Source organism: Bacillus sp. BS98 (genome assembly GCF_008432245.1).
Classification (GTDB): Bacteria; Bacillota; Bacilli; order Bacillales; family Bacillaceae_G; genus Bacillus_A; species Bacillus_A toyonensis.
In genome coordinates this window covers 230,687-288,357 of sequence record NZ_CP043832.1, presented here as the reverse complement: position 1 = coordinate 288,357, position 57,671 = coordinate 230,687, and the positions used below count along the sequence as shown (strand labels likewise).

Annotated in this window: 56 protein-coding genes and 6 pseudogenes (1 of these 62 cut by a window edge); 14 read left to right on the top strand and 48 right to left on the bottom strand. The window is 32.4% G+C overall.

The features are described from left to right. Both F0362_RS29965 and F0362_RS29960 read right to left on the bottom strand, forming a co-directional pair. Positions 1-1,218 carry the 5' portion of a sensor histidine kinase gene (locus F0362_RS29965; protein ID WP_098009422.1) on the bottom strand. 387 nt of this gene lie to the left of the window's left edge, so only the first 1,218 of its 1,605 coding nucleotides appear in the window; the start codon lies at positions 1,216-1,218; its stop codon lies beyond the left edge, outside the window. A 642-nt stretch (positions 1,219-1,860) separates the two neighbouring features. Beyond that, positions 1,861-2,067 (bottom strand): hypothetical protein, encoded by a 207-nt coding sequence (locus F0362_RS29960; RefSeq protein WP_000581809.1) that lies wholly within the window; start codon positions 2,065-2,067, stop codon positions 1,861-1,863. Positions 2,068-2,634: 567 nt separating this feature from the next. Here F0362_RS29960 and tnpB (F0362_RS29955) point away from each other — a divergent pair. From tnpB (F0362_RS29955) to F0362_RS31195, 3 genes are all read left to right on the top strand, one after another. Then, positions 2,635-3,756, top strand: a complete 1,122-nt coding sequence (gene tnpB / locus F0362_RS29955) for an IS200/IS605 family element RNA-guided endonuclease TnpB (RefSeq protein WP_149890209.1) — start codon at positions 2,635-2,637, stop codon at positions 3,754-3,756. Between the two features lie 1,702 nt (positions 3,757-5,458). Further along, complete coding sequence (locus F0362_RS29945) at positions 5,459-5,788, top strand: Lrp/AsnC family transcriptional regulator (protein ID WP_149890208.1); 330 nt, start codon at positions 5,459-5,461, stop codon at positions 5,786-5,788. Positions 5,789-6,174: 386 nt separating this feature from the next. After that, positions 6,175-6,378, top strand: a complete 204-nt coding sequence (locus tag F0362_RS31195) for a hypothetical protein (protein WP_000479686.1) — start codon at positions 6,175-6,177, stop codon at positions 6,376-6,378. A gap of 552 nt (positions 6,379-6,930) precedes the next feature. On the opposite strand, the gene F0362_RS29935 is transcribed toward F0362_RS31195, so the two are convergent. From F0362_RS29935 to F0362_RS29895, 9 genes are all read right to left on the bottom strand, one after another. Next, complete coding sequence (locus F0362_RS29935) at positions 6,931-8,148, bottom strand: MFS transporter (RefSeq protein ID WP_001122312.1); 1,218 nt, start codon at positions 8,146-8,148, stop codon at positions 6,931-6,933. Positions 8,149-8,292: 144 nt separating this feature from the next. Continuing rightward, positions 8,293-8,748, bottom strand: a complete 456-nt coding sequence (locus F0362_RS29930) for a GNAT family N-acetyltransferase (RefSeq protein ID WP_001061014.1) — start codon at positions 8,746-8,748, stop codon at positions 8,293-8,295. A gap of 14 nt (positions 8,749-8,762) precedes the next feature. Further along, on the bottom strand, positions 8,763-9,791 hold the full coding sequence (locus F0362_RS29925; RefSeq protein WP_098010131.1) for an NAD(P)/FAD-dependent oxidoreductase: 1,029 nt from the start codon (positions 9,789-9,791) through the stop codon (positions 8,763-8,765). Positions 9,792-9,801: 10 nt separating this feature from the next. Next, complete coding sequence (locus F0362_RS29920) at positions 9,802-10,710, bottom strand: branched-chain amino acid ABC transporter substrate-binding protein (RefSeq protein ID WP_000659945.1); 909 nt, start codon at positions 10,708-10,710, stop codon at positions 9,802-9,804. Positions 10,711-10,776: 66 nt separating this feature from the next. Further along, a complete protein-coding gene (locus tag F0362_RS29915) occupies positions 10,777-12,792 on the bottom strand; it encodes a class I tRNA ligase family protein (RefSeq protein WP_000546770.1) in 2,016 nt (671 codons plus the stop codon). A 16-nt stretch (positions 12,793-12,808) separates the two neighbouring features. Then, positions 12,809-14,098, bottom strand: coding sequence for a lysine N(6)-hydroxylase/L-ornithine N(5)-oxygenase family protein (locus tag F0362_RS29910; RefSeq protein ID WP_098010130.1), 1,290 nt, complete (start codon positions 14,096-14,098; stop codon positions 12,809-12,811). Positions 14,099-14,202: 104 nt separating this feature from the next. Beyond that, positions 14,203-15,111, bottom strand: coding sequence for an arginase (rocF, locus tag F0362_RS29905; RefSeq protein ID WP_001036990.1), 909 nt, complete (start codon positions 15,109-15,111; stop codon positions 14,203-14,205). A 143-nt stretch (positions 15,112-15,254) separates the two neighbouring features. Continuing rightward, on the bottom strand, positions 15,255-16,529 hold the full coding sequence (locus tag F0362_RS29900) for an ATP-grasp domain-containing protein (protein WP_000791267.1): 1,275 nt from the start codon (positions 16,527-16,529) through the stop codon (positions 15,255-15,257). Positions 16,530-16,937: 408 nt separating this feature from the next. Next, on the bottom strand, positions 16,938-17,273 hold the full coding sequence (locus F0362_RS29895; protein WP_000800965.1) for a cupin domain-containing protein: 336 nt from the start codon (positions 17,271-17,273) through the stop codon (positions 16,938-16,940). 804 nt (positions 17,274-18,077) lie between these two features. On the opposite strand from F0362_RS29895, the gene F0362_RS29890 reads away from it, so the two are divergent. Continuing rightward, positions 18,078-18,662 (top strand): SCO family protein, encoded by a 585-nt coding sequence (locus tag F0362_RS29890; RefSeq protein WP_000738663.1) that lies wholly within the window; start codon positions 18,078-18,080, stop codon positions 18,660-18,662. Between the two features lie 355 nt (positions 18,663-19,017). On the opposite strand, the gene hfq (F0362_RS29880) is transcribed toward F0362_RS29890, so the two are convergent. The 7 genes from hfq (F0362_RS29880) to F0362_RS31190 all read right to left on the bottom strand — a co-directional run bounded on the left by hfq (F0362_RS29880) (position 19,018) and on the right by F0362_RS31190 (position 23,899). After that, positions 19,018-19,251, bottom strand: a complete 234-nt coding sequence (hfq, locus tag F0362_RS29880; RefSeq protein ID WP_000448509.1) for an RNA chaperone Hfq — start codon at positions 19,249-19,251, stop codon at positions 19,018-19,020. 21 nt (positions 19,252-19,272) lie between these two features. Beyond that, positions 19,273-19,473 carry a hypothetical protein gene (locus F0362_RS29875; protein ID WP_000381150.1) on the bottom strand — a complete coding sequence of 67 codons (201 nt, stop codon included), beginning with the start codon at positions 19,471-19,473 and terminating at the stop codon, positions 19,273-19,275. A gap of 455 nt (positions 19,474-19,928) precedes the next feature. Further along, positions 19,929-20,624, bottom strand: a complete 696-nt coding sequence (locus F0362_RS29870) for an ABC transporter ATP-binding protein (protein ID WP_000217363.1) — start codon at positions 20,622-20,624, stop codon at positions 19,929-19,931. Continuing rightward, positions 20,621-21,433: an ABC transporter permease gene (locus F0362_RS29865; protein ID WP_000267183.1), complete on the bottom strand. Its 813-nt coding sequence runs from the start codon at positions 21,431-21,433 to the stop codon at positions 20,621-20,623. The genes F0362_RS29870 and F0362_RS29865 overlap by 4 nt, the downstream gene beginning before the upstream one ends. Before the next feature lie 81 nt (positions 21,434-21,514). Beyond that, positions 21,515-22,021 (bottom strand): nitrous oxide reductase accessory protein NosL, encoded by a 507-nt coding sequence (locus F0362_RS29860; protein WP_001264234.1) that lies wholly within the window; start codon positions 22,019-22,021, stop codon positions 21,515-21,517. Further along, complete coding sequence (locus F0362_RS29855; protein WP_000732097.1) at positions 22,021-23,298, bottom strand: right-handed parallel beta-helix repeat-containing protein; 1,278 nt, start codon at positions 23,296-23,298, stop codon at positions 22,021-22,023. Before F0362_RS29855 ends, F0362_RS29860 begins: the two co-directional genes overlap by 1 nt. Before the next feature lie 331 nt (positions 23,299-23,629). After that, a complete protein-coding gene (locus tag F0362_RS31190; protein ID WP_225988031.1) occupies positions 23,630-23,899 on the bottom strand; it encodes an amino acid carrier protein in 270 nt (89 codons plus the stop codon). Positions 23,900-24,228: 329 nt separating this feature from the next. Here F0362_RS31190 and F0362_RS29845 point away from each other — a divergent pair, with 329 nt between their 5' ends. Both F0362_RS29845 and F0362_RS29840 read left to right on the top strand, forming a co-directional pair. Next, positions 24,229-25,164, top strand: a complete 936-nt coding sequence (locus F0362_RS29845) for a nucleoside hydrolase (RefSeq protein ID WP_000756793.1) — start codon at positions 24,229-24,231, stop codon at positions 25,162-25,164. 434 nt (positions 25,165-25,598) lie between these two features. Next, entirely contained in the window at positions 25,599-26,768 is a 1,170-nt protein-coding gene (locus tag F0362_RS29840; RefSeq protein WP_000022066.1) for a pectinesterase, read from the top strand. A gap of 225 nt (positions 26,769-26,993) precedes the next feature. Here the strand turns inward: F0362_RS29840 and F0362_RS29835 are convergent, their stop codons facing one another. The 3 genes and pseudogenes from F0362_RS29835 to F0362_RS31185 form a co-directional block, all read right to left on the bottom strand. Continuing rightward, entirely contained in the window at positions 26,994-28,643 is a 1,650-nt protein-coding gene (locus tag F0362_RS29835; protein ID WP_002156563.1) for a M4 family metallopeptidase, read from the bottom strand. 532 nt (positions 28,644-29,175) lie between these two features. After that, positions 29,176-30,714, bottom strand: coding sequence for a thiol-activated cytolysin family protein (locus F0362_RS29830; protein ID WP_097861346.1), 1,539 nt, complete (start codon positions 30,712-30,714; stop codon positions 29,176-29,178). Between the two features lie 350 nt (positions 30,715-31,064). Next, a pseudogene (locus tag F0362_RS31185) lies at positions 31,065-31,252 on the bottom strand (hypothetical protein). 100 nt (positions 31,253-31,352) lie between these two features. Here F0362_RS31185 and F0362_RS31320 point away from each other — a divergent pair. Then, the gene (locus tag F0362_RS31320) at positions 31,353-31,484 is read left to right on the top strand and encodes a hypothetical protein (RefSeq protein ID WP_000442770.1); all 132 of its coding nucleotides are present in this window, start codon (positions 31,353-31,355) and stop codon (positions 31,482-31,484) included. Positions 31,485-31,967: 483 nt separating this feature from the next. Here the strand turns inward: F0362_RS31320 and F0362_RS29820 are convergent, their stop codons facing one another. From F0362_RS29820 to F0362_RS29795, 4 genes are all read right to left on the bottom strand, one after another. Beyond that, positions 31,968-32,366 carry a DUF5412 domain-containing protein gene (locus tag F0362_RS29820; RefSeq protein ID WP_149890207.1) on the bottom strand — a complete coding sequence of 133 codons (399 nt, stop codon included), beginning with the start codon at positions 32,364-32,366 and terminating at the stop codon, positions 31,968-31,970. Between the two features lie 71 nt (positions 32,367-32,437). Continuing rightward, positions 32,438-32,659, bottom strand: coding sequence for a hypothetical protein (locus F0362_RS29815; protein ID WP_149890206.1), 222 nt, complete (start codon positions 32,657-32,659; stop codon positions 32,438-32,440). Between the two features lie 437 nt (positions 32,660-33,096). Beyond that, positions 33,097-33,987, bottom strand: a complete 891-nt coding sequence (locus F0362_RS29800; RefSeq protein ID WP_000395463.1) for a helix-turn-helix domain-containing protein — start codon at positions 33,985-33,987, stop codon at positions 33,097-33,099. A gap of 561 nt (positions 33,988-34,548) precedes the next feature. After that, entirely contained in the window at positions 34,549-35,169 is a 621-nt protein-coding gene (locus F0362_RS29795) for a flavin reductase family protein (protein WP_000738043.1), read from the bottom strand. Between the two features lie 100 nt (positions 35,170-35,269). Between F0362_RS29795 and F0362_RS29790 the strand changes: the two genes are divergently transcribed. Then, entirely contained in the window at positions 35,270-35,965 is a 696-nt protein-coding gene (locus F0362_RS29790; protein ID WP_070172723.1) for an ArsR/SmtB family transcription factor, read from the top strand. Positions 35,966-36,071: 106 nt separating this feature from the next. Here F0362_RS29790 and hfq (F0362_RS29785) read toward each other — a convergent pair whose 3' ends face one another. Both hfq (F0362_RS29785) and F0362_RS29780 read right to left on the bottom strand, forming a co-directional pair. Next, complete coding sequence (gene hfq / locus F0362_RS29785) at positions 36,072-36,260, bottom strand: RNA chaperone Hfq (RefSeq protein WP_000282532.1); 189 nt, start codon at positions 36,258-36,260, stop codon at positions 36,072-36,074. 366 nt (positions 36,261-36,626) lie between these two features. Next, a complete protein-coding gene (locus F0362_RS29780) occupies positions 36,627-36,959 on the bottom strand; it encodes a DUF1904 family protein (RefSeq protein ID WP_098009826.1) in 333 nt (110 codons plus the stop codon). 663 nt (positions 36,960-37,622) lie between these two features. Between F0362_RS29780 and F0362_RS29775 the strand changes: the two genes are divergently transcribed. Beyond that, positions 37,623-38,153: a DUF2716 domain-containing protein gene (locus tag F0362_RS29775; RefSeq protein WP_000758863.1), complete on the top strand. Its 531-nt coding sequence runs from the start codon at positions 37,623-37,625 to the stop codon at positions 38,151-38,153. A gap of 28 nt (positions 38,154-38,181) precedes the next feature. Here the strand turns inward: F0362_RS29775 and tnpB (F0362_RS29770) are convergent. Then, positions 38,182-39,295: pseudogene (gene tnpB / locus F0362_RS29770) on the bottom strand (IS200/IS605 family element RNA-guided endonuclease TnpB). A gap of 312 nt (positions 39,296-39,607) precedes the next feature. Here tnpB (F0362_RS29770) and F0362_RS31180 point away from each other — a divergent pair. Further along, positions 39,608-39,790 (top strand): annotated as a pseudogene (locus tag F0362_RS31180) (nucleoid-structuring protein H-NS); the annotation flags it as partial. 6 nt (positions 39,791-39,796) lie between these two features. Then, entirely contained in the window at positions 39,797-40,024 is a 228-nt protein-coding gene (locus F0362_RS29760; RefSeq protein WP_333563968.1) for a zinc ribbon domain-containing protein, read from the top strand. Between the two features lie 234 nt (positions 40,025-40,258). Here the strand turns inward: F0362_RS29760 and F0362_RS29755 are convergent, their stop codons facing one another. From F0362_RS29755 to F0362_RS29710, 10 genes are all read right to left on the bottom strand, one after another. After that, positions 40,259-41,488, bottom strand: coding sequence for an NAD(P)/FAD-dependent oxidoreductase (locus F0362_RS29755; protein WP_149890204.1), 1,230 nt, complete (start codon positions 41,486-41,488; stop codon positions 40,259-40,261). 415 nt (positions 41,489-41,903) lie between these two features. Continuing rightward, the gene (locus F0362_RS29750; RefSeq protein ID WP_000451460.1) at positions 41,904-42,323 is read right to left on the bottom strand and encodes a hypothetical protein; all 420 of its coding nucleotides are present in this window, start codon (positions 42,321-42,323) and stop codon (positions 41,904-41,906) included. Positions 42,324-42,335: 12 nt separating this feature from the next. After that, positions 42,336-42,635, bottom strand: coding sequence for a hypothetical protein (locus F0362_RS29745; RefSeq protein ID WP_098159888.1), 300 nt, complete (start codon positions 42,633-42,635; stop codon positions 42,336-42,338). Between the two features lie 114 nt (positions 42,636-42,749). After that, a complete protein-coding gene (locus tag F0362_RS29740) occupies positions 42,750-42,998 on the bottom strand; it encodes a hypothetical protein (protein ID WP_000417112.1) in 249 nt (82 codons plus the stop codon). Between the two features lie 206 nt (positions 42,999-43,204). Beyond that, a complete protein-coding gene (locus F0362_RS29735) occupies positions 43,205-43,585 on the bottom strand; it encodes a hypothetical protein (protein WP_000626440.1) in 381 nt (126 codons plus the stop codon). 434 nt (positions 43,586-44,019) lie between these two features. After that, positions 44,020-44,190: a DUF4083 family protein gene (locus F0362_RS29730; RefSeq protein ID WP_001128147.1), complete on the bottom strand. Its 171-nt coding sequence runs from the start codon at positions 44,188-44,190 to the stop codon at positions 44,020-44,022. 407 nt (positions 44,191-44,597) lie between these two features. Beyond that, entirely contained in the window at positions 44,598-44,891 is a 294-nt protein-coding gene (locus tag F0362_RS31515; RefSeq protein ID WP_149890203.1) for a hypothetical protein, read from the bottom strand. A 112-nt stretch (positions 44,892-45,003) separates the two neighbouring features. After that, positions 45,004-45,312 carry a hypothetical protein gene (locus F0362_RS29720; protein WP_098141045.1) on the bottom strand — a complete coding sequence of 103 codons (309 nt, stop codon included), beginning with the start codon at positions 45,310-45,312 and terminating at the stop codon, positions 45,004-45,006. 307 nt (positions 45,313-45,619) lie between these two features. Beyond that, positions 45,620-45,808, bottom strand: coding sequence for an RNA chaperone Hfq (gene hfq, locus F0362_RS29715; RefSeq protein WP_098141047.1), 189 nt, complete (start codon positions 45,806-45,808; stop codon positions 45,620-45,622). Positions 45,809-45,837: 29 nt separating this feature from the next. Beyond that, the gene (locus tag F0362_RS29710; RefSeq protein ID WP_098141048.1) at positions 45,838-46,173 is read right to left on the bottom strand and encodes a transposase; all 336 of its coding nucleotides are present in this window, start codon (positions 46,171-46,173) and stop codon (positions 45,838-45,840) included. A 504-nt stretch (positions 46,174-46,677) separates the two neighbouring features. Here F0362_RS29710 and F0362_RS29705 point away from each other — a divergent pair. Beyond that, positions 46,678-46,860 carry a hypothetical protein gene (locus F0362_RS29705; RefSeq protein WP_000435034.1) on the top strand — a complete coding sequence of 61 codons (183 nt, stop codon included), beginning with the start codon at positions 46,678-46,680 and terminating at the stop codon, positions 46,858-46,860. Between the two features lie 180 nt (positions 46,861-47,040). Here F0362_RS29705 and F0362_RS29700 read toward each other — a convergent pair whose 3' ends face one another. From F0362_RS29700 to F0362_RS29690, 3 genes are all read right to left on the bottom strand, one after another. Further along, a complete protein-coding gene (locus F0362_RS29700) occupies positions 47,041-47,283 on the bottom strand; it encodes a helix-turn-helix domain-containing protein (protein ID WP_097838323.1) in 243 nt (80 codons plus the stop codon). Between the two features lie 297 nt (positions 47,284-47,580). Further along, positions 47,581-47,769, bottom strand: coding sequence for a hypothetical protein (locus F0362_RS29695; protein ID WP_149890202.1), 189 nt, complete (start codon positions 47,767-47,769; stop codon positions 47,581-47,583). A gap of 377 nt (positions 47,770-48,146) precedes the next feature. Beyond that, positions 48,147-48,551: a DUF3888 domain-containing protein gene (locus F0362_RS29690; RefSeq protein WP_149890201.1), complete on the bottom strand. Its 405-nt coding sequence runs from the start codon at positions 48,549-48,551 to the stop codon at positions 48,147-48,149. A 423-nt stretch (positions 48,552-48,974) separates the two neighbouring features. Here F0362_RS29690 and F0362_RS29685 point away from each other — a divergent pair, with 423 nt between their 5' ends. Continuing rightward, the gene (locus F0362_RS29685) at positions 48,975-50,423 is read left to right on the top strand and encodes a serine hydrolase domain-containing protein (RefSeq protein ID WP_149890200.1); all 1,449 of its coding nucleotides are present in this window, start codon (positions 48,975-48,977) and stop codon (positions 50,421-50,423) included. Positions 50,424-50,612: 189 nt separating this feature from the next. Here the strand turns inward: F0362_RS29685 and F0362_RS29680 are convergent. Next, positions 50,613-50,936: pseudogene (locus F0362_RS29680) on the bottom strand (topoisomerase DNA-binding C4 zinc finger domain-containing protein); the annotation flags it as partial. Positions 50,937-51,010: 74 nt separating this feature from the next. Here F0362_RS29680 and F0362_RS29675 point away from each other — a divergent pair. Next, positions 51,011-51,115, top strand: a pseudogene (locus tag F0362_RS29675) (DUF3967 domain-containing protein); the annotation flags it as partial. Between the two features lie 180 nt (positions 51,116-51,295). Here F0362_RS29675 and F0362_RS29670 read toward each other — a convergent pair. The 6 genes and pseudogenes from F0362_RS29670 to F0362_RS29650 form a co-directional block, all read right to left on the bottom strand. Continuing rightward, on the bottom strand, positions 51,296-51,754 hold the full coding sequence (locus tag F0362_RS29670; RefSeq protein ID WP_149890199.1) for a hypothetical protein: 459 nt from the start codon (positions 51,752-51,754) through the stop codon (positions 51,296-51,298). A 523-nt stretch (positions 51,755-52,277) separates the two neighbouring features. Next, positions 52,278-52,421: pseudogene (locus tag F0362_RS29665) on the bottom strand (restriction endonuclease); the annotation flags it as partial. Further along, a complete protein-coding gene (locus F0362_RS29660) occupies positions 52,414-53,391 on the bottom strand; it encodes a DUF3991 and TOPRIM domain-containing protein (RefSeq protein ID WP_149890198.1) in 978 nt (325 codons plus the stop codon). The gene F0362_RS29660 and the pseudogene F0362_RS29665, both read right to left, overlap by 8 nt. Before the next feature lie 97 nt (positions 53,392-53,488). Further along, a complete protein-coding gene (locus F0362_RS29655; protein ID WP_149890197.1) occupies positions 53,489-56,146 on the bottom strand; it encodes a type IA DNA topoisomerase in 2,658 nt (885 codons plus the stop codon). A 15-nt stretch (positions 56,147-56,161) separates the two neighbouring features. Then, a complete protein-coding gene (locus F0362_RS31315) occupies positions 56,162-56,296 on the bottom strand; it encodes a hypothetical protein (RefSeq protein ID WP_255259387.1) in 135 nt (44 codons plus the stop codon). A 249-nt stretch (positions 56,297-56,545) separates the two neighbouring features. Next, positions 56,546-57,322 carry a GNAT family N-acetyltransferase gene (locus F0362_RS29650; protein ID WP_149890196.1) on the bottom strand — a complete coding sequence of 259 codons (777 nt, stop codon included), beginning with the start codon at positions 57,320-57,322 and terminating at the stop codon, positions 56,546-56,548. Between the last annotated feature and the right edge of the window lie 349 nt (positions 57,323-57,671).

Sequence of the window (57,671 nt, the reverse complement as noted above, 5' to 3'; positions counted from 1 at the left end):
CTTTATATTTTTCTCCCTAGCATAGCTAAGTTTACCTAGTAAAAAACCAGCAAATACTGGACTTTTAATTCTTTTCATAACACCACCAATTTCATATTGATGCTCTGATACCATACGACTTACATATTTCTGCAATTCTTCATACTGTTTCATATGTGTAAGGCCTAAAACGACATGCATTTTATTCATAAACTCATGAGATTGTGCCCGTAATGCTTCCGCATATAGCTTAATACCAGTTAGTTCTTCTGCTAATTGTCTAATCTCTGTTTTATCACGAAATGTTGCAATCGCGCCAACTATTTCTCCTTTTACATATAAAGGAACACGATTCGTCACAATCGTAATGCCGTAAATATTTTGTTCTTCGTTTAATTGTACATCTCCCGTTTGCAACACTTCTTTTATACGTGAATTCGGCGTATACATTTCAAGATTTTTACCAATAATATCTCCCGTGAGTCCACCTTTCTTTAATATTCGTTTTGCTTCGTTATTTATTAAAGTTACATTGGCATCTTTATCTACAGCAATAATACCCTCCTTCACCGAAAGTAACATCGCATTTCTTTCTTCAAGGATTTTCGCTATCCTATGTGGCTCAAGACCAAATAAACTTTTCTTTATATGTCTAGCTAGCAATATCGCCCCTATAATACCAACTAATATTCCTACTCCAACACCGATATAAATAATATGTCTACTTTTTTTCACACTCTCTTTCACATTATCAGCTGAAATACCAACAGCGACCGCACCAAGTTGCTCACCTGTTTCAGCAAAAATAGGTACGAATACTCGCATAGAAATCCCTAAAGTTCCTTCTGCAAGTGAAACATGTTCCTGTCCCTTCAATGCAGGTCCCTCATCTCCTCCAATAAAATGATAACCTATTTTCTTTGGATCTGGATGAGACTTTCTTATTCCGCCCATGTCCATAACGACAATAAATTGAACATCTGTGTTTTTTAATAGCCTATTTGTATACGTTTGGATTGCGGAAGTATCTGCTTTTCCTGTTAAGCCATCGATTACAACTGAATCATTCGCCACAATACGTGCAATCGTTTTTGCTTTCTCTGCTTGGCTATCTTCCGTTGCCCGTTCTACATTATGACTAATTAATATATCTGTCACAAGTAAAGAAAACATTACAACTGTACACACTAATAATGTGATTGTTTTCCATAAGTCCAATAGTTTTTTCCTTTTTTTCATCTCTTCATTGACTCCTCTAATTCTTCTACGCGATCTTTGGTAAATATAAAATGAGTAAGCTGTTATGATACTTTAAATTTACTCATTATTTTTTGGATTTTTTCTATCGTTTCTTCTAAGTTTTGATTAGCTGCAAAATTTATTCCATAATAAAAAATAAGAGAAATTTAATATTGTCATTTCTTTTGTAGCAAGGAGTATAAGATGGTTATGTTAGTCAACTTATACTTCTCACAAAATACTTCTAAATTACTCATAAAAGTTAATCTATCGCATTGCCATCAAGCTAAAAAATACACTCCTCCCTAAAATACAAAAGATGAGTTGAATCCTCATAAATAACTGTAGAGTTATAAAGTTTTCTTTTTTGATTTTGGGAATATCTCAAAATATTAAGTTGATGAACATATGACGGATTCCTTAATTAGAGAAAGTAAAGCACATATGGATCTACTTAATAACCTAAGGAAAGTGGATTATTGCATAAAAAAGGCTCCATTTCTGGAGCACTCAAAAAAATGAATTTAAAAAAATAACAGACAATTAAACTATACAAATAACTCATAAATAAATCTATATATATTTTTAAAATTACATGTGAAATTGATAAAAAAAGCTCCCTTTCTAGGGAACTTTTTTATCTTATTCAATGGTATATCGGCTATCTTCTGAAACATATAAACTTTTTGAATTAATTTCTATACTACAATCCCCTAATCGCCGCTTTACTTCTGATAGTAATTTTTCATTTGCTTCCTCTAAAGAACTTGCTGGAATCACCGTAGATTGTGAGCTTGATACTTTACCACTATACATCACTGAAAAATTCAATTCATATTGATGTATCAAGATTTCTCCACTCCTTTTTTCCCTAAGTTTTCTCACAGATCGTTCTTATTTGTTGTTTACAATTATAATTTTTGAAGATAGGTACACACTTTGATACATATAAGATTTTTCTTGGTTAGGTGATAGCACACCGCAATCTTGCACGTCAGCGATACCAGAAATGGACTTCGCTGACGTGCAAGAATCCCACTGATGTTAGTCAGCTGGTCCCTTTAGGGGTGGGAGTGTCAATTAATAAAATATATGCAATAACTTTTAAAAAAATCATTGTTACATCTCACTAAGAACACAATTATTTTTTCCTGACTTTTTCAATGATTGCACCGATATATGCGCTCCCCTTTACCATGCCACGCGATACGTATGGCGGAATTAACTTTATCATTTTAGCCAAGAAAACTCCTTCCTCAAGGAACGCGAAGTGAGTAGGTGGGAGATGAATTGGCTTCGAACAAAGGATGGCAGGAAGCCATCTTAATTGTTCGACATACATAAACTGTTACTTTACTACCTATCGAATGTACGTTTGTTGTATAATAGACACATATCCAAATGGGGGTGAACCGAATGATGATCAATAAAGCATATAAATTTCGTATCTATCCAAATAAAGCACAAGCGACCCTAATCAATAAAACGATTGGCTGTTCTCGTTTTGTATTCAATCACTTCCTATCTCTATGGGATAATGCATACAGAGAAACAGGAAAAGGTCTGGCATATGGTACATGCTCTGCCAAACTTCCTGCCATGAAGAAAGAGTTTGTTTGGCTCAAAGAAGTGGATAGTATTGCGATTCAGTCATCTGTTCGCAACCTTGCGGATGCTTATACACGCTTTTTCAAAAAACAAACTAGTGCCCCGCGTTTCAAATCTAAGAAAAACAACGTACAATCTTACACCACAAAACAAACAAATGAAAACATTGCCATTGTAGGAAAAAAGATAAAGTTGCCGAAACTAGGTCTTGTTCGATTTGCCAAGAGTCGCAAAGTAAAGGGACGTATTGTAAATGCTACAGTTAGACGCAATCCTTCTGGCAGATACTTTGTGTCCCTGTTAGTTGAAACAGAAGTACAAGAACTTCCGAAAACACAATCTTCCATTGGAATGGATGTGGGACTAAAAGATTTCGCCATTTTGTCAGATGGAACAATCTATAAAAATCCGAAGTTTTTTCGATCATTAGAAGAAAAGTTGGCAAAAGCACAGCGTGTTCTTTCTAGAAGAATAAAAGGATCTACTCGCTGGAATAAACAGCGAGTAAAGGTAGCTAGAATTCATGAATATATGGCAAATGCTAGAAAAGATTACTTGGACAAAATCTCAACTGAAATCATCAAAAACCACGATGTTATTGGTATAGAGGATTTGCAAGTATCGAATATGTTAAAGAATCATAAGTTAGCAAAAGCAATTAGTGAGGTATCATGGTCACAGTTTCGAACCATGTTGGAATACAAAGCAAAATGGTACGGCAAACAAGTCATTGTCGTATCGAAAATATTTGCTTCCAGCCAATTATGTTCTTGTTGTGGATATCAAAACAAAGACGTTAAAAATCTAAACCTACGTAAATGGGACTGCCCTTCTTGTCGTACACACCATGATAGGGATATTAACGCAAGTATCAATCTAAAGAATGAAGCGATAAGGCTTCTAACCGCAAGGACTGCGGAGATAGCCTAATAAATTAGAGTTCGATAGAACTCTTTACTTAGGAATCCCCCTCTTCTAAACGAAGTGAAAGTGGGGGTAGTTCAATCAATGGAATGAATTGTTTGAAAGAGAAGGAATCTACTTAGAATGATAATTTAGTAGGATAGGAAACCGTAAACGGAGCGTGTCTTTGGGTGCACTGACTAATACCCCTTTTGGAATCGTATATAACCTAACTTCTTTTCCTATGCATCCTCTTAGTAAAATCATGAACAAGAAACTGAGGAACAATCTACCTTTCATAAAGCCCTTACCCTCTTTAACATGCAATCCAGTAAAATAATTTGTTTCAGATACGTAGAAATAAGGTATAATTAGCAATCAATGATTAGCTAATTATACCTAAATCTATTTGTTTCCAACCCAAAAGAGATAAATAGTTTTGTTCCCATTCATGAAATAGCACGATGTATGCATAATTACATATCTATTAAAATGCTTTTAGTGTTATATTTTAATAGCGATGAATGCTATTATTTCATAAGTTGTCAACAAGCGTTATGTATGTATGTATGAGAAAAAGGAAGGAGTCAAATAGGACCCTTCCTTTTTCTTCTAACTAAATAAATTACTCTCTGGTAATAATTTAAATAGTGATGCTGATTCACAGGCGTCTAATTATTGCTGGTATGATTACTTTAACTATTGTGGCAATACTTACGAGAAGTAAGTACTCTTTTATTTACGATACAATGGAATTATTATCGTTTATTTCTCAACATTTAACATATTGAATTAAATTCCTTTTATTGCTATTATAATGGTGACAGTTTGTTTTCTAGTGCTTTAATTGAAGGACCTGATTTAATACATCAGGTCCTTCTTAATTTTCTCACTAATAAGATAATATTTTTCAACTAGATAGACATATGTTATTTTATACAGACACTTCACTCATAAAAATCTACCTTTTTTAAAATGACTGAGATTCTATAGACTTTTTTAAAAGTAATAAATAATTATAAATAAAAAGAGAAGAACCCACCATAGTTCTTCTCTTTTTATTTATAAATTTAGGGTTTTCATATCTGTTGATATGAATAGCAGTAAATTAATGGATGAATAATTTACTAACAAAATTATAACATGTTAAACAAAGGCTTTTATATGCAATATTGCATATAAAAATTCAATTTTCAAACAATCACATATTATAAAATAACAACTCAATTAGTTGTTATTTTATAATTAAGCAGATAATAAAAAAGCAACTCGGATTGGGGTTCGAGTTGCTTTTTTAAATAATGCTTATATATGTATTATAACATTTCGCGTAATAAATCCAATATCAAGTGACTGACTTTTCTTATTTCTCAATATTTTCAGTTTTACGAAATTGCTCTTTAGCGTTTGGAAAACTATTATAATTACCAAGATCTATTAAATTTTTTCAATAATATACTTCTTAATGAAAGATAGAATGTTATACTATTTCATGAGTATAATTGCTTTTACAATTTGTTGAAAATAGATACTCAATAACTTTTGATCATCCGATGCTTTTTTCATAATATAAATTCCTCCTTTTAAAATTTTTTACCATATAATATTTTATATCTATATCTGAATACCTTTATAATACTAAACCCTACTTCGACTTACCATTTCACCTGTAATGGAAAAAGGTTATATTTTTTCTATTTGAAACTAATTTGAAAGGATTTTTTATCAAATGAAAAATACCGTTATTCAAACTAAATCCACTAACATGATTGGAACGGAAAATAGCAATAAAGAAACAACCACAAATTCTTTACAAGCAATATTAGAATTAAAAGTAAAAGAAGGACAATTCCAGGAATTTATAGATTGTATACAGCTTGAAACAAATATTGAATTTTGTTATAGAGTTACAGGAAAGACTGACTTTATTGCTAAAATCATAATAGCCGATTTGAGAGAATTAGAAGAATTTGTTGATAATTATATTTCTGTAGCTCAAATAGTATCTAATCTTATAATATTTAAAACAAATACTAATTATGATTTGACAGAGAATTAAGGTTATAAGCGAATTTTCCTAATAATAAACACCATAACTAAAAACTACACTCCTAACAATTTGGGTGTAGTTTTTTGACAATATAAATTAAGTTTAAGTCACAACTTGTGATATGAACCATAAGTTTTCCAAAACGGCAAGCTTATGGTTCTTTTTGTTTACGGCAAACTTATGCTTCCTGTGGCTTTGAAATAAATTCGTACCGATTATAATAAAGTTGATCGTTTTATCCCTTTGGGTTTACTTATCTATAGGGATATTTTTATTAATAAAAAGAAACATGATATATAAACTGAATATAAAAACGTTTTAATCCTTTAAAAACATTCCATAATTTAGTATTGTTTAAATATGGAATATTTTGTTTACATGAAAGGGGTAACTATATGTTTTTACAAAAATATAAAGGTTTGATTATTGGGATAATTGGTGCTGTTATAGGGATATTATCTTTCTTTTATCTTAAAGATTTAGATTATATGTATAGATTGGGTCTTAGATTATTTTCTATAACATTAATAACTATAGGATGGATTATTGTCGAGAATTCGAACCATTTCTATAAAAAAAAGGATAATGGTAGTGTATAGATGTTACTATTCCCAAATTTTTTTGCGTTTTATTAATCAGAGAATCACATAGCAAGGTTAACATGTGTAATTTTAATCAACCATTTTTATAAAAACCAATCTTAAATCTACTGGAAAAGAATCTATTATAAAATCAACGTTTGTAGCATGTTTTTGATCAAACTTTATTACAAACAAACAGCATTCACGGCAAGTTTATGCTTCCAATTGCGGCAAACTTTTAGGTAAAGTGACACAACTCTAAAACATAATATAAATACATTACTACACAAAATGCATAGTAAAATGTAACTAATACTCTCATATCTATATAAAGAATTAATATGGATATTGTTTCACTTGAGAAATCTATCAATAGAGTAGTTGAAATTTAATTGCTTATTTGAATTGGGATTAGGAGATGATATTGGCTATTTTAATTATAATTAAAGGCGAACTAAAAGAAATGAGTACTGTATAATACAGTACTCATTTCTACATAGTTATTTATACGTTGTTTCGACGTTATAAAATTTACTTCATTAGCTATTCTTTTCATTTAATGCGCTGCTATTAAAATGATTTTGGAGCAACTTCTTGTTGTAAAACTTCTATTTTTTTTCTATGATTTAGTTCGTTAAGATAAATTACCATCATAGTAGCAGCAACAACCGTACCTATCACTCCAAACAGATGGCCTGCATTCATAATCCCAATCCATTGAATAGGTAATGCTAATGATAAAGGTAAAGCGGCTTTGGTAAACTGGAATGCTAGTGTAGATCGACTTGACCAAATAACCGTTTCTTCTTTTGTTTTAATAAAGTCAAACATGACAGTTCTTTGATTGATACGTGAACGATTAAAAACAAAACCAAGCATAAATGAAACGGCAATTGCTAAATACCAGGAATGTACTAATCCTAAAGTAATATCAAAAACAGCAATTAATAGAAAAATTGACCTTGGAATAAATTTTTCAAATTTCCCAACAAGTGTAGCTAATAAAGCCCCTAAACCTGCTGCAGCACTAACAAATCCATACTGCATAGGATCCCAACGATATACATCGTGAAATAAAATTGGTACTAAAAAATTAAATGATGCAAGTTGTATTGTTAAAACAGCAATACCAGTAATTGTAATCCATAATATTTTTGAATTATCTATTGGATTTATTTTTTCAATATGATTTGATACAGGTTTTTTATTTTGCTGAACATCTTTACTTTTTAATAGCGGCATTAGAAGAGGTAAAAATACCCCAATACCTAAAGAGAATGCTAAACCATAAAGTACATTATTAAATCCACCTACATTCATCATAAATCCTGCTATTGCGTTCCCACCAAATGCTCCAATTTGTATTGCAGTTTGTAACATATTTGAAGCCTTTCCTGCTGGAATTTCTCCTGATAATACCATTTGAGACATATAAGTTTCCAAGCTTTGCGTAGATAAAAATAAAATAATAGAAAAAACACCTGCAAAAATATATAAAGTAAAAACATTAATGTGCTCACTATTTAAAAGACTTATTATAATCAGAATAATACCGATACAACGGACACCAGAGAAAATTAACAATGGACTTTTTGTTAACCACATCTTAAGACTTTTCGAATATTTTTGCATAAAGAATGGTAGCAAACTCATTAATGTTAATATAATTCCTAAATGAGTAACTGATCCCCCTTTATCCAAAATTGTCCAGGTTAGAGTTACTGTTAACATACCTTCCCCACAAAGAGTCAGCGCCAATAGTACTATAAATATAAATTGAATTGGCATTATACATTCCTTCTTTCTTATATCGGTTGTTTGACCTTAAATTTGTTTTAACTTGTTTAAAGAAAGGGATTTGGAAAATACATAACAAAATTGCACATTGAAAATATTCTGTTATATCCGCCCTAAATACTATTAGATTGCTATTTAAATACTGTAAACAATCCAATCACTCTTATTTGCTTTTTGTTTTTTATAGAAATTTTGGGCAACTATATTATCTTTTGCGGTAACCCATTCCATATATGCATAATTATTGTCTTGGACGTACTTTTTACAAGTATTAAATAACATATCCCCAACACCCAATTTTCTATAATCAGGGATAACAAATAAATCATTTAAAATCATTGCTCTTCCCATACTTAACGTACTGAAAGTGGTATATAAAGTAGCAAATCCTACTGGCTCTTTATTAACCGTACAAACGTAGAATAATCCCAAATCTTTATTTTTTATTATCGTATTTACTAATGTATCTAAAGAACTTTTTTCATGCACAGGTTTTTCATAGAATTCCATATACATTCTAATTAAATTGATAACAGTCTCTCTATCATCATAGGTCGCTTCAAAAATTTCAATATTCTCGAGATTGTTCATAGTCTTTTCTCCCCTTATACTCCAGTAATCATTTTCGCTATTCTCTTACCAATACCAGGAGCCAGCTTTACTCCACCACCACTCCAGCCAGTTGCAACGATTAAGCCTTGTGCTTGTGGAAATTGTTCTATCATTCCTCGATTATCTGATGTATATGCATCAAAGCTTCTTCTTCCACCTATAAATAATTTTTTATTTAGATATGGCAATCTTTTTTTTGAATTTTGAAGCATTTTTTCAAAGTCATTTGGGTCAATTGACATTTTTTTGTCCGGATCAATATCATACTTATCTACTGGATATCCTACTAGAGAAGTACCTAGATTATCAGGTCTGCCATATAATCCAGTACTATCATCTATAAAAATTGGATGGTCTGTTTGTCCTATTCCATCAAAGAAATGAATTTGAATAATTTTACTTCTTACTGGAATTTTAATGCCTATAGTATCTAATATATTTCCACTCCAGGCTCCAGCTGCAACAACAACATGTTTACAATGTATAGTCCCATAGGAGGTTTTAACACCTACAACACAGTTATTATCCATTAGAATTTCATTCACTTCGATTCCTTCACAAGCTAATGCACCTTTAGTTCTAGATGTTTCAATCCATGTATTCGTGGCTAACGATGGGCTAATGTACCCTGCTTGTTCCTCGTAAGCCACACAGCTGTTTTTAGGAAAATTTATAAATTTAAATTCTTTCTTTAATACTTCAGGTGAAAGGATACTAATTTTATGCCCAGATTTTTCAAGTTCTCCAATTTGCTTTTCCATTTTTATATGCTGTGTTTCATTTTCAATATATAACATTCCAGTCTGCTTAAATTTAACCTCTTCACTAATACTAAAAAAATCATTTATTCCTTCTTTTGCTATTTCAGTTAGATACGGATCATTATGATAGACCCTTATAAAACCTCCGGATTGGCCTGTTGATCCACTACTAAAGGAATTTTTCTCTAATAAAATTGTATTTGTAATATTTTGCTTGGTTAAATAATACTGTATAGCTGCACCAATAATGCCGCCGCCAATAATAACTACATCAGCTGAATGTTTTATGATAATTCACCTCAACAAAAGATTTATCAATAACTTGTGCAATTATCCATGAAGCTCCTAAACGATCTCCATTGCTTGAAAATTTAATTGTAGAATTTCCTGTTGCTAACTCATTAATTAAGTTTTCTACATTAGATTCAATACATTCTAATAGATACGAAGCTGCAAGAAATGATGTTTCTACATAATCCTCTTTTGCTTTTATGGTAAAAGCATCGTTAGAATAATCTTGGGCTAATTCTATAAATTCATCTACATAAGAATCATCTGAAGCTATAAAAATTCCTTTATACCCTCTCATCCTTAGTTCCCTTAGATAAGTTGCGGAGTTAAAGTGTGTCCCAGCAAAGAATATTGCATCGCTATGCTTATTATTTTCACTATTAAAATCTTCAATTCTAGTAACTTCTTTAAATAAAGAATTTGCACTTTGATACAGTAAATCTGCTAGGCTTTTCCCGTAAAATGTTTCATCGGAAACTGCCGTAATCGTTTGAATATCTTTAGTTTTCAAAAAATTAATAACGGTTTCAGCTTGTACCAAATCATTAGAACAAAACCTAAATACTAATTCCTCGCTATTAAGCGTAACTTCTAAATTAGTTGATGCAGGAACTAAGAATGGAATTTTCGCCTTGGAATAAAACGGTATTGCTTTTAAAGCACATGCACTATTAAAGTGGCCAATTACAGCAACAACCCCTGATTCAATCATTTTTTTAGAAATATCTTTGATGGTATTTGGATCTCCTTTATCATCTTGATAAACCCATTCGATGTTATCAGCATAATTTAGCTTCGCACGATTTACACCCTCAATTAACATTTGTCCGTATACAGACCTAGGACCTGAAAAGGGGCCTACTACTCCAATTTTTATTTTCTCTTTCATAATTTGAGCTCCCTATATATTTTTTATTAGGAAATATGAGGAGGTACGTACTACCTCCTCATATTATCAAATATTCTGAAGATAAAAACTGTCGTTTGTTTTTGAAAAATAATTCTCTTGAAGATCCACTTTCTGTCCAGCAGGCAAAAAGCTTACTTCCTCATCCAACTGCATGTCAACATTAAATCCCAAATCCCCCCATAGCATTTTACCAAATGTAGGCATGATTGGGCTAGAAAATATTGCTAAAATTTTTGCAGTATATAATTCTAGTGCAATAGCAGTATTTCTTCTTTGTTGATTATTCTTTAATACCGTTAAAAATTCTTCTCCTGCCGAGAATTTTTTAGCAATTCTCACTAATTCGTTTAATAATCTAACTACCTTTTGCGGTGAAAATGTATTTGGTTCATATGCATTCATAATTTCATTCATAATTCGATTTACATGTTGATAATACATTAAATAATTACCTGATAGTGTCTCTAATTCTGGAGCACCATTTGGAAACTCTGCTTCTAACTTGCATTTTAAATCATGTAACCATGATTCCCATTCTTGGTTTAAATTCGTATCTACAATATGATTAAATTCTTCCATAGTAAAGTTTGTTTCAACTGTTTCCGGTCTACTATAAGATAAATAATACCTTACAACATCATGTGAAGCATTTTCTAATAATTCTTTGCCCCATACAGCATGTCCCCTGCTTGTTGAAAACTTAAGACCCTCTAGTTGATAAAATTCATTTGTTATCATTGTTTTAGGAAGAGTTATATCTTCACTATATGCTAGCCAAATAGCTGGGAAAAGCACTGAATGGAAATAACCATTATCATATCCAAAGAAATTAATGATCGTCGTATCTTGATTCTTCCAAAAATCCCTTAACGTATACGAAAGGTTTTTATCCTGAATTAATTCGTTTGTTGCAGATAAATATCCAGGTGCCATTTCAAACCATACATATATAGTTTGATTTTCATATCCTTCTACCGGAACTGGAATTCCCCAATCAGATACATGTGAAATAGGAATATCAGGCAAATCCTCATCTAGCATTCTCTCACATAATGCCGTTAGATGTGGTCCTATTTTTAATTCTTTGTAGTACTGTTTTAATTGTGTTTTATAATTACTTAATGGGAAAAATAGTTGTTTAATTTTAGATTTCTCTGGTTCGCTGCCACAACATTTACAAGTTGGGTTTAATAAATCTATACACAAATTAGGTCTACCACATTTTTCACAAGCGTTGCCATCTGATAATTCATCACAATGTGGACAATTACCTCTCACATAAGCTTCATAAAGGTGCTTATCGCATTGCTTACAGAATAGAATGTCGACTTCTTTTTCTACTAATTTACCTTCATTCCAAAGTTTTTCAAAAAACTCTTTGACAAACTCAATATGGAATGTTGAAAAATGAGGTTTTACAAAAATATCCGGATTAATTTCTGCTAGCCTTAATGTTTTTTCAATTTCATTAGCAAAATGATCTGCCGTTTCTCTAGGAGATTTTTCTAATTGTCCCGCCTTAAACGGCACATAGCTTTGATGATCATCCGCCCCACTCATATAAAAGACTTCATTTCCTTTAAGTTTTAAATATCTAGTTAAAATGTCAGCTCCTGTATATGGACCAGATAGGTGCCCCACATGTAAATCACCATTAGGCGTTGGTGGTGTGGCCGTTATTAAATATTTCTTTTTACCTGAATCTAACTTCTTGCTATTTTTTTTACTAAAAGCATTTTCCCACCATATGGTGAAGAATATCAAATTTTCATCTGATGTATTTTTCAAACTATGTTCTTCAAATGGTGGAATAAAGATGGCGTCCCCTTGCGTAACAGGTTCTTCTTTTTTACCCACTTTAACTATTCCTTCACCCTTAAAGATAATAAAAGTTTCAACTTCATGATGTCCATGAATTTTAGAAATTTCTCCAGGTTCTATGATTCCCCACATTGCACCAAATGGTGAATCATATAATTTATTAGAATGCGGAAATAATCGTTGACACATAATATCATATTCATTTGTGAAAATCTGTGGATTTATCTTTTCAATATGCATCTTTAGACCCCCTATATTATGAAACCACGTTTTTAGTTTTTTCTTCTGTTAATGAATTATTTTCTTGTACGGTTTTTAAAATTTCATTTGACCGAATAGATAAATTAGATAATAAAGTGTCACTCAGTCCATGAGTGCTTTCATTTACACCCTGCAAATAAATACCAGGTTTAAATTTATCCGTTGTTTCTAAACGATAATTTCGGGAAACTTCAATATTATCTGAAATGTACGAGTTAAGATTTTTTAATAAAGGATGGTTCTTTTTACTTTCGTACCCAGTAGCAAGAATTACAGCATCAGCTTCAATAACAACTTCTGTATGTTTAACTATGTCTTTGTAATAAACAACCGCTTTATCAGACAGTGTTTCTATCTCCGTTAATTCTAAAAATGGCTTTATTCTAAAACGATCTTCTCCATGAAATTTTTGGTTATATAAAGCTTTATTAATTTGGCTTATTAAACTTCCATCCGCAGCTGCATAATTAGTATCACTGTGGTGTTTTAATAAAGCATCTCGATTTTTTTCTGGTAAAGAATAAATAAAGTCAATCATATTAGCGTCAAATATACGATTAACAAGCTTACTTTCATTTACAGCTTTATATGAGAAAGGTCTCATCGTTGCCGTAATATCTGATTTCGGATAATTATTGATTAAATGGAAAAATAATTCAGCTGAACTTTGTCCAGATCCTACAACTAAAAACTTATGAGCATCATTTTGTTTAAAGTTATTAATTTTGTTTTTAAATTGACTTGAATGAAATACTCTACTATTATTCATTTCAATATTTATTGGCGTTCTTGGTGTTCCACCCGTAGCCAAAACAATATTTTTAGTAATATAGCTCTCTAATTGATTAGTTTTTGTATTTTGCACAATAACTTCTAACAATTCGACAGAATCTTCAGACACAATAGGGTCTACTGAAATTACTGTTCGACTATAATAAACATGTTCTTCTAATTGAGAAGCAACCCAAGACATATAATCATTGTATTCAAGTCGTGACGGATAAAACTCTGAGAGATTAATAAAATCGCTTAGTCTTTCATTTTCATGTAGATAATTTAAAAAGGAGAATTTACTTTTAGGATTTTTTAGAGTTACAAGGTCTTTCAAAAATGAAATTTGAATATTTGTATTATCTAAAAGCATCCCCGGATGCCATTGATAGTGCGTTTTTTCTTCCAGAAAAATTCTTTCCATTGAATTATTTTCTTCTTCAATAGCAGTTGCTAAAGCTAGGTTCGCTGGCCCAAATCCAATTCCAATAACGTCATATATTTTATTATTCATTTGACTCGTCCTTTTCGTTTTTTTTAAATTCTCGTATATAATTTTATTTTTTATAGTTTTTTTATATTTTTTTTATATTTTTAAAAATAATTCCAGAAAAAGTTTTATTTAGACATAGTAACTTTCTTACTTAAAAGTTCAGTGATAAGTTCAATTGTTGTGTTGACAGTAATATTATCCTTGTCTAATATAGGGTTTATTTCCGTGAACTCTGCAGCTACTAAGTTTGTATTATTTCTTAGCATATCAATTGCCTCTTTTGTATCATCTAAACTTAAACCATGTGGAACTGCCAATCCTCCTCCAGGAGCAAATTCAGGATCTAATGCATCTAAATCAAATGTTAGATGAACTGCATCTGTATTATTATTGAGAATCTTAATTGCCTTTTCCATAATACTTTTTATTCCTTGTTTTTTCACATCTTCTGCTGTAAAAATTGTTACTCCTAAATTTTTGAGAAACTCTTCTTCCCCCGGGTCTAAATCACGAATTCCTATTTGTACGATATTCTTTGGATCAATTTTAGTTTCTTTCTCTAGAAAATCTTTAAATTTTTCGTTACCGTATCCTAAGAGAATTGCTAAAGACATCCCATGAATATTACCAGAAATCGATGTTTCAAATGTATTTGCATCCCCATGAGCATCAAACCAGATTACTCCCAATCGTGGTATTTTTCTAAGAATTCCAGTAACAGTACCAATTGCAATACTATGATCTCCACCTAAAACTAATGGGAAATGCCCTTCATCTAATTCGTTCTCAACTGTCGAAGCAATATTTTTACATATATCAATTACTTCATTTGAAAACTCTTGTTTGACAATTCCATAATTTTTATTATTGGTTGAAGGAAGAGAAATGTCTCCTAGATCAACAAAATCAATTCCGATTTCAGTTAATTGTTTCGACATACCGCCATATCTTACAACATATGGTCCAAGGTCAACCCCTCCTATACTAGCTCCGAAGTAAGTAGGTGCTCCCAAAATAGATACTTTTTTATTCATAATATTTTCCACTCCATTTCCATGAGAATACATATAGGATTACTAGGTTTTAAATTGATACTATTAAATAATTTATCGATAAATCTAGCGGTTATATTCCTCATTTAAAACAAGGAATATAACAACCAGATTTACTTAAGTTTTTATGCATGAACTGGAATTTCTAATTCTATATCTAATTGATTATCTAATACTCTAGCTCTTTGGCGCAATTTTTCTACATCAGATTTATCATTATATGGTGCTCTTAATGAAAGTAAGCCCGTTATATCAAATCCTTTTGGAGCATGATATACTTCAGATCCTACTTTTGCTACAGGATAGTAAGCTTTATACTCTGGCTGTTCAGCAACAATTCCCAATTCATTTTTCTTTATAATTCCAGATCTATATACAAATTTAATACAAGTACAAGATTTTGGTGTTGTAGATCTAGTTAAGAAGAATTCCATAATATCCCCTTTACAATCTAATAAACCAAGAATATTAACGGCTACTAAATCAATTCCGTGTACATCACGTATATTACGATAAACATGCCCGCCACTGATTCTAGTACTAAATTCTACAACTTTAAAATTCCCTTGCGTATCTCGGCGCAGTTCTACATTAAATAAACTGTTTTCAATAGCTAATTTTCCACATATTTCTTTAGCAATATTAACAACTATGTCTTCATCTACACCAACATACGGTAAAGTGTATTCATCTTCCTCGAAATATGGGCCCATCATTTTATTTTTATTGTGAATTCCACCAAGGTAAAATTCTCCATTTAAAATGACTCCATCAACTGTAATTTCTTCACCAGTCAGAAATTCTTCTACTAATGCCACACATTGTTGTGTTTGGTTAAAGTAGAATCCTTTATTTGTTTTAGAAAGATTAATAATTTTTTCTAATGAATTATTCAATTCTTCTAAATTGTTAACTAAATATACAGATTCACTGCTAGCAGCCATAGTAGGCTTAATAATTACAGGGAAAGGAATATTTTCTATTTCTTTCTCTGCATCCTCTATAGAATTAACTTTTGCAAATTTAGGACTAGCAATAGAATTCTTTAACATAAATTCTCTCTGCTTTGATTTATCACGAGATGTCGTAGCAGCTTCAACAGATAATGCTTTATTCCCAAAGCGTTCATTAATTTTAGCAGTTAAGACAATATCAGTTTCTTGCCAAGTGACAAAAAAGCTAATTCCTATATCTTTTCCTTTTGTAAAAATATAATTTTCAGCATCTATTTCAGAAGCCTCTTCAAGTACAATTACTTCTTTAAAGCGCGCATCCATTGTTTTACTTGGTACACTCGTAAACAAGTAAAGTTCATCAGATATTCTTCCTGCAGTTTCAATATGATCACCATGAATGCTATAACCTTTTCTCATGATGATTCCAATTTTTTTATTTTTCATATGTAATCTCCTTTTCTTCTCTGTATATCTTGATATCACGTTGTAATCGTATACTAAAACTTTTAATTGTTCAATAGATTAGAAATATTTAGAAATATTTTACCGTAAATATATTTTTATGTAAAAAAATACTAAAAATTACCAAATTAAAAGTCATACAACTAGATATTTTTACTTAAGAAAAACAAACAAGAATTCATTAAAACGCCGTAAAGTTTACCTTTTTTAAACATTAATTTACTATTTTTAACATTTATGTTTTTTTCTATTGATTATTATTTATTGAAAAAATTTATTTTTCTTTAATGGAATTACATACTTGCCTATAATTAGTTGTTGTCTAATTTAAACAAACTTGATAAAAAGATATTTATTTTTACCTTTCTTATTATGCAATTATCGTTGTAATTAAAAATCTTTTTCGCAAGAGTATTCAGCAGGTGCAAAGAAAACTAGTACCGTGAGATCTTCTTCAATAGTATGAAATCTATGTTTCATGTTAGCCTTTACATAAATAATAGAACCAGGTTCCACAAAAATATTTTCACTCTCTACTTCAAGTTGTGCTCTGCCATTGATAATATAATATACTTCATCTTCTGTATGTGGTTGTTGCATATCTAAAGATCCTGCTTTCAATTCATAAATTCCCATACTTAGATCTGTTTCATGCAAAAATTCATAATAATTTTTGTCTATATTTCTTTTTTCTCTTAAAATCTGTGTAAGTTGATAATTTTTCATTTGCTATCCTCCTAATGTTATAAAATTCTAGAATCAATTAACTTATTTAACTTAATAAAAGGAATATATCAGGCATAATCTAAATTCCTTTACATGTGTCTAAAGAATTAATTAAAGATATATGAACTGACAGCATAACAAAAAGAGATAGAAATAGTCCTATCTCTTTTCTACATAAAGGCCATGCTTAAAGATTATCCTTTCATTTCAAATTTAATTTTAATAGGGGAAATCTTAATATTCAATCTCTAAAATATTTTCTCAATATGTATAATTTAATCTTTAATTTATACTATAGTTAACTCTATTTTTAACACGTTATCCAAATATATGGTGTTTTCTCACTCTTATGAAGGATATTAATTCAAGGATCACACCGAGATTAATTTATTACCATAATTGTAAATAAGTTCTAGAATGAACTATCTATTTTTCCTTACATATAATACTTCTTATCAAAGATTGCGCTTTGTATAACAAAGTACTAGATAATATCTTCTTGTTTTAATTTACCTTTAACCTTTTATTATAATCCGTAAAATAAAGAAGCAATGTATGTACTAATAACATACCTAACAATCTTAATTATAAGCATTCTTGTGAACTATAAACATCAAAGAGGAAGCTATATGCATAGTAGTAGTAGTATAAATACCCTGAAACAAGGGGATTCATTCGGTTTTGTTAAGATTAATTCGGCGGCTATTAAAAATAAAAATTAACCAAAGTAAATACTACCGAGTATTGGGTAGTTCATATAACCATTCCGTAAAATCTATAGAAATTGAAAGGAGATAAATACATATGAAAAAAATGAATTTCATTAGATCACTTATACTTATATTCATAGTTATAGCTCTAGGAGCATGCAAAGATGAAAAACTCAACAATTCACTTGATTGGGATGTGCAGAAGTTCTCATTTACAGATCAAAATGGGAAGCAATTTGGATCAGCTGAGTTACAAGATAAAATTTGGGTAGCTGATTTCTTCTTTACAAGTTGCCAAACAGTTTGTCCACCTATGACAGCCAATATGGCAAAACTCCAGAGAATGTTGAATACGGACGGGATTAAAGATGTAGAATTTGTATCATTTAGTGTGGATCCTGAAGTAGACACACCAGAAAAAATAACAGAATTTATGAAGGCCTATGAAATGGATGGAAGTAGGACTCATTTCCTCACGGGATATAAAAGAACAGATATTGAAAAGTTTGCTAAAGAAAACTTCCAATCACTTGTAACTAAACCAGAAAATGATACACAAGTTATACATGGTACAAGTTTTTATCTGATTGACAAAAATGGAAAAGTTCTAAAAAAATATTCAGGTGTCGAAAATACTCCTTATGACGAAATTGTTCAAGACATTAAAAAAATTCGATAAAAAAATTCTATTAATTCAATATGTAGAGGCAAGTGAAAGTTTATTTTCATTTTTTAAATATTTACAACAAAATTTGTAATTACTTTCTCAATATATACTCTTGTTGATTATGGCTTTAATTTTAAGAATCAGCAAGAATCTAAGCAAAATAAAAATATAATAGTTATCCTTTTTTTTACTCCTTGTGCTAAAGATAAGATCGTGTTCGCCGATCTTATCTTTTTACCTTACCTTGTATACTTTTGATACAAAAAAGAATCCTTATATAATAAGAATTCTGGAACTAAAAATTTTTAATAATTTAGGAGAATATTTGTTTGTAGACTACTTGCTGTCCGTGGGCTACTGTTTTATTTTAGAACCGAATCGTGGAGATTGCGTGTTTATATACAAGCTGTTGCTTCCCTTCAAATTCTATTAAAATAGAAAAAGTATCATATCCTCTTATTATTCCTATTATATGTGACCCTTTTAACAGAATTAACATGATATCCTTTCTCTTTTGAAACGCTTCTTGTAACAATTGTTCCTGCAAAAATAACCTGTTCTTACCTCTATCCTTTTGAAATGCTTGTAATTTCGTTTCCAACAAGTTCTACCCCTATTCTTCTCATACCGTTACTTTGTATTGTTCTAGTTCAGCTAGCAGTTGTTTTACACCCTCTGGACTCAGAGGCAGCTTTCCACCTGCCAGTTTTACATTCCTTGCAGATATTTCTCCCGTGATAGGACAAGTACCATGCGATGTATATTTTTGTAGAATAATCACATTTTCTTCTACAAAAATTTCTAGCGTATCTCTTGTATCCACTTATAAAGTTTTGTTTGTTTCTTTTGGTATCACAATTTGTCCAATATTATCTACTTTTCGTAAAATACCTGTTTCTTTCATAGGAATGCCCTCCTCTTTTACAAGTACAATATCTCACATTTCATGTGACCATTTTCAGTATTTTAAAACTATATTGTGACTTTCCCCATAAAGTTGCTGCTAAAAGAAGCATAACTTTACCGTGGATTTATTATTAACCCATAAGCTTGCCGTGAATGTTGAAATAAGACAAATGAAAATACCTATTATTAGCTTCAGGCATTACATCTTACTATTTCATTCATTAGAACTTATATTAGTCATTTAAAATAAGGATTGATTAACAATCCTGTTTTTGCATTTTTGTAATTTCAGGAGATAATTTGCTTAGTTTTCAAATGGTAAGTTGTACATAAAACAGCTACTGTAATGAAAGTAGCTGTTTTATGTACAATTTATCTTCTATGCATTTGTAATAACGTTATCGTTAAATTTTCTAAGTTCCTATCATTTTTTATTTCTTCTATGACTTTTCCTTCCTTCATAAAGATTATCCGATCACCAATTTCAGCAGCTACATCCATCATATGTGTGGAGAAAATGATCATGGTACCATCTCTTTTTAAAGTCTTTAATATAGTTAAAAACTCATCTACCCAATACGGATCCAGGCCGTTTGTTGGTTCGTCTAATATCAAAATTTTAGGGTTACCAAGATACGCCTGCCCAAATAATAGCCTCTGTCTCATCCCTTTAGATAGTCTATGTAATCGTTCATTTTTTTTCTCATTTAAGCCTATTGATTCAATAACTGCCTGTACTTTGTCTTTTCCTATATTTCGAAAAGCAGCATAAAAGAATAAAAATTCTTGAACTGTCATATCTTGCTGTGCATGAAAATCATCTGGCATATAACCTATGTCACTCAAATACTGTTTTCTATCTTTCTGTAACTCTATATTCCCTAATTGAACAGTACCAGTTGTCGGTGTTGTAATTCCAGCGATTATATCAAGGAGCGTACTTTTCCCAGCTCCATTCCCACCACATAATACGATACACTCTCCTTGTTTACTTTGAAGTGAGATTGGAGATAATGCTATTTTCTTTTTATATCTTTTACAAACTTCTTTGAGGTTTAATACTGTCATTTTTTTCTTCTCCTCTCCATTTGCCACCCCGCCATAAACAAGAACACAGTTGTGTAGATAATGCAGTATATTAGTAGAATCCAAATAACAGCTTTACTTTGAAAAATTATGACCAACTGATCATATACTTGCCCAAATATTGCTCCACCACCTAGTTGAATTACAAATATAATTCGAAGAAATTCTGCTGGGTTGCAAAACAATAATATTTTTATTAATGGTGCAATCATTGAATATGGAACAAAATTAAGAACACTAATTAAAGCCGTTGGCCACATCATAATAAGAAAGAACCAAACTACGATACTTATGGCTAAAGCTTGCCATCTTGTTATAGAAAAAGAACCGATTGTTATTCCCAGTAATAAAAATAAAAAAATTAATAAAACAGAGAAGATATACGTTGCTACCACCCAAAACATATCAAAATTACTACCGTTTACTAAACCAATTATTATACTTACTCCAAAACTTATTGAAAAAATAGCTGTTTGCCCTATAAATTGGCCAATAGTTTTACCTATTACATATGAGGTACTCTTTAAAGGATACGTACATAAAAGTCTCCATTTCCCATTTTCCACCTCACCTGCAATAGAGAATGCTCCTATAATTAACATAAGTAAAGGTACAATATATAAAATAAGATTTACCATTGTCCCCGTTACATTAGTATAGCCTGCTAAAGCCGGGGTATTTCTTTCCATAACAAATATTAAAGAAAATATAGTTATCCAAAGAAACAAAAACATGTATGCAAGTTTACCCCTTACTGCACTACGCCATTCTGAATGTAATATATTCCACATAGCTATTCACCTCTCTAATGAAAAAGACAACCATAGTTGGCTGTCTTTTTCTCACTAATTTTTCATAGTATTAATCACTTATTAGTGAGAATGTCCACTACCATGATCTTTCTTTTCTTTTCCCATCATCTCTTTATTCATTTCCCATTTATGTTCTGCTAGTTCTTTAGAAGAAAGGATTTTCCCAGTATGTTTTTCTACAAAGCTGTCCGCATCTTTCTTTTCTTTAAAAGAAATTACATTATAAGCCATTGGTGTCTTAATTGATTTATCATATACATATGTAGCTTTATCCACTGCAACCCAATCTTTTGTAGTGTAATCTCTTACAAATTTCTCTTGTGTTTTTTCATTTTTATGTTCATCCATCCACTTATACATACAACCAATATCATCAAACTTTAGAGCTTTTCCATTTTCTAAAATAACCTCAGTTGCAAATTGATTATCCATTACTGCCATATTACACACATCACACTTATCATTTTTTTCATTAATAGCAACTGGTTTAGTTTCTTTCTTACCGCACCCTACTACGGCGAATACCATACATAAACAAATAGTAAATAACATATACTTAACTCTCATCAATTTTTCCTCCCTAAAATGAACAATATACTTCCCATTAGTAACAAACTTACACTTACAATCAAAATGTTATACTGAAACGCAACCTCCTCACCTTTTTGCGTAATACCTTTTGGTTCCATTCTAGATTCTTTGTCTACCAATAAAGATTGATCTGGAATTTTTATGAAACTTTGTAAAATACGCATCCCTGGTGATTGAAAGAACAACTGATATTCTGGAATATCTTGTGTTAACAAAAGAAAATAGGCATCTGCTTTATATGGAATGTTACTAATACCTGAACCGTCTATATCTACTTTTAAAGAAGCATCCCAATAATTTTTATAGATATTATTTTCTCTGCTTTGTGTAGCTTGTGATTCATTAACATTCCCTATCATTACATTTTGAGTAAATTCATTTTCACGGGTATCTTTAAATTGTAATCCGATAAAATTATGAAAAATTGAATTACTCATAATAGTATTATGCTTTGCCTTTTCTACATAAATACCTACTCTATTATTAGCAATCTCATTTTGTAAAATGTTTGTTTTTATTGCATCATAAAGTAATATACCTTGTGCATGAACATTACTTTTATTGTCAATAAAGCGATTTCCTACTACAGATGTTTCCTTTGTTCCCATAATCATAGCACCCGTTGTATTTTCTTTTGATAAATTTTTTTCAACAACAGTTCTATCAGAATACATAAGATGAATGCCATAACGAGACTGCCAGATTGTATTTTCCCTTATTGTATTATTGTCGCTTTGTTCTAAATAAATACCATCACGGACATTTCGGATTTTGATATTCTCTATCAGATTACGATTAGATTTCCATAAATCAATTCCATTAGCCCGTTTTTGTCCAACGATTGTACTGTTCTCAACTTTTATATTCCTAGCATCTTCTAGCTTAATCCCCATGTATGATGCGTTAATTTCCAATCCATTGATATAGTGTTTATCTCCCGATACTAATATTGCTGGCTGATCTGTATTATCATTACATTGTTCTATTTTCAAATCTTTGAGGATAATGTTTTCCTTATTTATTGTAATGACAGGATCTTTACCACAAGAGATTATTTTAGTATTTTTATCTCCTTGTATTGTAATCGGTTTCAATATTTTGATTGTTTCATTATAAACTCTACTCTCTAATGTAATTGTTTCATAAGGGGAAGCCGCGTCAATTTTTGATTGTAATGTAGACTCCGCATAAATACTTACTCCTGGAAAACAAAAAACTAAAAATAACAGAAGAGGAGAACAAAGCTTTTTCATATACAGTTCCCTTCTCTCAAAGCTATTAGCTATCACTATAGATGAGAATATCAATAATTTGTGTGAAATTTGTGAAAAATAAACGTAGTTTTTGTGATACATATAAAATTATATAAGAGTGACGTGGTTTGCGTTTACCCACCCACACACAAGAAGTGCATAATATAAATAGGGGTACCACTCCATGCCCTTCAAGATTAGATTTTGAAGTACCCCAAAACAAAAATTTTATCTCGCCACAATTGTCTCGGAGAATTCAGTTCATTTTTTCGTTTTGGGGTATTCGCTTTTCTTGGTTTGATGGTGATAAAGTTGTACCCATAAATCTAAACTACTTATCACATCCGAAAATCCAAATAAAAGGAATAAAAAATACTAACACGTTTAACATTATTCCGATTTTTGCCCAAATATTTTTATTTTCTATATATGATAAAACAGCTAGGATACATCCAATCACACAAAGAAATGTTGTTGAAAAAATCGAAGCTCCAAATAATGAAGTTAATATGATTCTGTATTTAACATTAATAAGACATATCATTAATAAAATAGGTATTAAAATTGATATGCTTATATTTATACTACTTTTTTTCATCATAATATCCCTTTCTAAAATAGCATATGAAGAGAGCGCAAATCGAAGGTTCTTTATAAGGTTACGGCCAGCATTCCGGAAAAACCCCACAAGTGAAATAAGAAATAAAAAGTCAATTTTATTTCTACATAAACTAGATTTTTCTAAACAAACATGTCTATTATCACATGCTATTACTTTGATATAAACATTTAAATGAAGACGGAATATTCCAACAACAATTACCTTTAACAATTTTAAAAATATAAATCATAAATATATGGTCTTCTTACATATATAATATAGAGCTTGTCTTATTAAATATTTAGTTATGTAAGAAGGGAGAATTCCCCTTGAAAAAAGTATTATTATTTGGAGACCCTGGTATAGATGATTCTTTGGCAATAATATACGGTTTATTGCATCCTGAAATTGAAATTGTCGGAATTGTTACAAGTTACGGAAATGTTACAAAAGAACAAACGACTCGAAATGCTGTTTACTTATTACAATTAGCTGGAAGAACAGATATCCCTGTTATAAGTGGTGCCTCTTTACCATTTCTTAATGGTTTCACTGCTTATTATCCAGAAATACATGGTGCAGAAGGACTTGGACCTATCCAACCACCAGAAAGTGTAGCATCAATTCCTATTCATAATTTTAGTCTAATTCTGTCAATTGTTGAAAAATATAAGGAAGAATTAACAATCGTTGATGTAGGTAGATCCACTTCTCTTGCAATCGCTTTAAACCTTTGGAAAGAAACAATGCAAAGCATAAAAGAAATATACATAATGTCGGGGGTATTTCTTCAACCAGGAAACGTCTCACCTGTAGCTGAAGCAAATGCATATGGTGATCCAGTTTCAACCCGGTTTGTAATTAATCAATCTAAAAATTTAACAATAATTCCTTTAAACGTAACAAATGCAGCTATTTTACTTCCAAATGAAGCGGAATATATTGCAGAACACACTACTACCCCATTTAAATCATTAATTAAACCAATTTATGATTATTATTTTAATGCCTACAAAAAATTAAACCCTAGTATTAAAGGCGCTCCTTTACATGATGTTGTTGCGATGAGTGCAATTGTCAATCCAGATTTTCTTCAATACATGTATCGAAAAGTAGAGATTGATTTAGAATCTTTAAGGGGACAGACTGTCGCAGATTTTCGACCAGGTGCAAAAGCTGAGGGAACTAGAATTGGATTAAAATTAAATCAAAAACAGTTTATTAAGAATTTCATGGAAATTATGATAGATAGAGGAACAAATTAGAAAATGAATTTACCCATTCGTATGTAAAGCAGGATGACATAATAAATTTTCTTTAAATAGTATACAATATACCTAAAAGGAGTATGTATGCATTTTTGTGTAGGATTTTTAAGATACTTAGTACTTACAATTGGGTGGATTTTTTTATTAATGATGTGGTATGCTATATTCTTTTTGTAAAACTCTACTATTTTATTCATACTATTCAAGAATCCTAAGAGACACAAAATGTGTCTCTTTTTTATGCACAACTAATTGGCCACCATTCAAAAAAAATGATACAGTTGAACTTAACTTGAACACATATCAATCAATTTCTTGATATGAAGGAAAATAATTAATATTTACCGAAATCATTTTACATGCTGAAAATAAAAGGAAGTATATATCATTTGGTCTAAAAATTATTTTGAAATGTAAAGGAGTGAGATTAAATGAGTATACATGAAGTTTTGATATCTAGAGCTAATACAGCTGTAGTAATGAAATCAGGAAATGATTCAACGGCTTTCATTGGGGGGAATCCTTTTAAAACAATTAATGGCGCCATAACAGCAATTAATGCAATAAGTGCCACTGGAATAACGATTTTTGTGTTTCCTGGAATCTACGATGAGACAGTAGTCATTCCAAATGGAAATTCATTAAGAGGGATTAGCTTGTTAACTGTAACGATTCGTCAACAGAATGTAACCTTGAATACAACTGTGTTAACAATGGGTGAAAATACAAGAGTTGAAGATATTACTGTACTATTAACTTCAATTAATCATGTCAATTTAACAGGGGTTGCTTTTCCGGGTACCACATCATTAACAGCTAGATTACGAAACGCAGTTGTAACAGTAGATAATTCAACTGCATCAACAAGCGGAACTTCCAATGTTTATGGTATTCATTCTTTTGGAACAGGAACTCCGGATGAAAGTATAAGTACAGTAAGAGCTTCCACAATAACGACTAGATCAATTGGTCTTGGAAATAAAAGAACATTATTAGTTAACACGAATCCACATAACTTTCATTGTCGTGATATTAATTTAATTACTACTAGTTCAGGTGGATCTGGATCATATATTGGTGCAGAAGTTAATCGGGCTGGAGCACAATTAAGTTTACGTTTAGCATCTATTCAAGGTCCTACTGCGGATATATCTCAAACTGCCGGAACTTTGGTTTTAAGTTCAACAAATCTTCAAAACTCAAATGCTAACAATTTTGGTTTTTCTACAATTTCACAACCTACATTCCTTGTTTGGGCAGATCCTGGTAGTTTACCAAATAGTGCGACTCGTTTTTATCGACCTGGGACGGCTGCCGTTTCAACTACAGAAGCCTTTCTACGATTAGGCCAAAAAGCAGTAATAAAATCTTTAGCAATTCAGGCCTTAACTGGACCTGGAGGTACAAACACGGTCACTTTGACAATTCGAAAAAATGGTATAGATACACCTCTTACTGTTTCACTAACTGGTACTCAAACTTCCAATATAAATAATGATATTTCGGTGACATTTCTAGTAGGTGATCGTATTTCACTAAAAGTAACGACAGGAGGTGCAAATGCTACAACAGATACTGTAGCTCAAGTTGAAATTTTTTAATATACATAGACCCTTAGTGTACAAGGAAACGTGAAAAAGACATTGTTGTTGCAAAATTGTATTCTTCTTATCTTAAACAGAAGAAGAAAAGCGTGAACAATATATTTATCGAGTTATGAGGTTTACATTCTCATTTAATGAATGTTTATAAAGTCATAGCGAAAATCATTCCTGATTACGCAGTAAAAAAAGACCTGAAGTTATATATCAGGTCCTTTTCAGGTCTTACTCTATACCAACTGCATCATAAGCTTTCGCTACAGCTTGTACTTCTTTTGAATTTTTACCATATAAATCTTCTGCGGCTTGAAGTGCAGCTTGGCGCATCATTTTAAAATCAGATTTTGCTGTTAAATATTTTGTAAGAGCACGATAGTAAATTTTTTCTGTAGCTTCGCGGCCAACGCCATTTACTTCCACACCGTAATGCCAGCCACCTTCCGACAATAAATATGCTGCTTTATTATTGATACTACTGTTAATATGAACACCGCCATTATCATATGGTCCAGGATAATATTTTCTATAATGATCTGGATAACCTTGAGTGGGTTCTAATGGATTGGGAATAGATGCAGGATGACTTAAGGATCGCATCGCATCCCCTGCTATATCTGGTGTATAAATATCTTCTCCCGCCTCCCAATCATCACGGTCTACCATCGCACCGAAAATATCCGAAAATGACTCGTTTAATGCACCAGACTCATCTTGATACTCTAAATTTGCTGTATGCTCTGTTACAGCATGTGTTAACTCATGAGCAACTACATCTAAGCTCGCTGAAAATGGAATAAACAGTTTTCCATCACCATCACCATACGCCATATACACACCGTTCCAACTAGCATTATTCCAGTTTTCTCCTACGTGAACAACAGAACGTAACTTCGCTCCTTTGTTATCATAGGAATTACGATTAAATGTTTTCTTATAATAGTCATATACTTTTTCTGCATTTGCATGTGCATCAACACCTGCTTTATCTTCAAAGAACTTGGATCTACTTTCAATTTCATAACCTGTATATCCCAGTCCTTTTGATGTTGAATCATAGGATTGTTTCAACAAATTTCTCCAATCAAACGTATAAACACCGTTTCCACGTTTACCATCAAATAAATGGAATGCACCTGTTTTTTCATTTTGAACAATTTCAAATGATTGTCTGTTTCCTAAAACACCATATCCAAAACCAGTAATATGATCGACCGCATTATATTTATTGATCACATTGCCATTTGTTGCATCTATAAAATAATGCCAGTAGCCTGGTGCTGGTTTTGAAACAGAGGCTTTTACAAGATAGGAAAGATAATATTGTCCATCTTTTTCATATACATATAAATCTTTCTTCATACCATCATAGTTATCTACTTTTCCAATCTCTTTCTCAATACCAGCTTTCGCAATATTTACAGCATCATCTTCTGAAATGCTTGCAGTTGATGGGATATTTTTATTTTCTAAATTCGGTATAACTTGTCCAAAAAATGCTTTCACATTATTATTTTTATCAAGTGCTACTGTTTGATCAGATCCATATACAGGAACACCATTATATTTTTCAATAAGCTTCACATGCGTTGTTTCTGCTTCTGTGTCTTTTTCTTCTTTAACGATTTCAAAATGTTTCTCCATATTTCCTGCTAATTTAAACATGTCTTTTTTACTCTTTAAATACTCGAACACAGTCTCTTTTTTATCTAGTCCTTCTGGTGCTTTCCACTCTTCCCCAATATAAGATGGTGTTTGAAATTCTTGGTTGTATTGAATCTTTTGCTCTGCTGCATATGTACGTGACGTTCCTAATGTCGCAAATGCACCTAAAGCCATAGATACAGCTAATGTTGAAGATAAAATCACCTTTTTCAAAATACCACTTCCCATCCCATTTTTTAACACTTTTACACAATTCTAGATATAATAGTAAATCGCCTCCTGTTTGAAATTATATAAAAACAAAACAGAAAATTCAGATATAAAACTTATAAACATTTCATGGTCATGCAAAAGACGTAAAATCATATGAGAACCAACTATTTGTACGGTATGGTCACAGTACCGTAGCCCACAAACCTATATAGTCTGTTGTGAGAGTGGTGATGGAACACCGCAGTCTTACACGTCAGCGATACTAGAAATAGACTTCGCCTTTGGTAGCAAGAATCCCACTGGCGTTAGTCAGCTTGTGCCTTTAGCCGTGGGAGTGTCAAAAAACGCTAAGTTGAATACAACAAAATTCTTGCAAATCTATAAAAATTAAAATTAGTGGTTCAGTTGCAAAGTTTACTAAATGAGTCTACACTCCATCGCTATCTGATGAGTATGCTATATTTGAAAAAGACCCCAATATACTTGTGACCATGTAAAAAAGCACCCTGTAAACAGGGTGCTTCATTTCTACCTAATGACTAATATTAGCAGTTGGGTATAAAGTTGTTCCTCCAATTGAAACTTTTATTTCATTTGTTAATGGAACATTTTGTTCATTAATAATTGTTCTCCACCATTCCCATGCAAGACCTGTACATTCTCTCGCTACGACTTTTACATTTTTTGAATTCGGTGGAAGCGGTATTACTGTAGAGTAATGAGCCGTTTTATCTTGGTTGTTTCCTTCCCAAGTTTTATGTGTTAATACTTCTTTCCCATTTTGATCATATGAAAATTCATCCCAAGATACATCAAATTGAGCAACATATGCACCGTAATGATCAAGCGTCATTTTCGCACTTGAATATTCTGTAGTTGTAGTCTCAATATAATCTGTATTGTTATGAACAGCAGCAGTTGCGTTATCTTTTAAGAAAGTGCTTGTATATGAAATTGGGTATGCTGGATTTTTAGAACTTAATTCTGCATTATCTTTAATAATATTTCGGATTTCATTAAAATCTTTTGTAACAACTTTGTTATGCTCTTTTGCATCTCCGCCTAATACGACAGCGGTAAAGGTACTTTCTTCAAAAATATCTTTGTACTGTCCACTTGCTTCAACGCCTTGACCCTTAATTAGAGCTTTAAAAGCAGATTGTACATCTTTACTTTTTGATGATGTTTCTAATTTTACATAAACGGTTCTACCATAGGCTACATTTGACACCATAACAGGCGGAGCCGTATTACTTACCCCTTTACGAGTCAACTCATCAAACGTAACACTGTTATCAAAAAGATCAGATGGATTGTTAGGTAGTTCAGCACTTACGGTATAAAATATTTGCTTATATGCCGCAACCATCACTTTTTTCTCTCCATTTGCAACGGCATTAAAGTCAATGTTTAGGCTGTTATCAAGATATTTAGCGTTAACATTAAGAGCGCTTGCGATTTGTGATTTACTATACACCATAGATTCTGTATACTGCATTCTTGCAGGTAACGAATGTGTTGATGCATACTTCTCATTCCAAGTAGACACTAAATCATCTACTGCTCCAGATACATTACCATATGTCGGATTTTGGACAGATATCGTATTTTCTTTTCTCATTCCAGGTAAGTCTATACTAATATTTATAGGTTTTCTCTTAGCCACTAATAGACTAGGTTGATTATCGGTAAAAGCTTTATTTGCAAGTTGTACTGCTCCTGGATACGTACGATTAGCCACAGAATCAATAATTGAAATATCCACAGGTGAAGTTGTAAGTGATTTTTTCTCACGTTCCACTACTACAAATTTACCATTTGAATTTGTACTTTCTTTCGGAACAAAACTCTCTACTTTATCCCCATTTACTGCTAAAATATCTCTACTATCATACTTTAAATTTGCTATACCAGTATCAATGCCAATAGCTTGTTTGGGTGCATTAGCTGAATTACTTTTAGGTGTTTCCGCTAATGAAATAGATGAATAATTAATAGTGCAAAAGCCGATTATTAAACTTGCTAGTAATTTTTTTCCTTTTGTATTTCTTGTAGTCTTCATAAAAATCAACTTCTTCCTTTTTTCGTATTAAGGTATAATCATTATTTATAAATAATTGCTAAATATTGAACTTACATAAATGCTTTTAAAAGTTCTTGAATTAATGGGAGTACTCCACCTATAAATTTTAAAATTATCATATTATTTCCGCCCCTTTTGTTGTTGCTAAGATGTGATTTATCTTTATACTCTCATTATAGTAAGCGCTTACAATTCTATCAATACATTTTCATATGTAATATTGCATATTAATAGTGTTAAAGGAACTTTACTCACACAAATAATCTGTATATCAATTCATCTTTGATATACAGATCATTTGTATTATAATTTTTATAAATAATTGCTAAATAGTGAATTTACATAAATGCTTTTAGAAGTTCTTGAACTAATGGGATTGCTCCACCGATAAATTTTAAAACTGCCATTGCGATTTCCATATTATTTCCTCCTCTTTTGTTAGTACTAGGATGTGATTAATCTTTATACCCTTATTATAGTAAGCGTTTACATTTGTAACAATACATTTCTGTATGCAATATTGCATATTTATACGTTTAGACAAAAATTATACCTCTATTAGTCATTCTTTAATGTTACCATAGCGAGGTGAGAGTCTTTAAGGGTTCTTCTTAATAGGAGGAAATATGGAAAGAGTACAAGAGATTTACAGTAATCTAAAATTTAAGAGTTGGGTTAAACAGGTATTAGCTGTAGGCGGAATGGTAGGGTTCTGCTACTTTGTGTTATATGTTTTCTGTTTCTTATTTGATATGTAAAAATTATACGACTACACTAGTGGAGTCTTGCCTAGAGAGGTAAGGCTCTCTTGTTGTACTTGAGATGAACAAACTGCATACAATAACTTCTTAGGTTCGTCAGATTACTCTGTATGGTGCCTTGTTCCTCTATGTTCTAGAACCAGTAACTCCTATCATTGAAAGTAAATAAACATCCATTTAAAAGCTTCCATTTATATTGAAAAAATAATTGTATTGATAAAAATGTACTTTTACTAGATACATATTAAAAAGACAAGCATAAGTTATATTACATTTTGGTATTTTTATATACACTCATTCCTATATAGCCATATAAGTATAATATATTAAAAATAATTTAAATGCAAGAATACTAGTAGTGGAACCGCCAGCATTTCGGAAAAAAACCACGCTAAGCAAAAAATACAATAAGCTGTCCATATGGACAGCTTATTTACATAATCATCGTTAGCAGCAGTCAATGAATCTATAAGTTTACAGTTAATCGTTTCTGAAATCGTATGATTCCTCAGGAACATTTAACGTATGTCCGTTAATAATTACTGTATCTTTGTCTTTCCAGACAATCTTTGCTGTATCCTCTTGGTAATTCCAATATACATTCTTTGTCTTGAAATATTTACGATGATTAAATACTAACTCTCCTCTAACAGCAAAACTCGTTGCCGCTTCACCGTTTATTACGTAAGCTTTGAATGTATATGTTCCGTCAGGAGACTGTTTTTCAGCAATCTTTTCACCTGTCGGTAATCGATCCATACTGAAAAACGCCCAATACACTCCGTATACGAACAAACCAACTATACAAAATAATACAATTAACGATTTTCGTTTGGTTTTCTTAATTTCTTTTTTAATTTCTTTCTTTGTAAAATTTATGTTTTATCTCCCATTAATGATTTTCATAGCAAACCCCTCCTCCAGTTTAGAAGGGAGCTTATATTAACTGCTTATGTACAACAGTATGTAGCATCGCTAAAGGCATCTTCAGGAATATATACTTTACCATCTCTTATTTCATACGGAATGTTATTTCTTTTTAGTTTAGCTGTATCAACAGTATCAACAGTGCTACCCCACTGTTGTAAGTCACCGTTGTACTTTTGACAAGCAAGTAACACTAAAAGAGCTGTAAAACATAAAAGTAGTTTTCTAAAACGATGTTTTTTCATAATAATCCTCCTCTTCCTTGATTGTATCATTCGGGAGAAGTGATTTGTCATGAAAATTGGATGTATATTCCATACACGGCCGGTTAACATAACGTCCTTTATTTTTAGTAAGAAAAAGCCGGATTCTTACTCTCACAAGGAATCCGGCTTTTTCTTTTTCTATGGCTACATGCATTTTTTATACATTCCTATCCTGGCGCGGTTTTAGGATTCTTGTTTATTACTGGATTATCCGAAAAGTTGTATAAAATCTTGCATACTCTTAGCATGGTCTTTTTCCGAAATGCTGTCGAGACCGAGCCCCTTTTAATGTATAAAGAAAAGTCACCTTAAGGTGCCTTCCTCCGACTTGAACCACTTTAATTTTAATACTATGGTTCCAAGTTTAAAAACTATAGGGACTTCTCCTTTGAGCTGTGTAAGTAGTTTTTAAGAAATTATGAATGGTTATCTTCGTTTTCAAAATACTCTTTTTTAATTATTTGTAATTTGTTTTCGTTTTTTGTTAATTCAAATATAAATAATGCTGTTTTCATGTTATTAGCAACATTTTCGTCATTAGATTGGTTAAGCTTTAATAGGTTTGAACCTTTTCCATAGTACAGTTCACCCAATAAGTATAAAGTATTTAAATTAATAGCTAATTGGATGCCCTTATCAATGTATTTTATTGCCTCTTCGTATTGACATGTGGAACTTAAACATTTTGATAAATTATAAATGATCTTTAATCTAATTTCTTTATCTCTAGGAAAATCTAACTTATTAAAATTAGTTAAACATCTTCTTAATATATTAATACTTTTTTTGTATTCTTTGTTTTCTGCATAAAATATAGCCATTGTCTGCATAATATCTATTTCTCTTTCTGATAAACAATCAGCATTGGTTAAAGTTAGTTTTAATGCATGATTTAAAAGAGTTAAAGCCGATTTTATTGAGTTATTCACACGATATATGGCAATTGCTTCATGCCATACTAGAAATTGTTTATCTTCTGTTGATTGGAAATTGTTTTCGTTTTTCTCTTTTTTTACTATTTCATAAAGTTCTTTATATTGATGTTGCCTTATGCAATCTTTAATTACACTTTTTACATTTTCTACATATTTTAATTTTTTATTTTGAGTTATTGCAAATATATTATTTGGATCTATACCAAGTCTTTCTGATAATTGATATAACAATATGCTAGATGGATAAATCATACCTTTTTCTATCTTGCTAATTTGACTTTGTGAACATATTCCATGACATAATTCGGATTGTGATATATTTTTTTTAATTCGAAGTTCTTTAATGGTAATACCCAAATCGTTAAATTCCATTTTTCCCCCTACTATTTAGCGCTGTATTAGTATAAGAATATTCTCCACCCTTAATGTAATGTAAAATTAATATAGTTGCAATTATTGGTTAATTAATATTGCATATATTAGTCTATGTTTTTCGGTACTCGTAATTGCAGTAATTATTTTTGTTGTTATGATTATGAGGCAATAGATGTTCCATCAAGAAGGAATTATTATAGGAAACAGGATACTGAGTAATATACATAAGAACCTCACCATTTCCATAGGATGGCGAGGCTTTTTAATGTACAAAAGAAAAGACACCCTAAGGTGCCTTCCTCCGAATTGAACTACTTTAATAATATATATTGGAACCCCATCCAAATATTATTTTACCATGTTACATTATTTTGTTCATTGATGGGGATCATCATATCGCCATCAACTTAGGATTACCTACTACCTTTCATTGTATATTTTGGGGTTACTTGAGGTTTACATTTATTAAAAAAAGTACTCGTATGAGTACTTTTTCTTACCATAATATTTAACTTTAATTAGGAAAGGATTGTCCACTTTAAAAGATAATATATTTATTTATATTTCAGATCGAAAGGTTTTACCTAACTGGTTACCAAGACCAAAATAATGACGGAAATTATATATAAGTGGGCTCCATTTATTTGGGTCAATATGATTTTCTTCTAGAATGATTTCCTTATGAGCGTGTACATGTATAGCTTGTGTCTCAACAATTGCAAAATCAGGAGAATAATCAGGAATTCGAATATGTTTCACCCTTGCCTCAATTTGAATTGGACACTCCATAATTCGAGTAGGTTTTACCGATTTAGACTCAGTAGGTGTTAATTTACTAATATCATATTTTTCTTTTTCATATGTAAATCCATTCTTTTTCTTATAATCTGGAACGGGATTTTTCCCTGTATAGGGGGCTAATTGTTCAACATTCTCCCATAATGAAGGACTCGGAACATTGATTACACATTCAGGATGTCGTTCTAAATTTTCGATAGCTTTCCCGCCAAGTCCAATTCCTAATATAATACAATCTCCTAATACCCATGATGATGACATAGGGCTGATGTTTACTGTTCCATCTTCATTTAGTGAATTTAGTAAAATCACAGGAGTTCCGTAGTATAGAATTTTAGGTTTAATAGTCTCTGTGTTTGAAACCTGAGCCATTTTTTTCATCTTTATTTCTCCTCCTATTCATATGTTCTTCCTTATTTATTGTAGAATATAAACATTTCGATTATCATCGAAATATGGATTACATTAGGGGGAAATTAAAATGAACGCAAATCCAAATGTAGCAATGATTGCTACTCTTGTGAGTGAAGCTTCTCGTGCAGCAATATTAACAGTCTTATTAGATGGTAGATTCCACCCTGCAAGCGAATTAGCATATATGGCAGGAATCAAACCACAGACGGCTAGTTTCCATTTGACAAAAATGGTCGATGCGAATGTAGTTATAGTTGAAAAACAGGGGAGACATCGATATTATGGAATTCGAAATCCGGAAGTTGCTCAAGTTATGGAGTCATTTTTATCAATAGCTCCACCCATTGAAATTAAATCATTAAAACAGGCTTCGGAAGATAAAGCGATGCGTTTTGCAAGAACATGTTATGATCATCTTGCGGGAAATTTAGGAGTACAATTAACAGATTCTTTAATTAAAATAGGTGTTATTTATGAAGAAAAGGACGGGTTTACTGTTACTGAAAAAGGGGAGTCATTCTTTACAAATTTTCAAATTGATCTTGAAAGGGTTAAGAAAAAGCGTCGTTCATTTACACACAAATGTTTAGATTGGAGTGAAAGACGTCACCACCTTGCGGGAGCATTAGGAAATGCCCTTCTAGAAAGACTATTAGAACTAAATTGGGTTCAACGTTTACCTAAAACAAGAGCAATAAAAATCACTTCTGACGGGAAAAAGGGACTAAAAGAAACATTTTCTTTTGATATTACAAACAACTAAGTTTTGAATATAAAACGGCCGATTTAGTCTTAAAGGGATTAAAGTCGGCTATTTTGTGTTGAAATTTGCTTAACGTGGGTTTTTTCCGAAATACTGGCGGTACCCATTAAATAGCAAGTGTCGAGATCGCTTGTTTATAGATTAGTTGTTGTTTACCATGAACCATCATTAGGACGGTAAATTTATCTGTTGCAAGAATCTTCCCACGTACTGGAACGCCATTCTTTAAAAATACAGTAACTTCTCCTTTTTTCTCTTTCAATTGTTCATACATATCTTCTTGTAAGTTATACATGAAATGCGCCCCCTATTTTTAGCTACTTTTCTTTTAATACTTTCTACCTTCCATTGTGGTCTATTTGTATTTCCCATTCACCTTCTATTTTTCCAAACCATTTTCCTATTTTGCTTACATTAGATAATAAGATCCTCATGATTCAACTCCTTGCCTTTTAGATGCTTATGAACACAATATATACATTTGGAACGATGTTAATTTTTCATATAGGATACCGTCATATTGATATAAAGGCGTTATCCTTTCCTATGATTTCTCAGAAAGAATAACACCTTTTTCTTTTTAGCGGGTATTTTGTCTAGTTAGCTTGATAGCGATGTGGTTCTACCACTTATAAATATTACAAAAATCTTTCAACTGGCTCTAACTTGCACAATGCTTCCCGTTAATATAATACGCTGATTCTGTGAAAACCGTAAATACAACCTCTACTTCTGGAAGCCCAAAATCCATTACATATGTAGTAATGGCCTTGGCAAATCGATTACGAATTTCCTGTCCACGCTCGAACCATTTCACCTCAATAAGAGGAAACGCTTCTATTTCTTCTCCATTGAATACAAACGTAGAACTTGGTAGTTCCAACGTAAAATTATCCGTACCACACTCACAAATCTCTGCGAGCTCTTCTACTAATGGCTTGCTTATGTGTTTTAATTGTTCAGTAGTAATTCCACGAAACACAACATGCGGCATGTGAATCCCTCCGTTAGATAGCTTTATATTTGCTCACATCATAGCATAATTTATTTTGCTGCACTAGAATCTATTAATACATTTCAATGACATTCTTAAGAATGATCATATGTTATTGAAGCAATACAAGTATTGTAACTATTTAAAACATGTAAGAAATTGGTTATTGGGTAAATATGCCTTATCATTCTCCCTGTAAGGAGGCATGAGGGGGACCTCTATTAGGAAAGGGATGGTGCGCTTATATATTTTTTTAAAAAAAGACACCCTAAGGTGCCTTCCTCCGACTTGATAACCACTTTAATTTTAATAACATTGGATTCCCATCCGAATATTATTTTACCACGTTAAGTAATGTTGGTTATTGAGAAAGTCAAATACGTAGTGTTCATATATAGTGACCCCTAGGATCAAACAAGATTTAATACAGTTTTTTGGTGGATCCAAAAACAAACGAGAAACCTAAAACCGCGCCAGAATGGGAATGTATGAAAAAATGCATAGGTCCATAGAACGAAAAAAGGAGGTTCCCTTGAGAGAGTAGGGTTCCTCCTTTTCCTTGCTACTGATAATAATGTGTTATGTAAATTAGCAATGAATAGAATATACAATTTCATCGTGGTATTTTAATTATATAATAATATTAGAAAGTAGGTACGGAGTTTGAAAAAATGGATTTTGTTAAATGAACAAGAATATGAGAATGTTTGGGATAGATTTTATGATGAATTTGCTTTTAATCCTAATATTGATGGTGACCAATCATTTAAATTTTCTTGTCCATATATTACTTATGATTTACCTAATTATTTTGAAGGAAAATGGACTGATGACGATGATTATATTTTTGATCATATATTATTGGAAGCTCTTATTTTATGTACCGAGAAACATGAATATATATATGCGTTAGATTGGCAGCATGCTGGCTACTGGATGAATCCTAGTTTAAATTTAAATCTAAACGAAGATGATCATCAATGGAAAATCCCATTTTTTCCGGATGGAGATTATTATTTCTTTTTGCAAAAAGACTTTAAGTGGGGTTATTTAGGGCATCCATGGGAAAAAGTTATTTATATTTTCGGAGAAGAATTAATCAAGAATTTCAAAGAATTAAGGGCTAGTAGATTAAAAAAGACCAATGTTGAACTACCCCCACTTTCACTTCGTTTAGAAGAGGGAGATTCCTAAGTAAAGAGTTCTATCGAACTCTAATTTATTAGGCTATCACCACAGTCCTTGCGGTTAGAAGCCTTATCGCTTCATTCTTTAGATTGATACTTGCGTTAATATCCCTATCATGGTGTGTACGACAAGAAGGGCAGTCCCATTTACGTAGGTTTAGATTTTTAACGTCTTTGTTTTGATATCCACAAAAAGAACATAATTGGCTGGAAGCAAATGTTTTCGATACGACAATGATTTGTTTGCCGTACCATTTTGCCTTATATTCCAACATAGTTCGAAACTGAGACCATGATACCTCACTAATGGCTTTTGCTAACTTATGATTCTTTAACATATTCGATACTTGCAAATCCTCTATACCGATAACATCGTGGTTTTTGATAATTTCAGTCGAGATTTTGTCCAAGTAATCTTTTCTAGCATTTGTCATGTATTCTAGCTACTTTTACTCGTTGTTTATTCCAGCGAGAAGACCCTTTCATTCTTCTAGAAAGAACACGCTGTGCTTTTGCCAACTTCTCTTCTAATGATCGAAAAAATTTCGGATTTTTATAGGTTGTTCCATCTGACAAAATGGCGAAATCTTTTAGTCCCACATCCATTCCAATGTAAGAATGTGTTTTCGGAAGTTCTTGCACTTCTGTTTCGACTAACAATGACACAAAGTATCTGCCAGAAGGGTTCCGTCTAACTGTAGCATTTACAATACGTCCCTTTACTTCACGACTTTTAGCAAATCGAACAAGACCTAGTTTTGGCAATTTTATTTTGTTTCCTACAACGGCAATGTTTTCATTTGTTTGTTTTGTTGTGTAAGATTGTACGTTGTTTTTCTTAGATTTGAAACGCGGGGCATTGTTTTGTTTTTTGAAAAGGCGTGTATAAGCATCCGCAAGGTTGCGAACAGACGACTGAATCGCAATACTATCCACTTCTTTTAGCCAAACAAACTCTTTCTTCATGGCAGGAAGTTTGGCAGAGCATGTACCATATGTCAAACCTTTTCCTGTTTCTTTGTATGCATGATCCCATAGAGATAGGAAATGATTGAATACAAAACGAGAACAGCCAATCGTTTTATTAACTAGGGTCGCTTGTGCTTGATTTGGATAGATACGAAATTTATATGCTTTATTGATCATCATTCGTTTCACCCCCATTTCAATATGTGTCTATCATACAACAAACGTACATTCGATAGGTAGTAAAGTAACAGTTTATGTATGCCGAACAATTAAGGTGGCTTCCTGCCCTCCCTTGTTCGAAGCCAATTCATCTCCCACCTACTCACTTCGCGTTCCTTGAGGAAGGAGTCTTCTTGGCTAAAATGATAAAGTATAAATTTCACTTCCCATATGGACAGCTTATTGTATTTTTTGCTTAGCGTGGTTTTTTTCCGAAATGCTGGCGGTACCCCACATAATAATATATACAGAATTCACTAGTAAGATATACTCTTGTTAGAAATGCGACAAGAGTGGGAGTGAGGCTATATCATACCTTACATGATCTCTGGTGTATTTAATGAACATCCACGTGTCGCCATGGCTTACCGTGATAGCGCCGATCGTGACAAATTCTTAGATTTTTATGACAAGGTAACATCACCCGAAGTCACTCTGGCTCCAGCATCGAAATAGGTTAGATTGCTAAAGGTACCTCTATTGTTTCTCGTAGACGAAGCATACACTTCTCAAACATGCCCTTGTTGCCAAAGAAGAAAGAAAGTGCGGACACGTAACTACGTTTGTGTGTACGGCTACGAAGAACACTGGGACATTCACGGTGCCCGCAACATTTTGGCAAAAGAACTGTACGGAAAGATGTGTCATATCCCGGAAGAAACGAAGAGAAAGTATTTGTGGATTGCGTAAGCAAAAAGTAGTAGACGGTGTGTTCCCACCCTTCTGCATGTGCAGAAGTTACTTAGTCAAATGAAGAAAAGGAGTCCCTGCATAGGTGCAGAGAGGAGATGGAAAATCCACTTCTCATGGGACCTTGTCTTTGTTGATGCTAAGAAATCCCCACTTCAAGCGGAAGCGAGTAAGTGGGGGAGGTTCATAGTGAATTATTTTTGTACTTAAATCACTTAATCTCTAAAATCATTGCTAGATCGATTGCATAATTCGTGCGAGTTCTTTTTCTAAAGCAGCGGGCTCGTTTGCATAATTGTAAATCCCTAAAAACTTCTCTATAGCCTCTGGATGGGAACTGATTAGCTTGTTGACAGCATCCTGTTGTTCAGATATGCGTTCATTCTTCGAAATTTGGCATCCCATGTGAAACCGAACCATAAACTCATCTTCTATTGCCTTTTGATATTCTTCAGACATTTGATTTGATTGATCGGATTGTCCCTTATATTTTGATAGAATATTGGATAATATACGTGCTCCACATATAGCATCATGGATACCCTGCGCCATGCCAGGATCTTTAAAACAAACTGCATCTCCAACCAACGCCCATCCTTTTCCCATTCCTTTATACCAGTAATTATCATATCCGAGAATGCCTTTGACCGGTTCTACTAGTTCTGCATTTTTCAAGCGCGCCCCAATTGTTGTATTCGGAAAGTTATCTGTAAGGAAATTGCGTAGACAGCTTTCCGGATTTAATTTCAACCGTTCTATCAATTCCTTATTTTCTAATGGGAAAATGCCGACAATTACATATAAATCATCATTCGTCGGAAAGAGAATGGCTGTGTTATCTTTTATCTTGTATACTTCAAATTTAGGGACATTATCGTGGCGAAATCCAGAGAAATACCCGAAATAGATGCCGACTGTTGCCGGAATACTTATTTTGAGTTCACTTTTTACCAGCTTGCGAATAATAGAGGATCGGCCGTCTGCCCCGACTACCAGGCGAGCTAAAAATTCTTGTTTCTCGTTGTCGCCGTCTAAACCTTTCACGCCTATCACTGTTTCGTCATCACGGATGACATCCGTCACACGAAATCCTTCTAAAACAGTTACATTCATTTGGGATTTGGCTTGTTCAAGTAGAATATGATCGAGATAAGTTCTTCTAATACAATAACAACTTTCCTCTCCGTAAACCTCAGGGATGAGACCTTCTATCACGGTATCCTCAAATTGAAATTTAATATCCCGTACCGGCGGTGCTTTTGTTTCCAATAACTTGTCCAGGACACCGGTTTCTCGAAGAAGAGCGACAGTATTATTGAAAAAGGTATGGGTTGATAATGTGTCCCTTGGAAAATTCGCTCGGTCCACTAACAACACATGGAAACCTGCCTTAGCAAGATAAATTGCCAGGGTAGAGCCGGCACATCTAGCACCGGTAATGATGACATCATACGTCTTATTCATCGTATCACTCCATTTTCAAGTATAATTATTAACTTGCTTATCCATTAGCAGAGTTCTAAAGTTAATGCCCCTACGAGTTAAAGTAATGGGGAAAATTGATAAGAATGCACTACATACATAAAGTATGGAAGCTAAAACGAAATAAGTACAGAAAATTCTCACCTGCTATACAATTAAAAAGAATTTGTGGTAAAAATCGGAATGATAATTTAAGTATTAAATAAAGGTCCGTTTACTTGTCTCGTGAAGAGTTAATAGGGGTATCGCCAGCATTTCAGAAAAAACCCACGCTAAGCAAAAAATATAATAAGCTGTCCATATGGACAGCTTATTTTCATAATGATCGTTACAGGAAGTCAATCAGTCTAGCATACTTTACATGTTCGAGCTCATAAAGTTCGACCTAACTGCTATTTTAACGCTTTAAGAGGTATCGTGGAGTTAAACCCATGGGATCTTGTTCAGCTTGGAAAAATGCAAGTTTACTTGGAATACACGAAATGATGGCAGGCCACCCAGACTCAATGACTTTCTCTATGGCAATGGATAGTGGTATATATTTGCAATCTAAATCACTATCCATTGCTATTACGTAACACGAATCTATTGCACCATATTTATGCAATAGAGAAACGATTTTGTCGGGATCCGAATTAGGTTTTGTTATTTCAATCATGTATTTCGTAGATAGTATAGAGTTAAAATTATGACATAGGCGATGAAAGACATTTTGTCTTTTCTTTGGAGAGAAGAGCTCGTGTAGTATTCTTTCTCGTACCCTTTTTTCAAAAAATGTTTTGACAAGCATCTCTTCTTGTTCTTTATCTACTTCCATTTCTATCCCACCTTATTTTTTAAGAGTCATTTTATATGTAAACAACTCTTTACCATTTTGGTGTATTTCAATAACTATTTCTTTTTGTAGATGCTTAAGGATCTTAAAGGATACACTTTCATCTAACAATATATCTGATGTGCTAAGATCCTCTTGGCTTTGTAATTTAATGTATTTCCTTTTAATTTCAAGTATCTCCATTTTTCTTATAATCGCATGAGATCTGAAATCCTCTCCATGAAATTCCAAAATAACATTTCCGCCTTGATATTTTTCAAGAAGTTCAATGACTCCAAGCTTTCCTTTTTTCACTACATATTCGCCTCTCTCATTATAACTTTTAGCTTGTTAATTCACCTTGACCTTCTGTATATCTTATGCAAGCATTGTTAACATAACGTCTCATTCTCGAAAGTCAATAAATCTTTAAAAATATCTCTTATTCATCTCTACTAGAAATTTTTTTGTGATGGGAAACCCAGAACTTTCTCCGATAACTGAATCAATTCCACAATGAGGACATTCTGCTGTATCTTCTTCCTTTTCCCACCAATCTGTTATTTCTTTAGGACTAAATATTTTTAAGCAGTGAAAACAACCACATATAATATCTTTTTCTAAGAGATTTCTATTATGAGAACAAAAACGATGTGCTTCCTCAAAATACTTTTCCATTGGTATCCCTCTTTTCGTGATTTTCTTCGATACTTTACTTAGATTTTCCTTTGTATATCTTATACATGTGAGGTTAACATAACGTCTCATTATAGGGATTCAATGTATTTAAAAGACTATTAAAAGTCCTCCAGATTGATTAACTGGAGGACTTTCGTGTTCACATAATTATCGTTATTGGAAGTGCATTTAAGACCAATATTAACTTAATTAGATTCTAATATCTCAAGTTTTTTAGCTAATACCCAACCAGTTAGACCTAAAGATGCACAAATGTTGTAATAAAGATAATTCCCTTTTATTAATGTTTCCTCTAATTCCTTAATATCTTTATAATATATAGGCCAACAATAAGGTCTTTGTTCCTCTAATAATTTCTTATTTTCTTTAAAAAAGTTTAGAATTGGATCTTCGTCTATATTAAAAATAATGTTATGCTTTAGATGAGTTTCAAAAAAATGTGCTAGGACACCTGAAAAAACTATATATACATTCCTTCCTGATTCTGTAAGTGTATGCATACGAATTTCTTCTTTATCGAGATTAACTTGGTACGAAATAATTCTATTATCGTGAACACTTATCATAACTTCACTCCCTAAACTATAGGTACTTAATTTTTGTTTTTTTAATACTTTTTCTTCATTATAACATTTAGATGAAATGATTTACTTGGATTTTTAGATGTATAGGATATTCATGTGGGGTTAACATAACGTCTCATTATGAGGAGTCAATCTATCTAGAAACCTAGAAAAGCCCCTTCAGATCTTCTTAAGGGGCTTTTCGTTCATATAATCAGTGTTATTGGTAGTTAGGTCTATTTAGTTGAATGGGAATATTTTGATCCAGTAGAAGAACGCAAAACCTCCAGCTACAAATAAAGCAGCTAAAATGAATGTTATTAGAGGTATTTTATTTTTCATACTTTTTCCTCCAATGATTTAATCTTAAGCTAATTTAGTTAATATAACATGAGTTATTGGTAGTTATTACAAACCCCTCCTGTTTGGAGGGAGGGTCAATCTTTGTTTTGTTTTTCTAACAGTTGAATAACCCTATCTAACTTTTTCTCAACTGGATCTTGCTTTTTGCGATTGCTGGTATGCCAAATTATACGTATAATCCCGCCAAACAGTGCACCGATGATTATTGCAATAATGATGTAAGAAATAGTGGTTCCTAAAGGCATTATTCAGAACCCCCTTTTTCCTTATTGTACCATTTAGGAGAAGTAATATGTTGTGTAATTTTGGTTGTATATAGAATTCATGTGGGGTTAACATAACTTCCTATTATGGGGTTCAGCCGAGGTACGTGTAAAACTAGGTCATAGAAATACATTTTTTACCAAAAGTTGTTTTTCAGAGATATTTGTAACATAAACGTTCGTTTTTGTTACGTTTTGCATTTGAAAATATGAAATATCCTAATCGTTGAATCAGTTGTAACAAAATACTGTATCAAAAATAATCCGTAACATTATTAATAAAACACCTTTTTGTTACACTGAAATCTGATAATGGAAATAAAATACAGACTATGACCCAAAATTACATGTATCTCGGCTGAACCCCTAGTTATATGAAGTTATCAAAGTTATTCCATTAAACCAACTATATCAAGAAAAATTATAGTAGTTATCATTGCGATAACTACTATAAGAAATTTAAATCTGAATTTAATCTTAATATCTAGCTTATCTGGAATAAAATATATTACCAAACCCATACTAATACGTCCTATTAATAAATATAATTGATATAAAAATTCGTTATTTATTTTTGTCTTAATATACACTTTACTGTAATCAAACAATAGGAAATATATTGAAATTATAATTAAGTAGAGAATAAATAATTTCACATAGTTTCTCAGTTTAGTTTTTCTCAAAATCCCCCATACTCCTTTTAGATGTTCAATCAACTTATAAAATTTCTTTTATTAAATACCAATCTGATCTGAAGTTCACATAATCACCGTTAGTGGAAGTCATTTTAAAATTCTATGTGTCAATTTTTTCTTTGATCTTGCGGATAAACCACCATATCAAAGCTACAAGTAGCATGAGGAGCGGTATTCCCTGAGTAAAAAAAATTCCTATCCAAAAATCAAGTTCAGTACTATATGGAGAAACTGTTGCCATCATACTTATAAATAAATCCATTGGAATTGCGAGTATATTTATCCCTAAACAGATCATTACGAAGGATAGATTTCTAGCCCTAATTTTGGGTGAATCAGCCTTGATAATTACGAATATTCCAGTACCGATTATAAGAAACGGTATTCCATAAAATTCGATATAACTCATAATATCCCTCCGTTATCCTAATTGTATCATTAGCAAGGACAACTTTGTGCAAATTTGGATGAATAGGATATTCATGTAAGGTTAACATAACGCAACATTATCGGTAGCAAGGAAAAAGGAGGAACCCTACTCTTACAAGGAAACCTCCTTTTTTAGTTCTATCAATCTATGCAATTTTTTATACATTCCCATTATAGTGCGGTTTTAGGTTTCTTGTTTGTTACTGGATTAGCCGAAAAACTGTATAAAATCTTGCATGCTCTTAGCGTGGGGGTTTTCCGAAATGCTGGCGATACACCAGTATGAATTACATAGTAAGTGTAGAGATTGCTTGTTTGTAGATTAGTTGTTGTTTACCATGAATCATCATTAGGACGGTAAATTTATCTGTTGCAAGGATCTGCCCACGCACTGGAACGCCATTCTTTAAAAATACAGTAACTTCCCCTTTTTTCTCTTTCAATTGTTCATACATATCTTCTTGTAAATTAAACATGAAATGCGCCCCCTGTGGTTTGTTTGGATTTACCTTTCTTCTAATACCTGTTGCTTTTCACTGTTGAATTTTTGTGATTCCCATTCACTTTCTATTTTTCTAAACCATCTTCCTATTTTGCTTAGATAATATTTTTTTACTTCACCATAAGGAATCCAAATTTCACGTTCTTGTATTTGATTCATAACTTCATGAAGAATCTCATCATGTTCATACTTTTTAGGTTTTCTATGATGTGTTTTTATAAACTGTGTATATTCTCTACGTAACGAATTAGAAATATGTTCTTTTTGTTTTTGCTTGAGATGTGACCATTTTTTATTTGTTTGAAGGATTTTCCCATTTACTTTTATGTGGTTTTTCATCGACACTCATCTCCTTTTACTAGCAAAACGAATATATAACTATCGTAACACATTTAAATTGAAATACTGCTCCAGGTACATATTTCGCAAGAAATCTATTTATAACACACCATACAGTATCCATTAAGCGAATTAATTAAGCACAAAATTAAATGTAGACTATTGATTATGTATTTTGTTTCTTTTTAAACAATGCGGTACGTGAAATTTTGTGTTTCCTTATTAAAAAAGCCCCCATAGATCTTAAACCTATGAGAGCTACCTAAGGGGCTTTCGACTCCATTCTATTGTAACAGGCTTTCACCATACATGCCCATCAACTTAACATTTTGATGTATCCCCCAAATGAAAAAATTGCACTGTTAAAGGTAAATATAGAATTAGAATATAGGTTATCAAGAATTAATAATTAGTAAAGTAGAAGATTTTAATAAAAATTGGTAAAATAATAACCAAGTATTCAAATTAGAAATAGGACTGTGTTAAAAAAGGAGATTTTATACTATGGAGCAAATTATTTCAAACAATAAGAACGGATCTACAGAGATATATTATAAATTATTCTCTATGTTATCTTTGTTAACTTTTCATAAAATCACATCCATTGAAAAGAAAAAGAAAAGCCTTAAGCTTTCCCTTGAAAACGAATTAAAAAATTTAACAAAAAATAATCCTTATAAATTATAATACGGTTCCCAAAGATTAAACTCTATCAGAGAATTTATAGGATTTTATTAAACCTATATGAGGTCACCATATCAAAAAAAGAAAATTGTACGTTTAGACACATTTTAAACACAAAATAACCGATTCCCTGTACGTTAAGGAACCGGTTATTTATTTTACTGTCTTTTGGTGGAGTTTTTGTTACTTGCCTTTTGGTTCTCCAAACCATTCATACATTGCCTGTCGGCTTATAATCCATTCCTTACGCTTCCCTTCAGGATGCAAAAAGTACTTCACTAAACCTTCTTGTAACATGCGCTCTAAGTCATTTATTTGCTTTTCGTTCATTAGAGAGGGGCTATATTTATTCTTAATTGTCTCACGTGGAATCCCCCAATAAAAAGCTGCTTCAGATGGTGTCATGTATTTATCAATTTCTTTCATGGGAATTCTCCTTTGTTTGTGCTTTTCCTTTTATGTTACAATAAATAAAGAAGGAAATGGACTAGATTTCCTTCTTCTTCAGTCACTCATTAACTAAGCCCTTTGTTTGCTGCTAAGCAAATGAAGGGTTTTTATTTTGCTTGTTTATATTTACTATCTATGACAGCCAAACGGATCAACTTTAGCTTAATATCCTTACTAAGAGAAAGCCATTCAGATGTACCAATTTTCATATCCTTTTCCTCCTCATTCTCTTTTTATACTTTAAGAAAATTAACCCCTTAAAACATTTGTATTTTACACTAGTTTAACAACTAGGGAATCCTCATCATATTCATGAATGTGTAAATCATAGCGCATTTCTGTTGCATCCAGTACTTTACAAAACCTCTGATAGTAAGGCGGATTACTTACTTCCATGCCAATTTCTCCATTCTTGAACAGATACTCTAAATCACCAATGATTTCTTTTACTGTATTCTCCAATATTCTCACTCCTTACCTTTATAAAACAATCAACCTTACAAGGTTATTTGTTTATTTTTCAGATGTTTTATAAAAAATTCTTTATAACATCCCCTAACTCACTTTAAACTGCTTATTTCCGCTTGCAACGCATACTTTATTATTTAGGTCTTATGCATTATCTTTTAAATAAACATTGGTTATATCGAAATCTGAGAAGCCATTTTTTTTGATGAGAGTATGATTTTTTTAAGTTAATTCCTAAAAATAACAAAAGAGCCGGATTTTCATCACAGCTCATGTATTAATTGGTTCTGTATGTGTACATGTTGGATATTAAGAACAACTAAAAAACTTATTTCCTGTTTTATTTGAATTCCAAAAGTCAGCTACTCTACCTATTGATATAGAAAGAAAATGAGTTGTAAACTCACTTTCTTTCTTTTTTGTTTGAAATCGATAACTTTTACCCCACTTGGACTAACATTATAAGTTATTGTTACAACATGATTAGGTGGATTGTGAGCGTTCGTATACGTTCTATATTTAGCTACTACAATAAAAGTGAAGGTATATTTTTGAGAACGCTCAATATTTATAATTTTTGCATCCGTTAAACTATACTGGTGTTCTGGTCCAAGTTTACTTCGGATAGTCTCACTTGCGTAAGGAGCTAATAAAGTATTATAAGAATCATAAAAATCTTTATTAGATATATTTTCTGCCTTTCCTTCTATTGGAGATGTAAATAAAATCATCATTATACCCCCACAAAATGTCATTAACAGTTTCCGTTTAAACATATAATTGACTCCAAACTTACTGCATAATATGGATTAGAGTGCGTAAATAATAGCGGATTATTCATTTGCAGTATTTTTAACGGAGCCTAAATAAAAAGAAAAAGAGCTGGATTTTCATCACAGTGTATAGTGATAATAAAGTTATTGAATTTTGATTAAAAAAGATAAGAGCCTTACTACATTCTATATGCAGCAAGGCTCTTTAAAGTTGTTTCAAATTATATCCATCTGCTTATGTAATGCTTAAAAAATGAATAATAAAGTTGTTTACTTCTTATTGAACTAACGCCACCGTTAGTTTAAGTGTAAATCTTCACAATTATTTCATGTTATATAGATGAACAGAAAGATAAATTAGAATTTAGTTTATAATTATAAAAATAAGCTATTTATACCCTAATAATTCTTCAAAAAGGAGAGTGTATGAAAAAGACTATTGTTTTTGTATTAACGATATTTATATTATTCTCAGGATTCGCAACACAAAGTTATGCGTTGTCAGATTCGAAATCTGTGGCAATACAAGCATTGCTAGATGATGCCTGTCGTACATCAGGTGTGCCTGGAATGTCAATCTCAATACTTGCTGATGGTGAAGTGTTCTACTTTTCTTCTGGGTATGCAGATCGTGAAAAGGGATTGTCTGCAAGTGAAAATACACTCTATGAGTTGGCCTCGGTGAGTAAAGCTTTTACTGGTATGGGGATTTTGCTATTGGAAGAGCAAGGGCTGCTATCAATGACTGACCCTATCCAAAAATATTTACCTTGGTTTACGTTAAAGTATCAAGGTAAACCTGTTGATATGCAAAACCTTACACTAAATAACTTTCTTCACCATACCAGCGGCCTAACAAATATTAGACATCTTCAAAATATTCCACAAGGTAATACGCCTGATATGTTGCAAAAGACTGTGGAAACGCTGGTAGATGCAGAATTGGCGTTCTCTCCCGGTGAACAATATAACTATGGAACCGTTAATTATGACGTATTGGGTTTGGTTATTGAGATTGTATCACGACAAAGCTATGAAGACTTTATGAAGGAACAGGTATTTCTACCCTTAGGTCTTCACCAGACGTATGTTTATAAAGAAGATGCTCAAGCCACTGGACAGTTAGCACAGGGCTACCGTTCTTCCTTTTTTATAACAACTCCATTTAACGCTCCGGATTATGCTGGGAATAAACCTGCCGGCTATATCATTTCTAATACAAAAGATATGGCGCGTTGGATGGGCATACAGATGGGTATCGTGCAGGACATACCCGAAATATTTCACAGGGCTATCGAAAAATCACATAGGGGTGATATGTCTGTTTCGGCTGTCAATGATATGTATTATGCGGCAGGTTGGTCGGTAAACGCCGAACAAACGTTTATAGAACACACTGGGGGTAATCCAAATTTTAGTACCGAAGTAGCCATACTGCCAAATGAAAGAACAGCCATCTGCTTACTGAGCAACGGCGCAAATACCAATATAAACCTGGTACTACAAGTTAAAAATATATTAAACGGCAATCTAACTCAGTCATATGAGATAAGTGGCACACAGCTTTTGGACATCATTTTGTCGTCTACCACAATTATTCTTTGCCTATTAGCCGTTCTGTTATTTTTCTTAGGATTAAGAAAAAGGAAAACGAATGAGCAGCAGCCAATGACAAAAAAGAGAACAATCGTAACAATTATTTTCCTAATCGCTACGATTGCCCAGTGTATAATGGTTTTTGCCTTCGATTGGTCAACGATACTTATTTGGCAAACATATAGTGTTCTTACAGCTTTAATTTCGTCAACATTATTAACAGCAAGCATTACTTGGTTTGTATATACTCACCGATTAGATGCCTCGGTCCGAAAATAAGTATAATGTTAAGTAAATAAATCCTGATTTATCGATATTCTTAATTTAAAAAACAGAAGACACCTCGGTGTCTTCTTTAATGTCATCGACACTTCTCCTAGTTAAACGCACTTGCTATTTCTTCCACTAACCTGCCTTGTTAGTAGAAGAAGGATTTTTAAACAACTTTATTATCTCTGTACACACAGCTCATGTATTGATTGGTTCTGTATGTGTACAAGTAGGATATTGAGAACAACCAAAAAACTTATTTCCTGTTTTATTTGAATTACGAACGACTAAATCATGTTTACATGTTGGACATTTCCGTTCTGCAGGTTTTACCCCTTGATACACATTTTCAGCCGAATATTCAGGATTAATTTTATTAATCAATTTTTGAAGTTCTACACGATCTATTAGTTTTACATTACAAGCTTCCGCCAATTCTTTCGCCTGTCTTGTATACACACTGTTCGTTACAACCCAGCCCTCATTTGCTTTGTAATAGGCTTGTGCTGCATATATCTCTTGCAGGGGTATGTTTAACATTGGTACATCTTGTATCTTTATGACCTATTTTTACTCGTATCTCGGCTAAACCCCACGATAACCTTATGAAGATGGTCAGAGAGATTCAAGATGCTAAAGCTTAGGAGGAAATAGCTGCAGCCAAATTGAAAAAGAAGTCTTGGTGGATGTTTTGGAAATGAGTTTCATTTTTAAGCTAGTACAAGTAAAAGAGACCTTATAGGGTCTCTTTTACTTGTAGGGTATATTACTGTTTTCGTTCAAATGGATTGTCTTATACATCTAAGTTGTTTCTACTTAAATATCTGCAATCTTACTTATCGCTGTATCTTGAAAAAATTTGCAACAAAACCAATAAACCGTTATAAAAAGTATTTAAAGTAATAACAAATAGGTATAAAAATTCCCACTATAGAAAATACAATACTTCCTAAATTAAATGCAGAAAGTTTCGCACGATGAACTTGAATTTCACCTAAATCTACGCCTCCACTAAAATGCTTATCCATAACTTTAGCGACGTTTTGTTGTTGATTAACAAAATAAGGTATTAACCATATACAGCAGAACAAAATAATACTACCAAAAAAGAGTGTGTCAATAATTGAAGCTCTCCAATTAAATGAAGTAATGACTATGAGAACAAATTCTCCCACCATAACAAGTATCATAGTTATTATATATTTGGTTTTTTTAGAAACTTTTTTAAATACAGTATTGTCCAGAGTTTTTTCTATTTTAGTCCATATCACACTGATTAACACGATTAGGCTAATTAAGAAAATGCTCAATAAAGCTTTAATTAAAAAATGCTCAAACATCACCAGCACATCCCGGGTTATCAGGTACATGAGCATAATTAATTTTTCCTAACTCTGTTAATTTAATATCTAAACTTTTTTTCTGTTCCATTTATTTATCTTCCTTTCCTTGTCTAAATATTTTTATTTAGCACTTTATATTACTTAAGGGTTAGAATTTTCCGAATTATAACTCCATGATATTGTTATGAAAATTATTATTATGATATTTCGATGTAATTGCTGCTAATGCTTTATCTTCAAGGGGAAATATAAGGTTTTCGTTACCATAACACCAATAATAACCTAACAAATTTAATATTTACCAGAAAACACTAAAATGTTCCCCTCAGCAATTTACAGTATAATACATTTTTAGAAAAGGTGGAATATTTAAATATTTTTTATTAATAATAATATAAATTATTAGAATGCTTATAATTATTGTATGGATTAAAAATGGTTCTGGTGCAATCTCTTATAAAAAGTGGATACAATAATTTTTTCTTATTCCCCCCTTTTCGGGGGATGGGAAAAAACATCCAATACCAGACTTAGCCATTCGCTTTAATATTCTTCGCTCCTGGATCTTCCGGTACATGAATTTACAAATACGAAAAAGAACGTAAAGGATAAAACCATACATCAAAATTTGTAATATGTTTGGCATTTCTGGTAGATTAGACACTTCGCTCCACCTCTTTAATTGGTTTCATTTTCTTTGGTTGGGCTGTTTCTTTTGCCTGTTGCTCATTCACTCGTTTCTTCCGGACATCGTTCCAATCCTTTTCATTTGTTGGAATATCCTCTTTAAGGTCTACAAAGCATTTCATTGTCTGAATGAAGTCTTTCCCAGCTTTATCATTATCAACTGCCATAATGACCTCTTTAATATCGTGCCCTTCTTTTTTCGCATCCATTAAAGATTGAATTACTGTTTTTGACTTCAATCCATGCATAGAAACCAGGCGAGCGTTTTGTATCTTATTTTGTTTGATACTCCAATGAGATAACATGTCGATAGGATCTTCATAAAAATAAATCTTATCCGGTTTACCTACATCAACCGTAAAACCGGCATTGATTTTTTCATAATTCGGGACAATTTGCTTAAAGCTTCCTCTTTTATTCTCCATTTTGACTGTACCTTGACGGTTCATACCAATAACCTGTCCTTTTCCTCCTTCTTCCCTCCATTTAAAAACCACATTATTTTTCTTATCTTGGGCGATGAGATCCTTTTTAATCAGCCAATTCACCAAGCGAGGATCTATTCTCCGTTCATGAATTAAGTATCGCTTGATTTCTGTTTGTTTCGGCACCTCTAAGTGTTTTGGATAGCTAAACGGCTGCTGCTCTTTTTTGCGCTCCTCTTCAGCTTTTGAACGATCAAACTCTTTGTAGTCCCCCTTCTGAATGTCCATCACGGCTTGTGGGAATGTCATGTCATAGTACATCATCGCAAAGCTAATCGCTCCATATCCTTTTTCCCCTCGACTATTCCAGGCGTATTGATTGCCTTTAATGATGAGACTATCATGCTCCGTATGACGATAATAGTTACCTTCTTTCTTAAACGTTTCTCCTTTTGCTTCCAGATATGAAATCAAGTCAACTTTTCTTGCTTTCATCGCATCCTCCGCACTGACATATGCCATTACGGAATCCCCCCTTTACTCTATAAAATGAAATAAAAAAGAGGACTATGCTGTTTCCTAGTCCTCTTTTACTACTTATATTTGATACTCTTCATTTTTATTTGCCGAATAAGAATTTTAATCGCTTCTCCTGTACACTGTATGATAAACGAGCGTCAAATTTTTTCCCGTTTTTGTTCGAGATAAACCCTTTAATCTGATCCGTTACATTCTTTTCTAATAACTTTTTCACATGGTTACTACTTAAATTTTTACCAGAGAATGTACCAAAAATAATGAAGTCACAGCCTTTTTTGTATTTCTCACATAAGTAGTTACTTTTTCCTACAAGAACTCTACTCTTACATAATGGACATTTACCAATGGTACGATCTTCAGTCGTTGGAAAACGGAATTTCAAACTTCCGTCCGCTTCCATATAGATTGCTGCTGTAAATTCTCCCTTTTCTCCTTGAAAGCCGTTGATAAAATCCGTTGTTTTATACTGAATTAACTTTTTCACCTGATTACCAGGGATTGCTTTCCCTTTCATCTTGGCTGGTAACATAAAATCACATCCGTTTTTATGCTCCGTGCATCCATAAAACGTTTTACGATGAAGCATATCACCCTTTTTACATTTTGGACATTTACCAAATGACAGCTCTTCTTGTGTTGGGAACTGAAATTTAACTTTCCCTTCATGTAATACGAGATAAGCGGAAAACTCCTTCTCATTGGACTTAAATCCTTTTAAAAGACCTGTTTTCTTATCCTCAAACAGCTTTTTCGCTTGCGCTTCCGGAATCGCTTTTTCTTTAATTTTTTTCGGTAAGGAGATTTCACATTCCGGATAATTACTGCAACCATAGAAATTACCTTTATGAAGGATTTTTCCTTTTCTACAAGGGCATTTGCACACCTCAATCTGCTGATTCCAGGTATTAATAATGCTATCCGACACCTTATCATCCATTTCGCCTAATTGTTCCACCGTGTTTTTTACAAACGTATTTGTTTTCTCCACAAATTCCTCATATTTCATTTCATTCTTTTCGATCATGTAGATCATCCCTTCCATTTCAGCCGTATAAGCTGGATTTTTGATTTCATCTACCGGAAAAGCATCTATAAACGCACGACCAATATTAGTGGTTCGAATCTGACTGTTGGTAACATCAATATAGCTTCGCTCTAACAGTTTCGGAATAAACGTTTCTTCCGTTGCGACTGTCCCAATCCGTTTTCCCTTCATAAGTTCTTTCAAATGTTCATCATCCAATTTACGTCCTGCCGTCTCCATAAAGGTTAAAATGGAACTTTCCGTATGAAAGGCTGGTTTCTTTGTTCGAGACTCAATCAAGTCATACTGAACGATTCTGAAAGAATCTCCTTCTCGTAAAATAGGTATCTGAAATACTTCAACTGATCCCTCTTCTATATCCACTTGAAACACACTTAAAAACCCTTTCTCTTGTAGGATCTTTTCTTTTGTACTGTATGTGTTGCCCTCTTGATCTATAAAATGTACTTCTCTTACCAGGTAGATTGCTGGTTTCATAAAATTCCCGATAAATCGTTTTACAATTAAGTCATATAACTGTTTTTCTAATGGATTTCGGTTGGTCCCGACATATAATTTTGTTGTTGGAATGATGGCAAAGTGACTACTGACTAATTCATCATTAAAAGTAGTATGTTTTTTCGTAATAGAAGATGGAATTACTTGTTGTACGAGATTCATATAGGCGCTTTTTTCTAACGCTGCCATTACTTCTTTCACTCGTTCCACTTGCTCAGTGGGTAAATGCCTGGATGAAGAACGAGGGTAAGTAATAAAGCCTTCTTCATACAAACTCTGAATATGTTTTTTTGCTTTTTCCGCATTTATCTTCAGTTTGGCGTGAGCATCTTTGTAGATATCCGTTAAGTTATATAATAATTTGGGTTTCTTTTTTCTCGTACTTTCTTTAAATTCCGTTACGATTACATTCGTTTCTTTCAAGCTATCTCCAAGCTTTTGTAGTGGCGATGGATCTATCAGTTGATCTTCTGTTTTCATTACTGGTGATAAACCGTTCTCCGTTAGTAGCTTTAAATTGTAATAGGTTTGTTCTTTATAGTTTTGGATAGCGATTTCTCTCTGACGGATTTCATTCAAGATACACATTTGAACACGACCAGAAGCCAATAAGAATTGGTTTCTTGCTAGTTTGGATGTACAGCCCCTTGTAACATTAATTCCTAGAATATAATCCAGGTATTGCCTCGCTTTAGCGGATTGTGCAAGCCCATCATAGTCTGTTCCTGGTTCTAATCGGTTTAACGCTCCTTCTAATTCTGCGGCCTCATAGGAAGAGATAAAAAGACGAGATTCTCGCTTGTTCACACCTGCATGTTCAACTATCTCACGATAGATAAGCTCACCTTCTCTATCTGCATCACAGGAGTTGACCACATGATCTACATCGGGACGATTTAAAAGCTTAACTAATATTTGAATTTGTTCAAGACTATCCGATTTCGCTTTATATTCCGGCTCTAAAATGATTGGCAAGTGATCAAATTTAAATTCTTTGTACCTCTCGTCCATCTCCTCCGGATGTTTTAGTTCTAATAAATGCCCCCGGCACCAACTAATAATGTAATTCTCATTTTCATAGTAGCCATAATAAGGCTTGCTTCCTGGATGCTTTTGCGAGTTTCTAAATCTAGGTGATTTTAGTAATTCAACAGCTACCTTCGGCTTTTCTGCAATAAATAATGTTTTTCCCATACATAATACCTCCTATTAATCTGCAATTTCAGTTTTACGCTTCCATTTCTTATTTCTTCGCTTTTTCATAATTCCGTGACCAAATAATAACAACGTGTTCAAAAAAACTGCTACAAGGAACATACAGCCCGCAAACAGCCATACATTCATGACGTTCACTCCTTTCGTTCTACATGATCAGTTACAATAAAGATGTTTAATTCTGCCCTTATAATCACACAAAACACCGTCCAGTTAACCTAGACGGTGTTTTTAATAGTTGTTTAATATCTCTGTATTGTGAATTACATTGCTTAAATTGAATAACAATAAAGTCGTTTAAAATCTGAGTCTTCTTCAACAATTGCGCCTGATTCTTGAATAACTCAAGATTAGCTATAAATTCATTCATTTAAAAATCTATAGGACTTTGATATTTAATAATCTTGTTTTAGAGACCATACCAGCACTTTCTAACGTTTGTTTCGAGGGAGTGTTATAATACCAACAACCGCAAATCGGATTTAGATTATTGTCATAACACCATTCCTTTAAATGATGAATTATCGTTCTGCCTATTCCTTTTTTTCTGTATTGTTCATTTGTAAACATGCCCATATTTCCATATCTATCAAGTAACTTACTTGTTTCGATAATTCCTATTCCAAGCAGAATACTTCCTTTGGTGTAGGTGAATATTTCCCTATTTTCAATACGTTCCTCCACTTTATCAAGGAAGTCCTGACATACCTCAGTTATTTTTGTAGCATCGCTAGGCACCGCAGCTCTGAATTCCCCATCTTTAAATAATTTTCCCTTTGGAATTTCCACTTTGTTATCTTGGAAAAAGTAAGCTTGTTTTTCGATCTTATAATCATGATCTAATACCAAACTTAAAAAAAGTTCGTCACATGTTGGAACCAGTATTGACCGAATTGAATGATCCTTAAGAACATTGTCAAAAATCTCTTGGGATTTTTTGTAGTATGATAAATCTAAATAAAATTGAGTTAGGGACTGGTTACTAAGTATGGCATAATAACCTGCAACTTCGGAGTTGTAACTGATTGTATAAAATACGGAATTGAGAATGTGCTCCTCTAAAACGGAATCAATAGGAGAACTTAATGTACTAACATATCTTTGGATTAAATCCCCAATATCACTTTGTTTACATTCTTTAAAATAAAAACTCATGTTTGGACACCTCGTATTTTTGTTAATCTCATTAGTACTCATGCAATATATCTTATTACTCATAAAATAAAGAGAATCTATCCAATAAATCATATAAAAGTACTAGTGTGAAATTCTATTTTAGTTTCGTGAAATCCTTCTCTAACCTCCAAGTTAGTTGTACAATCTTGCTTTACAATCTGGCCCTTTTTTTCAATAGTATGACTGGCGTTTTTTAAACGACTTTATTGTAAATTAAATAACTTTATTGTTACTTAACACTACAAACAAGAAAGAGGGCTTTTACTTTTACCCTCTTTCTTGTTTAGATATAAAAAAATCACTTTCTGTTTTCTCAATTGAGTAACAA

What these genes read in the sequence shown, in the direction of transcription:
- tnpB (WP_149890209.1), top strand. Translation starts at nt 2,635, where the DNA reads ATGATGATCAATAAAGCATATAAATTTCGTATCTATCCAAATAAAGCA.
- F0362_RS29945 (WP_149890208.1), top strand. Translation starts at nt 5,459, where the DNA reads ATGAAAAATACCGTTATTCAAACTAAATCCACTAACATGATTGGAACG.
- F0362_RS31195 (WP_000479686.1), top strand. Translation starts at nt 6,175, where the DNA reads ATGTTTTTACAAAAATATAAAGGTTTGATTATTGGGATAATTGGTGCT.
- F0362_RS29935 (WP_001122312.1), bottom strand. Translation starts at nt 8,148, where the DNA reads ATGCCAATTCAATTTATATTTATAGTACTATTGGCGCTGACTCTTTGT.
- F0362_RS29930 (WP_001061014.1), bottom strand. Translation starts at nt 8,748, where the DNA reads ATGAACAATCTCGAGAATATTGAAATTTTTGAAGCGACCTATGATGAT.
- F0362_RS29920 (WP_000659945.1), bottom strand. Translation starts at nt 10,710, where the DNA reads ATGAAAGAGAAAATAAAAATTGGAGTAGTAGGCCCCTTTTCAGGTCCT.
- F0362_RS29915 (WP_000546770.1), bottom strand. Translation starts at nt 12,792, where the DNA reads ATGCATATTGAAAAGATAAATCCACAGATTTTCACAAATGAATATGAT.
- F0362_RS29910 (WP_098010130.1), bottom strand. Translation starts at nt 14,098, where the DNA reads ATGAATAATAAAATATATGACGTTATTGGAATTGGATTTGGGCCAGCG.
- rocF (WP_001036990.1), bottom strand. Translation starts at nt 15,111, where the DNA reads ATGAATAAAAAAGTATCTATTTTGGGAGCACCTACTTACTTCGGAGCT.
- F0362_RS29900 (WP_000791267.1), bottom strand. Translation starts at nt 16,529, where the DNA reads ATGAAAAATAAAAAAATTGGAATCATCATGAGAAAAGGTTATAGCATT.
- F0362_RS29895 (WP_000800965.1), bottom strand. Translation starts at nt 17,273, where the DNA reads ATGAAAAATTATCAACTTACACAGATTTTAAGAGAAAAAAGAAATATA.
- F0362_RS29890 (WP_000738663.1), top strand. Translation starts at nt 18,078, where the DNA reads ATGAAAAAAATGAATTTCATTAGATCACTTATACTTATATTCATAGTT.
- F0362_RS29870 (WP_000217363.1), bottom strand. Translation starts at nt 20,624, where the DNA reads ATGACAGTATTAAACCTCAAAGAAGTTTGTAAAAGATATAAAAAGAAA.
- F0362_RS29865 (WP_000267183.1), bottom strand. Translation starts at nt 21,433, where the DNA reads ATGTGGAATATATTACATTCAGAATGGCGTAGTGCAGTAAGGGGTAAA.
- F0362_RS29860 (WP_001264234.1), bottom strand. Translation starts at nt 22,021, where the DNA reads ATGAGAGTTAAGTATATGTTATTTACTATTTGTTTATGTATGGTATTC.
- F0362_RS29855 (WP_000732097.1), bottom strand. Translation starts at nt 23,298, where the DNA reads ATGAAAAAGCTTTGTTCTCCTCTTCTGTTATTTTTAGTTTTTTGTTTT.
- F0362_RS31190 (WP_225988031.1), bottom strand. Translation starts at nt 23,899, where the DNA reads ATGATGAAAAAAAGTAGTATAAATATAAGCATATCAATTTTAATACCT.
- F0362_RS29840 (WP_000022066.1), top strand. Translation starts at nt 25,599, where the DNA reads ATGAGTATACATGAAGTTTTGATATCTAGAGCTAATACAGCTGTAGTA.
- F0362_RS31320 (WP_000442770.1), top strand. Translation starts at nt 31,353, where the DNA reads ATGGAAAGAGTACAAGAGATTTACAGTAATCTAAAATTTAAGAGTTGG.
- F0362_RS29815 (WP_149890206.1), bottom strand. Translation starts at nt 32,659, where the DNA reads ATGAAAAAACATCGTTTTAGAAAACTACTTTTATGTTTTACAGCTCTT.
- F0362_RS29800 (WP_000395463.1), bottom strand. Translation starts at nt 33,987, where the DNA reads ATGGAATTTAACGATTTGGGTATTACCATTAAAGAACTTCGAATTAAA.
- F0362_RS29795 (WP_000738043.1), bottom strand. Translation starts at nt 35,169, where the DNA reads ATGAAAAAAATGGCTCAGGTTTCAAACACAGAGACTATTAAACCTAAA.
- F0362_RS29790 (WP_070172723.1), top strand. Translation starts at nt 35,270, where the DNA reads ATGAACGCAAATCCAAATGTAGCAATGATTGCTACTCTTGTGAGTGAA.
- hfq (WP_000282532.1), bottom strand. Translation starts at nt 36,260, where the DNA reads ATGTATAACTTACAAGAAGATATGTATGAACAATTGAAAGAGAAAAAA.
- F0362_RS29780 (WP_098009826.1), bottom strand. Translation starts at nt 36,959, where the DNA reads ATGCCGCATGTTGTGTTTCGTGGAATTACTACTGAACAATTAAAACAC.
- F0362_RS29755 (WP_149890204.1), bottom strand. Translation starts at nt 41,488, where the DNA reads ATGAATAAGACGTATGATGTCATCATTACCGGTGCTAGATGTGCCGGC.
- F0362_RS29750 (WP_000451460.1), bottom strand. Translation starts at nt 42,323, where the DNA reads ATGGAAGTAGATAAAGAACAAGAAGAGATGCTTGTCAAAACATTTTTT.
- F0362_RS29740 (WP_000417112.1), bottom strand. Translation starts at nt 42,998, where the DNA reads ATGGAAAAGTATTTTGAGGAAGCACATCGTTTTTGTTCTCATAATAGA.
- F0362_RS29735 (WP_000626440.1), bottom strand. Translation starts at nt 43,585, where the DNA reads ATGATAAGTGTTCACGATAATAGAATTATTTCGTACCAAGTTAATCTC.
- F0362_RS29730 (WP_001128147.1), bottom strand. Translation starts at nt 44,190, where the DNA reads ATGCCTTTAGGAACCACTATTTCTTACATCATTATTGCAATAATCATC.
- F0362_RS29720 (WP_098141045.1), bottom strand. Translation starts at nt 45,312, where the DNA reads ATGAGTTATATCGAATTTTATGGAATACCGTTTCTTATAATCGGTACT.
- hfq (WP_098141047.1), bottom strand. Translation starts at nt 45,808, where the DNA reads ATGTTTAATTTACAAGAAGATATGTATGAACAATTGAAAGAGAAAAAA.
- F0362_RS29710 (WP_098141048.1), bottom strand. Translation starts at nt 46,173, where the DNA reads ATGAAAAACCACATAAAAGTAAATGGGAAAATCCTTCAAACAAATAAA.
- F0362_RS29705 (WP_000435034.1), top strand. Translation starts at nt 46,678, where the DNA reads ATGGAGCAAATTATTTCAAACAATAAGAACGGATCTACAGAGATATAT.
- F0362_RS29700 (WP_097838323.1), bottom strand. Translation starts at nt 47,283, where the DNA reads ATGAAAGAAATTGATAAATACATGACACCATCTGAAGCAGCTTTTTAT.
- F0362_RS29690 (WP_149890201.1), bottom strand. Translation starts at nt 48,551, where the DNA reads ATGTTTAAACGGAAACTGTTAATGACATTTTGTGGGGGTATAATGATG.
- F0362_RS29685 (WP_149890200.1), top strand. Translation starts at nt 48,975, where the DNA reads ATGAAAAAGACTATTGTTTTTGTATTAACGATATTTATATTATTCTCA.
- F0362_RS29670 (WP_149890199.1), bottom strand. Translation starts at nt 51,754, where the DNA reads ATGTTTGAGCATTTTTTAATTAAAGCTTTATTGAGCATTTTCTTAATT.
- F0362_RS29660 (WP_149890198.1), bottom strand. Translation starts at nt 53,391, where the DNA reads ATGGCATATGTCAGTGCGGAGGATGCGATGAAAGCAAGAAAAGTTGAC.
- F0362_RS29655 (WP_149890197.1), bottom strand. Translation starts at nt 56,146, where the DNA reads ATGGGAAAAACATTATTTATTGCAGAAAAGCCGAAGGTAGCTGTTGAA.
- F0362_RS31315 (WP_255259387.1), bottom strand. Translation starts at nt 56,296, where the DNA reads ATGAATGTATGGCTGTTTGCGGGCTGTATGTTCCTTGTAGCAGTTTTT.
- F0362_RS29650 (WP_149890196.1), bottom strand. Translation starts at nt 57,322, where the DNA reads ATGAGTTTTTATTTTAAAGAATGTAAACAAAGTGATATTGGGGATTTA.